Below are 57,671 nucleotides of genomic sequence, written 5' to 3' on the forward strand. Positions count from 1 at the left end.
CTTATTAAATTTTTAATATTCTAATGGGAGTGAAAATATAATTCATTCCAGCCAACGCTTTTAAAATACCGGGAGAGTTAACTGTCCCTGGCAGATCAAAAAAAATAACATCTACAGGGACAGCTGAGGTTTCTGAAAATTCAAGAGCAGCTTCTAAAATATTTTCTGCTTTATGCTGAATGACTGGATATGCTTTTTTGTTTATGGTAGTGAACTGTTTATAAGCTAATTTTTTCAAATGTTGATTTTCCATCACCATCGCAAGATCTCTGGTTTTCATTTTCATTAAACTGTGCTGAGGAAAATCAGCGTCAAATACAGCAATATTATATCCTAATCGATAATGTAAGATACTTGCTAAAAGTGTCGTAAATGTGCTTTTTCCTACACCACCTTTCTGTGATGAAAAAGCAATAAACAATGGTTGTTTTTTTGTGTTCATAATAAAAAAATTAAAGTTGTAAATTTTTGATGGTAAGCAGGAATGCTATCGGTCTACTTTTCATGATGTAATTCTTGCAATCATTATAACCTGCAGTCAGGTTGCAGTTTATCATACAATCATGACGTCAAGTTCTCTTGATGGAAAGCCTTGAAGTAGTTTTCCAATCAATCAATCAATCAATCAATCAATCAATCAATCAATCAATCAAGATATTCTGAATGTATTCCAACAATCAATCTGTATTTCCTGCATTACTGAATTCAAGATTGCAGGGATGCAGGCGATCGTGAGTTCTTGCCTTCAGTCAAACAGCATTGAAAGACTGCGCTACAGAATTCTGGTGCAAAGAACCTTTCATTTTCTTTCGGTTTTATTGAAGTGGTTGTCTTTGGCTTTAAAAGGTTGGATTTGGTCAGACCGTCAGTTGTTAATTTTATATAAACTCTATTTTACTTTGTAAACCAATTGCTTAGAGAATGACTTGTGAGTTTTTTAATGAATTTTTAGGAAGAAGAAATGAAAGCCTAAGGCTTTTTAGGATGGATATAATATTCTGTCCCGATGACAGATTATGGTGTTCGAAAGAACACAGCAAGTTGTGTTTTGAGTGCCTCATAACTGTTTTTTGTGCCTCAAAACAACTTGCTCTTGCAGAGGGCTGGAAAAAACTTCCGAAGTCAGTTTTTTTATGATATAAATTATGATTAAATGGAAGAGAATAAAAATGTAAAACAAAATAGAGGTGGGAGAAATCCGAAAACAAACCCTAGTATTCATCGTCATGTTTTTCGTTTGACTGATGAAGAAAATGCTCACCTATTAAGCCTTTTTGAAGCTTCAGGAATGAGTAATAAGGCCAAATTTATTATTGCAGTATTGTTCAGTAAGGAAATTAAGGCAGTGAAAATTGACAAAGGAACTACCGATTTTTACATGAGATTGACTTCTCTTTTTGGTCAGTTTCGTGCTGTTGGTGTAAATTATAATCAAGTAGTTAAGCTTTTATACAGCCGTTTTACCGAGAAAAAAGCTGCGGCATTTCTTTTTAAATTAGAAAAGCAAACCGCCGAGATGGCAAATCTTGGCAGAAAAATCATTGAGTTAACGGAAGAATTTAATCGAAATTATCTTTAAAAATAAACAGAAATGATTGCTAAAGTGGGTAGAGGAAATAATGTGTATGGTGCTTTAGCTTATAATCTACAGAAGGTGGATGATGAGAATGGGAAGATTTTGTTGATGAATAAAATGATTGAAACAAGGGACGGGAAATATACTGTTGCTCAGTTAGCAAAATCATTTGAACCTTATTTGGTGGCAAATAAAAATACAGAAAAAACGGCATTACATATTTCTCTTAATCCTGATCCTAATGACAAGGTTTCAGATGAAAAGTTTATAAAGATGGCTCAGGATTACATGAATGAAATGGGATATGGTGAACAACCTTTTGTGGTGTTTAAGCATACAGATATCAACCGCACCCATATTCATATCGTAAGTGTTGGAGTTGATGAAGAGGGCAAAAAAATATCCGACAAGTTTGAGAAAAGAAAATCTATGAAGATTTGTCGTGAATTGGAACAAAAATATATCTTGATTAGTGCTCCAAATAAAGAATCTGTACAAAATGAAAAGGTTTTCAGTCCGGTAAATTATCAGGCAGGGGATCTAAAAAGTCAACTCGCTACTGTCATTCGACATATTCCAAATTACTACCAATTTCAGACGTTAGGCGAGTATAATGCATTACTTTCACTTTTTAATATTTCCTGTGAAAAAGTTGAAAAATCAGAAAAGAGAGTTGGAAAAAATGGACTTTTGTATTTTGCTATAAACGATAAAAATGAAAAAATAAGCCAACCTTTCAAGGCTTCTTTATTTGGAAAAAACGCTGGCTTTGAAGCTCTGAATAATCATTTTTTGAAATCAAAAGAAACTTTGAAATTAAGTTCTATACATGAAAAATTGAAAGAGACTTTGACTTTAGCAATGAATAATTATCCTAATGAAAGCGAATTTAAAAATAAGTTGCAACAGATGGGAATTAATACCGTATTGAGACGCAATGCCTCTGGCAGAATATATGGAATCACTTTCATTGATCATCAGTCTAAGTCGGTTTGGAATGGTTCCAGGCTAGGGAAAGAATTTTCTGCGAATGCTTTTAATGAAATTTGGAATGAAGGTGTTGGCCATAAAGAACAAGTGAACAATAATATTGAAAAGCTAGTTGGAATTCAGAATAGACCTGAAATTTTAAATCCAGAAGAACCTCATGAATTGTTTAATTTTTTACATGACGATTCAGATTCTAAAATAAATGGAATAGGTAGTATGTTGCCGGAAATTCAAGGTGAGGATTATGAAGAGCTGGATTTTGAAAATAGAATGAAGAAGAAGCTAAAAAGAGTTAAAAAAAAGATAGAATGAAATTTTTTTAACTTTTAACCTAAAGTAAAAATGACTTCAATTAAAATACAAAATCTCTATAAATTAATATTATTCTAGGTTAATCAAATATTTTAAAAACCAATTGGGAATATGATCTTCATCAACGGGTAAAGTGATTACTTGATTTTCCATCTCTGCAATCATATTCATTTGATCAGAATTAACAATTAACCTGGGATTAAATTTGTTTTTATAAACTCTGAAAGTAGCGTAGATTTTCCCGAGTCATTGGGGTCGCAAAATACTCTGAGTTTTTTGGTCATAAGTGTATTTTACTTCCTTTTTTCAGACCTGTTTTTTCTGAAGTAACTTTAGAGACAATTCCTATTTCTTCTGTAACATTCCCTTCAATACGATAGATTTTGCCATTTCGGATAACTTCATACGAAATACCTAAAGCTCTTGAAATCCTTTGTGAATTTTCTGAAGCTCTTCTTGCAGATTTTACAAGACTTCTATTAGTAGTCTTCAATATTCGTTTCGCTCTCTGTTTTCTTCTATCTGACATCATTGAATAAATTGTACTTACGAATTTAAAAATTTTCTTTGAAAGTATATTTTAACAGCTTTAAACATCTTGTGCAATAAAAGTTTTTTAACCTTGATCAATTTTTAAATGTATATACAAAACTTCTTGAGATTGTTATTAACTAAATAAAACCTCATTCAGCAAGACACTAAATGAGGTAAATTGTTATAAGTTATAAACTTAGGAAAGTTCGTCGATTATATTAATAAATTCTGGAAAAGTATGTTTTAAATGATTTAAGAAAGTTTTTCGTTCATCATCATCTTTTGGTAGAGATGTACTGCAGCCCTCATAAAAAGCTGGTGCTAAGGTACAACTGCTTAAATTAAAATCTTTATTTACAACTTCAGCACCAAACCATGTATTTTTTGGTACTACAACTTGTAACTTTTCTCCTTTAGCAATATTTTGACCTAAGGTCTTCACTGTAGCTGTCTTTTTCACCAAATCGAAAATATAAATTTGTAATGCAGAACCTTCATGAAAAAACCATTGTTCGTCCATGGTAAGCATATGCAATTTTAACTTTGGAAGATTATCTATAAGTATATAGTTCAATGAATAGCTGCTGTCTTTGTCAGCTTCATGAGTGCTATCAATGCTAAAGTAACCAACACGATCTACTAACTTAAGTCCCAAATCTTTAATCCACATTTCTTTAGTTTTCCGCAGAGAGAAGTTTACTGTCGTACCCAAAATTTTAGCTTTGTCAGTTGCGCATCGCCATAATCCTTTTTGGGTAAGGATGGGTTGCTGGGATCCATCTGGTAGTTCTATTACTTCACGATGATTTAATAATGGAACACCTGAATTCCGTACCGCTTCATCATCCTTTACATGATCTGCTCTGTCATCAATTTGTCCTACAATGTCAGAGACAGAGCTTCCTACTAATCTGGCAAAGTTTTCATTACAAAAAACAAATCTCGAATCAACATCTTTCACACATGTATAGACGCCATCCATATTTTCTACAGATTTTAACTCTAAATTTGCTTCTAAAAGTTTCATAGTTTCCATGGTAATTAAGATTTAGATTGGTCGATTGATGATAGAAGAGTAGTAGATTCAGTTTTTTTCAGGCTAAGACGTTCTTCTTTAGCTACAAATCTTTTATCAGCTAATTGTAATGCCATTGCCGTCATGGTTAAAGTGGGATTCCAGGCACCGCTCTGAGCCCATAATGATGCTCCTGTTATGAATAAATTAGATACCGCTTTACCTATGTTTAACAACTGATATTCTAAATTCACTACAGCCTCAATATTATTATTGTTTTCAATAGGTAATGTAGAACCCTCGTGTACCATTGCGGGAACATGTGGGTACAGTGTACGGTCTTTTTTCTTCACCCATGTATTTTGTATTTTACAACGCTCGGGCAATGAATCTTTACCACTTACACGACACTCTTGATAATAGTTTAAATCACTATACCAATATTCAGGTTCATCAAATAGATAATCAAGAATATTATAGGTGGTTTTACCCATATCATCCCAAGTTTCTTTATCTAATGAACTTGGATTACAACGAAGTAAGCTTGCAGTTGTAGCGTCAGAACTTTTATTGGATTGGAAATATGAATCCGGATTATGAATATCTAATTCACCTAAAACAGCACACACTAAGATTACATGATTTTCTGAATCTGCCAATTGCTCGGGAGATGCTGTAGACACAACGTCAGGCATATAGCGCATTGCCAGCTCTTTGTTGTTATCAGGATTAGGGTCGTGGATAATGGACAGTTGAATATGAAACTGCTGTCCATTTTTCGCAAAGAAAGGCAGATAAATTGCTCCCATTTGCAAATTGCTGTTTTCTGAAATCGCCTGATCTCCTAAAAGCTTTGAAAATTTATTTTTCTCAACTCTGGCAGTTATTGCGGAAATCGTATGTGCTGTAAAATGCTTACCCGCTAATTCGTGGTTGAAAGATTTTTGAATTAGAGTAGCCGGTGGCATAGAGCCGGTTGCTAATATCAATTCTGCATCATTTAATGCAATGGTTCCTCTTGATGTCAATAATCCATAAGCTTGATTATTTTCATTCAAAATCTCTTCCACAATACAGTCCGTAACAATATGTAATCTATTGGGATACATATTATTGCCTTGTCTTCTTCTTTTTTCAACATCCTTATCTATATTTTTAGTTGAAAATGCAGTACTGTCTACCAAATTAAGAATAGCTGTTGGGGTAGAAAACTTATTAAAATCAATACCTTTATTCTCACCATCACCACAAGCTAAAGATGCATATTCTACTTTCATTAGATGTGCACCCGTCTCACTATGGGAATTAAACTCTTCTCTTTTGCTACTGAATATATCATGAATAGATTCTTGTAAACTACCATATTCAGGCAGTCGCAATTGACTTAAATTATCGACCAAATTCAACTTTTCTAAATTCATCGAAAAAGGCAGCTTGTTGGATTTATGAACATGCAACAATTTGACTGCTTCATCATAATAAGAGGTTTCATTATTTTTTTCTGTTAAAGACTTAAATAATTCTGGAGACCATTTCTCAGCCTGAGATTTCTCGGGTTGAGGACACCAGGCACTCCACAAGAAACTTCTGCCACCAAAATATGGCAACATACCATGTTGCGATACACGATAAGGAGCTTTTTCGAGCATAGTAGATTGAGACAAACTCCAAGGAAAAGTTTCAGAAATAGGACCAACGAGTTTCTTGTAACTCGCACCTAAGTTCTGAAAATGAGTTGGTAATAAAAAACCTCCACGCTCGATCATAAGAATCGTTGCTTCTTTGTCTTTTTCCAAAATTCTTTTAGCAAAGGCATATCCACAGAAGCCCGATCCAATAATTACATAATCGTAAGAATTATTCTCTTTAGCTTCTTTCCACTGACCGTCTGTCAGGAAATATGCGTGATTCATGATGTCTTGAATATCCGGTCGCTGAGGACCTGGCGTAGGGTATCCATTACCCAAGTTTTTTGATGAAGCAAAATTTGCCATAGTTGTTTAGTTTATTTTATGATTTTTATTAAAGTTTAAAAGGATTTGTAGCAGTTATTGGTTTGCTCTACAGTAATTTTCTAAGTTGTATGAGAAAGACATATGTCAAGAATGATTTCCCTCTGAATGGGAAAATCTAATGTGATATTCATGGTGTATTATTATTTGATAAAACTAATCAAAATGAAAATATTTTAAATAGGTATTTATACGGAATTTGTGGTATGCCCATTTAATCCATCATTATTGTGTGGTAAGACTCTTTTATGCTTAACACGGACTAAAAAAGCTATCTTTTCTTCGCATCATAAACTAATGTAGTTGTGAAGCATTAGTTTTAATATATTTGGTTTATTGTATTTATAAAACTCACAAATAATAATCAACATTCTGATGAATAACAACATCAGGGAGCTTTTGTTGGTAAAACTTTTGATGTATGGATTTATTGATTTAATAGACTAAATAAAAAGATGTGATAAGTATTAATTTTAATTTATTCTATAATTTTCAATCAATTTGTTTTTGATTTGATACGGGGTAAACCAATTTCATATTCCTGCGGGTAAGGTTTTCTGGATGTCATACTTACATCTTCACGAAGACTGTTTTCCACTTCTTTTGCTTTATCCTCGTCCATAGAATATCTGGGATCTGCAATGAGCGGCATCTTAGACATTTTTGTGATTGTAATCGTTGGAAAATGATAGTCTACTTCTACAGTTCCCAACAGAAGATAAATACCTCCCTCTTTAAAGGGGAATTGTCGAAGACTGTCTGGAAAATGAGCGGTATCAAAATATTGCCCCTCAGCATCTATCCAGGTTCCAAAATACATATCGTCTTTTTGTCCAAGATGACCTCTTTTTTTTATAGGAACATGTTTTCTTGAAATCAAATAAGCGAGCATTTTCACTTGTTTTTTGTGGTAATTAAAAAGATCTTTAACCAGTACGTGACCTCTGTACTTGGTTTTTAGTAAATCGAAAATTGAATAAGAAACTGGAAAACCTAATATTTCAATTTCATCAAAAGCATCTTCAAAAGGATTTCTTTCAATAACTGGTAATTGGTAATCTTTCTGTGGTTCATCAAACAACGATATAATTTTTGTTTTGTATTGATTCTTTGATAAAAGAAATCTCGCTTCAATTAATAATTCATGTTTTTGTTTTCCTGTAAATCTGAAAGCACCTACAAAAATCAATATCTGCAAAGTTTCAATGCCGATGCTGACTCTTTTGATAAAATCTTCTAAGGATATGTAATCACCATGTTCTTTTCTTTCTTCAGGAATAAAAAGTTTAACAGTCGCGTCCAGTTTTTCAATATGCATTAACCCTAAGTAAACATCTGTTCCATATACTGTCGTGTGGAATTCGCTGAGGTTCACACATGGATTGTGAATAGTTGCGCCTGACATTTTAGCTTCATGAACATAGACTTCGGTTCTGTAAAACCCTCCGCCATTATTAATTGCTGAAACCATAAATTCAATAGGGTAGTAGGCTTTTAGGTACAAACTCTGATAACTTTCAACAGCATAAGAAGCAGAATGTGCTTTACAAAATGAGTAACCTGCAAAAGATTCTATCTGTCGGTAGACTTCTTGAGACAATTGTTCAGGATGTCCTTTTGTCTTACAGGATTCAAAGAATTCATCTTTTAATTTCTGTAGAGCAGAAAGAGAACGTCCCTTTCCACTCATGGCTCTACGTAAGACATCACCATTTGCAGCGGAAACACCACCAAAGTGCATGGCAATTTTTATAACGTCTTCCTGATACACCATAATGCCATAGGTTTCCCCTAATTCTTTTTCAAACACTTCATGGAAGTATTCAAATTGACCGGGGTGATTATGTCGAAAGATGTATTCTTTCATCATACCACTTTGGGCAACTCCTGGACGAATTATAGAAGAGGCAGCGACCAAGACTTTATAATTATCACATTTCAGCCTTCTGAGTAGCCCACGCATAGCAGGAGATTCAATGTAAAAGCATCCTATCGTTTTTCCAATGCTTAGAAATTCATTACATAGGGTTTCATTCTTCGAAATTCTTGTATCTTCTATATCTATCGTTATTCCTTTTTTTTCCTCAATCAACTGAACGGTATCTTTAATGGTGCCCAATCCTCTTTGGGAAAGAATATCAAATTTTTCCAATCCAATATCTTCAGCAGTATGCATATCGAACTGTACGATAGGAAATTCTTTTGGAGGAAATTCTAAAGCAGAATAATAGGTGATAGGTTCTTCCGAAATCAAGATTCCACACGAATGCATACTTCTCTGATTAGGAAACCCTACTAACATTTGTTCATATTTATAAATCTCCTGAACAACTGAATTTTGATCATGCAGATCTCTTGATTTTTTTGAAAGCTGATCCAATTCGTCTTTTGGAAGCCCAAATACTTTTCCCAGCTCTCGGAATCTCGATTTTCTTTTAAACTCTACATTGGTTCCACAAAAGGCTACATGGTCTTTCCCATATTTATTAAAGATATATTCTAAAATAGTATCACGGTTCTTCCAACTCCAATCGATGTCGAAGTCGGGTGGTGACTTACGGTTTAGGTTGAGAAATCTTTCAAAGTATAAGTCCAGTTCTAAGGGGCATATATCAGAAATTCCCAGGCAATAAGCAATAATACTGTTAGCACCACTTCCTCTTCCCACATGCATAAAGCTCATGCTTTTACTATATTGCACAATATCCCAGGTAATTAAAAAATAGCCACAGAAATTAAGCTGATTAATAACTGTCAATTCTTTTTCGACTCTGTCTTTAGCTTGTTGATTATGATCAGGGTATCTTCTGGTTAAACCTTCATATGCCAGCTTTATCAATAATTTAAAATCATTTTCTTTACTATCAGTAAAATATTTTTTGTTTTTTGGCGTCTTGAAATCAAAATCAAAACTGCATTCATTGACTATATACTTCGTATTTTCAATAATCTTAGGATAAGCTTCGAATTGATTTAAAAGTGATTTTTTAGGAATAAAAGTTTCATTTTTCTTACAGTAATCTTTCTCCGTAAGTCTGCTCAGTAAAACATTACCAGCTACTGCTCTTAGTATCTTGTGAAGCTCAAATTCTTCCTCGGTTTTAAAGGTTATCGGATGCAGAATGACCATTTTGTGAATTAAAGATTTGTATTCAGGATTAATCAGGAGATTTAATTCATCCTTTCTTATTCCTATAAATTCATGCTCCGATAATTTTTCAGGAGTGTTTTGTAGGGGATAGATTACAAAACAATTTTCCAATGAAGGATTTACTTTTGGAATTTCAATTCCTTCACAATTATAATATGTCAACAGTCTGTTCACTTCGGCAATACCTTTGGGATTTTTAGCTAAGCAAATATAATACTGCTCATTTTCAACCCGTACATCAACTCCAATAATAGGTTTAATACCATTTTTCTGACAAAGTTTATAAAACTGATAGATTCCAGTTACCGTATTAATATCGGTTAATGCCAGAACTTTTAATTGATGGTCAACAGCCAGCTGAACCAAATCTTCAAGAGATATAGTTCCATAACGCAAGCTGTGGTAGGTATGGCAATTGAGAAACATATGCGATTTATTAATTTAAAAAACCTGAAGCTCTTCCTATACTCTTGACACCGAATCTGTCTTTAATTTTGTCCATAGTCTGATATAATGAGATCATTTCTTCCGTATCTTCAAAAAGATTCATCTGATGTTTTCCGGGAACAAGACCTGTAAACTTGATTCCAACCAAACGGATTCTCATTCTTTTGGTGAATACTTTTTTAAATAGTTCCAATACATACCTGAGTAGGGTGTGATCTGCTGAAGTGTAAGGAACTTTGCATTGTTTTACTTCTGTATAGAAATTAGCATACCTGATTCTTACAGAGACTGTTGAGGTCAGCCATTTTTCATGTCTCAGTTGATAGCAGAGCTGTTCTACCATTCCTGATAGAGTGCTTTCGAGTTTCTGCATATCAATAGTATCTTCAGGAAAAGTAGTTTCGGTAGATATTGATTTTTGTTCCGAATAAGTAACCACAGGAGTTTCATCAATACCATTCGCTTTTTTCCAAAGGGTAAGTCCATTTTTTCCAATAAGTTGTTGCAATACATCAACAGGCATTTTAGATAGGGTTTCTATTTTTCTAACCCCTAATCTGGAAAGCAACTCGAAAGTCACGTTACCCACCATTGGAATTTTTTTGATAGAAAGAGGATTTAGAAATGGCTGTATATTCTGTGTTATTAATTCTAATTTTCCTGTTGGCTTCGCTTCTCCTGTTCCTATTTTTGAAACTGTTTTGTTGGAAGAGAGTGCAAAACTTATAGGCAGACCTGTATTTTTCATGACTGACTCTGCGACCTCAGTTGTCCACTGATAGCATCCGAAAAATTTATCCATTCCTGAAAGATCAAGATAAAATTCATCTACACTGGCTTTCTCTAAAACGGGTACTTTCTCCTGAATGATTTCAGTAACCAGATGTGACATATTGGAATAATATTCCATGTCACCTTTGATGACCTTAGCTTCGGGACACAAGCGTTCTGCCATTCGCAGAGACATGGCAGAACGAACTCCAAATTTCCTGGCTTCATAAGAGCAAGATGCAACTACGCCACGGTCTCCACCTCCAATGATTACGGGCTTATTGTTCAGTTCAGAATTTTTAAGCCGCTCACAGGAAACAAAAAAGGTATCCAAGTCCATATGTGCAATTGTTCTTTCCATGGTGTAAATTTAGTCACGTTTTAAAACAAATTTTGTATTTTTGTTGTCTAAAATTGTAACAATGTCAAAATTCTCTGATAACATCGTGTTCCTGAGAGGTAAGAAAAATATTACTCAACATGAATTGGCAGATATTTTAATGCTTACCCGATCCAGATATGTAGCCTATGAATATGGAAGGTCAGAACCTCCTATTGAAATATTGATTAGAATTTCAAAATACTATGATATCAGCATTGACCTTCTGGTCAATGTAGATGTCAGGAAATTTTCAATCGATGAGATTATTGAACTTCCCGACAACAGAATTGTTCTGCCGGTAAGGGTCGATAATGAGGGGAACGATCAGATTGAGATTGTTCAGCAAAAGGCTTCGATGGGTTACCTGAACGGTTACAGTGATCCGGAATACATAGAAGGTCTTGATACCATTTCGTTACCTTTCTTAAAAGGGGGTAAGTTCAGGGCATTTCCAGCCGATGGGGATTCAATGCCTCCCTACAAGAACGGAACTTATATTGTAGGAAAATATGTAGAAAATCTTTCGGACTTAAAAACCGATAGAACGTATGTTTTCATTACAACCAATGATGGTATCAGTTATAAAAGGTTCCAGTTTCACGAAGCTGATAGTATTTGGGTTAGAGCTGACAATCAATTTTATGAGCCATATAAGATTCCATTAACTGAAATCAAAGAGATATGGGAATTTGCCTGCAGTATAAATACAAAAGAATATGGACCTGACGAATTTGCAGAGCATCATATTCAAAATTTTATCTCGGAAATCAAGACCGATATAAAACAGATCAAAGAAAAAGTAGGTGCTAAGAATTGAGCTTTTTTAGAATAAAAAGAGGTGACTTACTATCAGGAAAAATATTTTAAATGAAAAGTGGTATGGGCCAGCTTAGTTTATTTGATGCTGATGAATTTTACGAATTTCCGAAAGATCTTTTGGAATACAGAGAGAATTTTATCAGCCTGGATGAAGCAGATTTATTAAAAAATCATCTGCTTCGAACGGTTAAATGGGAGCAGCGAACACAGAAAATGTATGATAAGGAGGTTGTAACACCACGACTGACTGCATGGTACGGAGATGACAGAAAATCTTATCAAACTGCAGACAGTAATGCATCAGTAAAAAACAGCTGGACTCCGGAGCTTTTGTTATTAAAGGAAAAATTGAAAAAGAATTTGGATATAGCTTTAATGGCGTTCTGCTTAATCTGTACCGTGATAATAATGATTCAGTTGCGTGGCATAGGGATAAAGAAAGCAGTTACGGAAAGCGGCCAGTGATTGCATCAGTCAGTCTCGGGCACACCAGAAATTTTGATTTCAGAAAAAAAGATCATCATCGAAGCAAATACAGTCTTCCGCTTCCAAGTGGTTCTCTGCTTATTATGAAAGGAGATTTACAGGAAAACTGGGAGCATAGGATTGCTAAATCTACTGTTCCAATGAAAGAAAGAATTAATCTGACCTTTCGGCTAATCCGGGAATTGTAATTTAAATTTATATGGAGGATCAAAATTTAAACCGTACGGTCTATTCACCCACGGCAGTGATAGGAATCTTTAGTAATGCACTGAAGTTAAATGCTATGGTCAATCTGATTTATCTGAAAGGCAGATATTCTTTTGGTGGTGGTAAATCTTACGGTAATCATTACTACGACCATCTATTTTCTGAAGGTGACAACACTTCTGTGGGAATTCGAATTTCTGCGCTGCTTAGAAGTAAAATCAACAACAATGATGTCTACACGCTGAGAGGTTTTATCGAAAAGAGTATAAAAAATTCATCTATTGAACTCCGTTTTGTTGTTGATGAGATCATCCGGCAAGAGGAAAAATCAATATCTGAGGAGGAATTGGAGAGATATGAGCTTATTCAGAAGAAGCTTGAAATCGGATCAAAGAATCTTGATACTTTAATTAGAGAAAAGATTCTAAAAAACGAAAAAATCAAAGTAGCCAATATCTATGGTAATAATGCGATTGTACAAAACGACTTTTTAGAAGGGGTAGATGTATCGTCAGTGAATTTTGATATTGATAATCACAACTGTAATATAACTTCATCTACTGCTATCATTTCAAAACTGAAGGAAGTTTCAGCTTTGAATTATGATATTATTGCTCTCGTACGGGGTGGGGGAGATCGTCAGAGCATGGAGACCTTTAATGATTTAATACTGGCAGAAGTTTTTGTTAGCCTTAAATCAGTCACGGTGACAGCAATCGGTCATACTGTTGATGAAACACTGCTGGACAAACTTGCTGACAAACGATTTCACTTACCGCACGATTATGGTGCAGGGCTTCATTCTATAGTTGAGAAGCTTTCCCATGAGCGATCAAATTCAAGATCTTTACTGATTGATGAGGTCAAGAAAGATGTTTCCAAGCAGTTTTCAGAGCAGGTTGAAACTCTGGAAAAACAATTAAAGAAAAAAAATGAAGAATTTACCGAAGCTCAGAAAACATACAAAGAACAGAGCGAAACCCATAATAAAACTTTCGGCGAACAGTTAAAAATAAGAAACGAGGAATTTCAAAAGCTTCAGAAGGATTCAGCGAAACAGCTTGAAGATATAACTAAAAACTTTCAGGAACAGCAAAAGCAACGTCAGGCAGACATGGAAAGTTACAAGAAAGAAATTGCTGCTATGTACGAGAAGAATACACAATCCGCCATCGATGAGAAGACTAGTTCCCTAAAGGTTAATATTGAAATGATGAAGCTAGAAAATTTAAGATTGAATCAGCAGGTTGAGAACAGTAAGACGGATTATGCAAAAATCATTATTGCTTTTATTTTGGCACTGATCATAGGATTTGTAATGGCAAAATTGATGTAAGTTTTTTAATAGTCATTAAGTTAAGATTATGTCTTACAGATTAAATGAGTCGTTAAACAACAAGCTGTTTGAAAGACTGTCTGGACTCCAAAGGTGTTATTATATTCCTTTGTCCTTGAGGGAAAAATCTTTTTAGATTTCCAAAATCGTAGATTACAGAATCTCTGGAAAAATATTTTAGACTTACATCAATGTTCTACTTTATTGTTTTCAGGAATTGATTGCTGTTTCACTTGTACCTTCCTGAATGATAATCTTCATAGAAAAATCAGAAACTTAACAGGATACAAACGCAGTATATTGAAATAAATCATAATTAATCTTCATAATTATTATATTATTTTTCATAAGACTTGTATTAAGCAATTAATTCATAAAAAAACCAATAGTCATGTTGCAATGACCATTGGTTGAATTAATTATAAAAAATAAAAAATATTTATCTCTTCATTACTTTACCGGTAAGATTTCCCTTATCAGTTGTAATTTTGATAATATAGTTTCCTGTTGAAAGACTTTGCATTTGGATTTTATTATCATTACTATCAAATTTACCTTTTTTCACGAGTTGGCCTGCAGTAGAGTAGATTGCATAATTTTGTAAAGTGTTTTTAGTGCTTACTATTACAAAATCCTGTGTTGGATTTGGGTAAAATGAGATTTGGCTGTCTTCAATTTTGGTCTCAGCTGTACTTAGTGCACTGCATGCAGTATTTGCCAGCTTTGCAAAGAAAAAATTAGTTTTCTGAGATCCTGAAGCATTGCTGATTGTCGGAACCCCGTCATTGGGATCAACAAACAATTGTCCATTAATGAACCCTCCGAGCATAATATTTCCATCATTATCAGTTGCTATTGCTGTAAAGTGGTCTTCTGCTCCCGAACTTCCCAGTACTTCGTGAGTTCCTGTTACAGCACCTGTATCTTTATTAAATTTTACAACCAAAGGATCAGTACGCTCATTGACAGGTCTTACCATAGGGAAATTCCCCCATGTTTCACGGATGCTTCCTTTTGCGAAAAGAACTTCATTACCTTTAATCGTAATTGGCATTCTGGCATTTTCGATTGCTACCTGTGTAGAACCATCTGATAAAGCAGTGGGATAATTCGACCAGATAATATTACTTCCGGTATTGGACGTGCTTAGTTTCATAACATAACCGATTTGTCCTGTTAGAGGAGTTGAAAAAGTAAAATCACTTCCAAATGAGACAGTATTGGTTGTTTTTCCAATTTTCCCAGAAATATAAATATCGCTTGTTAAAGGATCTTTTTTTAATCCAAAAATAAAATTAGATCCAATACTTGAAGTAGTAGTAAATTCTCTTCTCCAAAGTTCATTGGAAGTTGTACTGCTAAAAGCAAGAAGGAAACAAGAACCTGCAATTGGAACATTATTGTATGAAAGAGCAGCTCCATTACTACCTGTTCCTTCATAATTTCTAGATCCACCAAGATAATATCTGCCATTAGCTTCATCATACATGAAATTTAAATATCCACCTGTAAAGGTAGTTGAACCTTGCAGTGGAACTAAGGAAGGGTTGCCAACAATGTTTCCGGAACTATCATACTTTACTATATAATATTGATAATTATTATTCGTATTATATGATGAGGGAACAGTAATTAAGCCGCCTAAATGAGTTCCATTTGAAAATCCTAAAAGGAGATGCAAATATCCCTGCGAATCAATTACAGGTTCACTTAAATCAATGTAATTATTAAAGAATGTAACATCACCCTGAAAGTCTTTGCGCCATGTCAATTGACCGTCAGCTGTACTATATTTCAAAAGAAATCCTTGTCTTAGTGCTGCCTGCGGTTCAAGGGGATTATTAGTGATTGTGGGTTGAATATTATTGTCACCAAATCTTGGCGGAAGAAAACCACTGCCAGGCGTGGCATTATTGGGCATGAAAACGCTTAAATATAGATTTCCATTATTATCTAAAACAATTTTTTGTGCTAAACCACCAGTATTACCACTTCCCCCAATTGTCCTTGTCCATCTTACATTTCCCTGACAATCTGTTGAAAATATAATTAAATTACGACCACCATAGTTAGTAACAGTCTGTCCGTCTAATATTGGAACAGTATTAAACAAAGAGCTTAAATAGTATGTATTGTTCTGATTATCTACCGCTATATCTAAAATATGTTCATCGGATGTATTATTAAATCCGACACTGCTTGACCCATTGGTGGCTCCACCGGTTTTTGCCCATTGGAAGGTGTAGGCTTGTGCATTAAAAAATATAACAGCCATTAAAGCTATCAGGATATACATTTTATTTTTCATACGCATTATTTTTATCATTATTAAATATATAATCTTTTTTTAATAGTAAAGTAGTTATTTTTTCAATATTTTTTTGATTTTCATATTTATTACATTAATTAAAATCAGTCTGCCCAATGAGGAGGGCAGACTGATTTAATTTGATAATTATTCTTTTAATAATTTTCCCTGCATTGGTTTTCCGGATGTAGTTATATTAACTAAATACATTCCTTGTAACCATCTGCTTACATTCAGTTTTACTTCGCCTTTTGACTTAGATAATTTCTCTTGATGACGAATATTTCCACTTTGGTCATAAATATAAATTCCCATTGCTTCTACCTTATCACTTCCAGTATCATAAGTTATTCTCACCTCATCATGAGCTGGATTTGGAATCATCTTTAATACTGACTCCGTTTTTATTGATGCAGCAGCTGTTTTACTATAAATCAAATCATCCATCACTACTTCAGCTTTTATCACACACCCTGGTATTGGCCCTGTGATGGTTAGAATATCTACACCACCAGGGAATGTATTTGGATCCGGATAAAAAATAACAGGATTCATATTATAGCTTTGTCCCGGACCAATCATAATGCTGGATGGATAATATACTCCGTAATTATTGGCGCTTGTTAAATTAACCGTAACCGCCTGATTACTGAAGTTCATGATAGTTCCAAAAATTAAATAGTTACTTCCTTCCTTTTTAACAGATTGTAAAGCAAAATCGAGTTTGCAATCTCGGGGTGCACAATTTGGATTATTAGGAGATGGGCTGACATTCATATTTCCAGAAGTTATTTCACATCCTCCATTTTCTAAATGTAGATTATAAGTACCTGGAGTTGAAGGCCAGAAAGGATTGATAAATCCGTTACCACTTTGTTGCGGATTACCAAAATACTGCCACTCATAATTATCATAAGTTCCTCTTGGTCCGATGATAAATCCGTCGCCTCTACAGATGTCATAGCAGCCTGTTGGGAAAATCCACATTAAATCTTCAAGACTATGCGGAACCATAATCTGTTGAGTAGAGGTACATCCTGAAGGTGCAGTGTAATTTACCTGATACAAACCACCAGTATTTACAAAAATCTCAGAACCTGATTGCCCGTTGCTCCAGTTATAAGTTCCAGCACCTGGATTGGAAAGAGATAACTTCACCGTATATGGTGAACAGTTAATAACTGTAAAGATGGCATTCGGTGCTGCAGGAGGGCTGCTTACTGTAACCGTGAAACTCGAACTACCTAAACAAGTTGGATCTGATGCAGACCATACATTTAGTGTGTATACATAGGTTCCGACAGTCAGGGGAGCAGAAGTGTAAGTAATCGGTGTTGCGGAATTTCCAGTTTGAATTGTAGAATTTCCTCCTCCGTTAAAACTTTGCATCAATTCATACTGTAGGTTATTATCAGTCACAACTCCCTGTAATGTTATTGTATTATTTTGACAAACTTGGGAGCTGCCAACAATACTGACCTGAGGAGCGCTACGGATATTTACAGAAACCGGATCTGCTGCCGAGGTTTTATCTAAACATCCATTCGTTGCATCCCTTACAATGACCCAATAACTACCTGAAGTTATTGGTTGATAACTCGGAATCAAAGTTGTAGTAACGCTTTGGTTTCCGTTCATCCATTCATAATTTAATGCTGAACTACCAGTTGTAGTAACTATAAGTAATGGCTGATTAGGACTGGTTTCACAAACATCAGTACTAAATCCTGACAGATTTACACTTAAAAACTTTGATTCATTCACAACAATTGTAACAATTGCGCTTAAAAATACGCAACCATCAGGAGTTGTAACTTCTAATTGTACTTCATGGTTCGGGCTTGCTGTATTAAAAGTAATATCAGTATTTGCATTATTTGCGATATATGCAGTTCCTGCAAATAACCATTTATAAATATGATTCGGTAGAAAGTTTGCTTGCGGGATACTTAAGATAATTTTTTCACCTTTGCAAACCGTGGTTTGTGATACGCTAAACTGCGTGTTTGGTAAGTTTGGCATTGTCACAAGTTCACTGTAAATACAATCTGGCATACTACCTGGACCATCAAGTTTGATCGAGAAATTATAAGATGTTCCTGGCTGCAGTCCTGAGTAGGTTACAATCTGACCATTTTGTGCATTCCCTCCATTCATCGTGTAACTGTAACTAATACCTGAAGATGTAATACCCGATAGTAGTGAAGTGTCTGTAAGGGTTACATTATATGTTCCATTACTATTACAACTGATTTTAGCTTTGAAGTCAGGTTTGTAATTTTTAGTAATATCTACTTGATTCTGTGCAGTACAACCATTGTAATCCAAGCTCAGATTGATACTGTGTACTCCTGCTTCCACTACAGTAAAAGTTGCAGATGTACTTGTACTTCCTGATTGTAATTGGAGAAACGGACTTGAAGACCATTCAAAAGTATTAGGATTACCTGTGAATGTTGCAGTTGCAGCAATTGTATTGCAGTCAATCCATGTTGCTGTAACATTTAAATTTGGATTAGGATTAATTGTACATGGAGGGAATGATCCACATCCTTCAGAAACTATAATGTTTTGTGACTGAGATTTGCAACCATTACTATTTGTAGTAACAACTAAATAGTAGGATCCTCCTGGTGAAGGTTGATTAGTATTATTTATCAAATACGTTGGATAATAGCCTAGTGGCGTTATCGGTGATCCATTCTTAAACCACTGGTACGAAACATTGTTAATACCTGATGGAATACTTCCTGATAACTGTTCATTGTAAGTAGATGTCGGACAGATGGAGTAGAAGTATCCAGGTGTAATTGTTACATCCAGTTCCGGAATAATATCAAAATTAACTGCAGCGGTTGCAATGTAATTACATCCGTTAGGAGAGGTAAGCTGAACCTGAAGCGACTGCGATACTACAGAGTTTGTTGAATTAACAAAATGATTATCAATTACAAATGTCTGAGTTCCTCCCCCGGATGCTACAGTCACCTGCTCAGTATCTGTGTTTGGAAATGTAAAAGTTAATGTCCCGCTGTTAACTGTTGAGGGTAAGTTTACAGAGACTGAAAAAGTAGGACTGCCTTCACAAATTGTACCACCATTAACACTAATCACAGGTAACGTTTGTAAAACAACAGGAATATTAATTGGGAAATTCTGTCCACACTTTGTTACTGTCAAAATAAGATTTGCAGTCGATCCACCTGAAATCTCGTTGAAGTTAACAATAACTGCATTTGGATTAGTAGGATCCACTAATAAACTTCCAAAGTTCTGATGCTGAGCATCGAAGCTCCAGTTAAAATCATCAGGAACAATTCCGTTGAAATTCGCTGTAAATGTTGCACTGCTGCTTGGACAGAAAACATTTGTTCCTGCAGAATTTGATACTGTTATGGTATTAAAATCTACTTTTTGCACTGCATAGCTAATAGGAGAGGAGAGACAACCTAAACTGCCTATCGTTCTGTTTTGTACACTTACAACGTAGGATGTTGCGGAAGCATTAAAAACGATATTTACACTATTGCCTGTATTACTACCTTGAATAGTTCCACCTACAACGCTCCATACAGGTAAAAAACCAGCATTTGGTGGAGTAATGGTGTACGTATATGGAATACCGGCACATACAATTTGATCTCCGGTGATATTTCCTGTTGGTGCAGGAGGTATTGGTAAAGCTTTTACAACATATCCTTCTCCGGTACAGCCTCCGTTAGCGTCTGTTGCGGTGATAATGTACGTCCCCGGATTTGGAAATAAATACTGAAATGAACCTGAAGTATTTTGTGTATCAATTACAGCTCCGTTGAGTATAACCTGCCAAATTACATTTCCTGATCCATTACTGTTAAAAGTTAACGAATTTCCTGTGCATACTTCCGGCTGTCCACCCGTAATGCTTAAAGGTTCTGTTACTACAATAGTTATTGGTTCACTTTTTCCTCCACATTTTAGTAAAGTGTTTTCATAGTAACTTCTTAGTGTATATGTTCCCGGAGAAGTAAATTTTAAAAAGACTTCATTTCGTTGAGAATTGTAAGTACTCTGTACTGGTGCCGGGCCTGAAACATCCCATTGGAAATCAGTAGTTGGCCATCTTGGTAATTCGTATTTGTACTGCTTCTGAATACAGACATTTGTCGGTCCCTGAATAATCCCATTTGGAACTACAACAGGAATTTTAATCGTGTTCCAGGCTGGACATCCACATTTTGAACGGTACTTCACATAGCCGAAACCATCAGCAGGATCTACCTGATCCCAGGCAATCTCGATTGTATTCCCATTTATATTTAAAATTGTACCCCCGATAACATCCCAATCACCATCACAAGTATTGTTTGCAGTATAAGTTTGTTTTGAACCAAAGCATACAACTCCTGGGCAGCTTATTTCTATTGGATTTGCCTGTAAAACATTGATATCCATTTCAAAATAACTGCTGCAGTTACATTGATTGGTAACTTTTAATCTAACAGTGTAAACACCTGCTGTGGAAAATGTGTGAACAGGTTCAAAAACGCTAGTAGTTGGACTTCCGTCTGCGAAATCCCATTCATAGCTCACAATCCCTGTTCCGCCTCCGGGAAAAGATAGATTATCAAAATACACTGGTGTATTTTGGCATACATCTTTGCCCCCGCCTGCAGCAATTGCAAATTGGGCAACAGGTCCATCAATCTTTTCAATACAAATGGATTTTGTTTCTTGGGTTCCATTTGAGTAATTGATAGTGAAATTTACCGATCCGGCACCGGTATTGCCCCAATCTATTGTAGCACTGTGAGGATTAGTTGCAGTGGATGAAATGGTACCGCCTGCAACTCCCCAATTTACAGAGGTAATAGTTAGAGTGGAAGATGCAAGAGTGTATGTGACTTGAGATCCCTCACATACCCTTATACAGTTACCCATATCTATTTCCTCCAACAGCCTGATGCCTTGCTTAGGATCTTCATTCTCCTGCGAGTTATACTCCTGACAGCCAACCTGACTATTCCAGGAAATTGACGTGCCCGTATTTTGTGAGAAAAACAGCAATGGCAGAAGAAAAAGCCAAAGGAGTAATATTTTATTTTTATAAGGTTTAGTTTTTATCATAGTAATATTAATTTATGTGTTATGAAAATGATATAAAAAACCTTCATTCTACAATTGAAGGATAGAATTATAGAGAATTCTGTTTCGGAATTTTATCATGGATGTTTGGTGTTAAATCGATTTGAATCTTATTATTTAAAATCTATTAATCATCTGTGCAATTCTTAAATCCTTTTTGCAAGGAAAAAGAAATATGACATTTGTAAATCTTAATAAAAAGTTAAAATTCAAAGACTTTCAAATCTCGTTTTTAAATTTAATTCACACAATAGGTAATTTTACGTGATTTTCAGAATGATTTTTATTTTGGATTTACAACCTTATTTTATATAATCACATCTGTAACTATATACTGTTGTGTTGTTTATATAATAAAAAAAACAGACCAGGGATAGGTCTGTGTATCATTAGGAAAAAAATACGATTACTGATCTTTCGAGATAAGATTAAGTTCCAATGCTAAAATCACAACACCGAGAAAACTGTAACATCCTGTCTTTTTTAAGATATTGCTTTTGTGCCCTTCTACAGTGCGCACACTGATATTAAGTCTGTCAGCAATATCCTTGTTGTTAATATCCAAAGAAGACAAGCGGATAATTTCTAATTCCCTCTTTGAAAAATCAAGCGAAATCTGTTTTGCATCATACTCTTGAACTGGATCATGTATTTTGGAAACGTGTTTTTCCAATTTGGGATCATATAGAAAGTTTGATTTTTTTATTTTTCTGATAACTTCTATCAGTTGTTCGGGATCCGAGTCCTTTGTGAAAAAGCCATTAACTTTGTATTCTAATGATTTTCTGACTACATGCTCTCCAGAAAGCTGTGACAACATTATAATGGCAATTTCCGGATGATTAATCTTAAGTATTTCCGCAGCTTTCAGCCCATCCATTACAGGCATTTGAATATCTAATAGAATAAGTTGTACTTTATTTTCCGGTAAAGACAGTTTTTCTATTAATTCAAGACCGTTTGTCGCTTCAAATACAACTTCAATGTCTTTTGTATCCTCAAGTAGTCTTTTCAGACTTTTTCTGAAAATCTGATGATCGTCTACAATTGCAATTTTAGTCCTCATGTCCCGTCAGTATTTTAAAATGATTACCATTATCAGAATTTATCTGTTGCAGAGATCCGCCAATAAAGTCTATCCTTGACAAAATATTTTTCAGACCATAACCGATGCTCTGATCTGCACTTTTTTGAAAATCATAAGTTTTCCCATCATCGAAGTAATGTAGCAGACTCAAATTATCTTCCTGACTGATATAAATTCTTATATTTTTTGCCAATCCATGTCTTATACTGTTGTTGACCAGTTCCTGAATTATCTGGAGCAGTTGGTAAGAATTTTCGTGAGAAATTTTGATGTCTTCAACACTGGAAAATTCATAATTATATCCATTCCTCTGGCTGTTTTTTCTTAAAAAATCCTCAAGAGAAGGTATAAAACCAGCTGTAACTAAAATCGGAGGCATCAGATTAAAGCTTATTCTTCTAATCTCATGTTGTGTATTTCTCAGTTCTTCGCTTGCTTCGGAAAGAATTTCAACGACTTCAGGATCTGATATCCTTTTTTTTAATAATGTGAAATAAATATTAATGGAAGATAGATTTCCAGAAACAGTGTCATGGAGATCTTCAGAAATTCTTTTCCTTTCTTCCTGCTCTTTTTGAAGAACTGCTCTTATTTTAAGACGTGACTGTTCTTTTTTTAATCTGAGCATTCTGTTTTGATAAAGAACCGCTAAAAAAACGATCCCAACTGAAAGAAATGCCATTGCTGCACTGCCAATCCAGAAAAATAATTTTATTTGAGTGAAGTTTTCCAAATTCCAGTAATTAAAAAAAATCTTAGTAAAAGTGAAGCTATGATATTTAAAATCCAAAACTCCATCAACTTCTCCGAATCAAGTTTCATAATAATATCGCTTAAGAGAAATAGTAGAAAAGTTGTAGAGTGAAAAATGAATATACCTGAAATATAATAAAAATCTGGAATACTCCACAGATTATGGTTCTCCATTTTTGAAAAAGTTTCCACAAACCACAATGTTGTGAATATAAAAATGTATAAAGTATACACAAACGAACTTAGAGGTTGACTTAAAATCTCTTCACTAATAAAAAAATATTGAGAACCTTGCGAGATTAGAAATAGAATGACAAAAGCAAAGGAAAGCCGTTTGTATTTTGGAAAATTAAGTTTATAAAAATAGTAGGAAATGCTAAAAAACTCCAAAATGTCATAAATAGCAAACCAACCCGAACTATCTTTTTTAAGTATTAATGAGAATATGGTTTCGTACACTGCACTGAATGCTGTAAGATAAACAAACGGTGCAATTGGACCAACTTTAAATCTTTTGAGTCCAGTTAAAAATGCTGGAATTATTCCCATAAACAGGGTTATGCAGATTAATTCCAGCATATAATTCTATAGAACAGAATTTGCACTGCAAAAACTTGGGCAAGGCACAAGTTTTTCTAAAATAATACCTTCTGACATCTCATCAGTGCTGGAGTCAACCCCAATTAATACTCTGTTATCAACACCTTCATTACTGTCATGACCGTTGAAAATTCTGATACCGATACAGTCAGGTTGTGATAAAATTTGTAAGAGTTTTTCTTTACCAACATAAAAAGCTTTTATTTGATCTGGGTTCAAATTCTGAAAACTACGTGTGTAATTTTTAGCTTCTGTTAATGTGATAATTTCTCCTGAAGTACTATTAATGCTCATATTTTTTTTACAAATATAGAAATTGAAATAGATTTATCAAATAGGTATATTTACCTGTTTTTTTACTACGTGCCTCGATCCCATGAGATGAAAAGTAAGAATTCATATGAATAATTGAAACATGTTCGTTATTAAGAGGTCAAAATATTACATTTTTAAAGAATTACTGTACTTACTAAGAAGAATTTTCTATTTGGCTTATTCTTTCACAGCTGTTCAAGAATTTCGCTGCTAACATTTTTTTAACTGATCTCAGTGTACAGGATAAATTAAAACTGAATTTTATATTAAATGGCAGATAATTAAAAAATTTCTGATTCTTATTCTGAAGAAGAATATGCCAGCGAATAATTAAATTCAATCAAAAATATTCAAAAAAAATACACAGATTAAAGTTTCATTTTTACAGAAATTAGAAACCCTGAAGAATTGAGAAATTAGTCAGGTATTTAAAATTTAATTTGTGATTTTTTTACATATCTAAAGTCGGTGCTCTGCCAAACTTCTTTTTAAAAGTGTGAGAAAAATGTGACTGGCTTTCAAATCCAAGATCAAGATAAAAAGCAGACGGCTTCTTACTTTTATGCTCAATTAAATGCTTGGCTACATTAAGTCTTTTTTCCTGCAGCCATCTTCTTGGAGGCATTCCAAACGTTTTTAAGAAATCTCTTTTAAATCCGGAAAGACTTCTGCCCGTCAGTTTGGAAAACTCTTCAACCGGAAAATTGAAATGATAATTATTCAGCATAAACTTTTCAAGATCAATCTTATGTGATTCCGAGAAATCAAAAAGGAAATTCCGAAAGGTAGGGACAGCGATGAGTAGCAATTTGATACCTTCTTTCACTTTTAAAAGCCCAATTTCGTCAGTCATTTCTGCTCCGGAAGGCCTAGGAGTTCTCATATCTCCTTACTGACAGTTTCTTTATGTAGCATATTTCATTTTTCAGAAAAGTAAATCTGAAAATGATGTATGCCTGTACGATTGCAGTGCAAGAAAATATTTGACTTCGATTGTCGATGAAAGTCTAAAGTAGAATCCTCCTATTAGTGGAGATATTAACAATTGGAATTACAAATTTTTCCGTTGATAGTTACTTTAGTACATACTATTTTTAAGAAGTCCATCTTTTATTAGGAAACCTTAAACGAAATCTAAAATATGTAGATGGTTTCGTTTTGCACATTTAAAACATTAATGAAAATCAAGCCTGTTTTGTAAAAAGTAATGTTCCAAAAGTATTGTTTTAAGAATGGATTTATTGCTTATTGAAATGCGTGCGATTTTACACTACGTGGAGAAGTTAGAAGCTCATTCGAAACTTTCAAAGTCGTTCCTCCTAACAAAGTTTCTACTTCGCTCTACGAGGCTTTAAAGGTTGTCATATTTTTTATTTCTAAAGCTTTTAATTATTTGCAGTAATCATTTTGTATATAAACTCAGAATTACTTTTTTTAACAAATCTTTAAAATGTGAAAAAAGTATTTGTAGATTATTTAAAAACAATTAAATTAGTTGCAAAATATTAATAACCGAATATGAAAAAACTCAATATGAGTGCGCTGTTGTTGTGCACTTCTGCCATGCTTCATTCTCAGGAAGTACTTTGGCAGAAAGACATTAAATCATCCACACAGGATTTTCTCTCTCAGGTAATCACAACAATTGACCAACAATATCTCATTACAGGAAGTTCCATTCAGCCTCCAAAATCTTCTACCGAAAACAAACAGAATAACGGATACGACTTTCATGTTGTTAAACTTGATCAGCAGGGGAATGAGGTTTGGAAAAAGTATTTCTCAGGACAGAATCACGATTATCTATCGGCGGCAGTGAATACGCAGGAAGGAGGTTTTCTGCTTGCAGGCACTTCGTATTCAGGTAAAGGATATGATAAAAAAGAAGATTCTAAAGGAGGCTCCGATATGTGGCTGATAAGACTGAACGAGTTTGGTGATGAATTGTGGCAGAAAACCATCGGTACAACAAGCGATGACGAAGCAAGATCAGTGATTCAAACGACTGATTTTGGTTTTTTTGTTGCGGGCAACGTTTCAGCCCTTCGACAAGCTCAGGATTATAATGGTTTCGGCTCTAAAGATGTTTTGGTAAGCAGATTGGATAAAAACGGAAAAGAGCTTTCCCAGATTATTTTAGGAGGAAAAGGATTAGATGAAGTAGAAAAGATAATTCCGACAAAAGACGGAGGGGCTATTTTAGCGGTTTACTCAAGGAGTTCCGGGGTTCGGGGTTCGGGTTCCGCAGGAACAAACCCGATATCTTCGATCACTAATCCCGTATCCCGCATCCCGAAACTAACTGAAAACTTTGGTGAGGGAGATTATTGGATTATCAAACTCAATAAAGATGGAAAAGTAGAATGGGAAAAGAACTATGGCGGTAAAGCGGATGATCATGTGAAAACTTTAGCATTAAGCTCTACAGGATATATTATCGGAGGAAGTTCGAGATCTGAAAGATCAGGAAACAAGAAAGCAGGAATTGAAGAAGGTACTGATGTATGGTTGCTGTCCCTGAATGAAAGTGGAGATGAAATCTGGCAGAAATCCTACAATTTTAAAAACAGGGATGTTTTGATGGGGATGAATGTGGTGAGCGGGAAGTCTGAAAGCAGTTCAACAAAAGGTATTTTGCTTGGCGGATATACTCAGGCAGAGGGACGTGTTGAAGCTGATGATGAGACTTTCTGGATTCTTTACCTTGATAATAATGGTGAAGAACAATGGAGAAAATACATCAAAGGAGAATCCCGTAAAAAAGAAGAAAGACTTTCAGATTTAAAATTAAACCGTGACGGTTCGATTATTCTTGCAGGAACAAGTGCTGAAGAGCTTGGCAAAGAAAACTGGAAAATTGTAAAGCTGGGTGATCAGCAGATTGATAATTTGATTGAGAAGCAGAATATTAAGATTTATCCGAATCCTGTGTCGGATTACGCTTATATTGAAATAGGTTATGATTTTATGGAAGCTGAGATTATTCTCTATGATATGAGTGGAAGACAATTTCAATCACAAAAAACAAAAAATAAAATCACTAAGATTAATATGCAGGCTTTGATCCAGGGAGCTTATCTGGTGGTGATTAAAACCGACACAAATAAAACTGCTAACGCTAAATTGATTAAAAAATAAAAACGCAAATTATGAAAAAACTCGTTAGGATATACATCTTATTTGTATCTCTTTTTCTGAAAATAAATATTATTGCCCAACACAACAATAATAATTTTAATATAAACATACCGAATATTTTACCACCCTCTCCAAGCGCTTCCTTTAAAACAGATTTTGGAAATCTACCAATGAATGAATATCAGGGTACCCCTTCCGTTACAATACCTATTTACAATTTTAGCCAAGGAAGTATTTCCCACAATATTTCTTTAAATTACAGCAGATTGGGCGTTAAGGTAAATGAAATACCGGATATTGCAGGAGTAAGCTGGCTTCTAAATGTTGGGGGAATAATTAACAGAACAGTTTACGAATTTCCGGATGAAAAGAATGATCGTTATTTGGTGAATGATGCCATTAGCCTTAACATACAAAATCTCCAGGAAGGATCTCCTCAGGCACTAAACTTAATTGATAAAATAAAAAATGTTAATGTTGATAATGAAGTAGATGTTTTTTCCTTTTCGGTAGATAATTATTCCGGTACATTTTATTTAGATCAAAATTTTCAGCCGGTAGTTTTAGAAGCTGGAAAAGGCATAAAAATTCAAACAGTTGGCAATTTTTCAACAGATTATGCATTTATAATGACTGCTCCCAACGGCAAAAAATATCATTTCGGGGGAATTGGTTATACAGAAAACACATTTAATAGAGATAGTATGATGACCAATGCGGTAACGGGATTTTATTTATCAAAAATAGAAGATGGAAACAATATAATTGAATTCACGTATTACACTGATCTGCCAAGAACTATCAATACATCACTGCATCAATCAAAAGCCTTGACTTTTCAAAGAAATTATGTTGATCAAGTAGCTACTAACTGCGGTGTTCCACCTCTTTATCCTTCGACTCAGCAAATGAATAATTTAAATATTCGAGAGCCAAAAAGGCTTAAAGAAATATCATTCGGAAATAATAAGATCACTTTTAATTACCTGACAGTTACCAACCAAACCTATGGGAAAATTGATAACATTAAAGTACTAATCAACAATGCAATAAAAAAGCAGTTTGACTTCCATTACCTAGATAAAAATATTGGAAATATTACCCATCGCTTCTTCTTAGAAAAAGTCTCTTTTTTTGAAGTTCATGAAAATCAAAAAACTTTTAACCAAGAATATGTTATAGAATATAATGATCCGTTGGATATTCCTGAAAGGATGAGTAAAAGCGTAGATGTGTTAGGTTATTATAACGGTCAGGTTAACTCCACATATATTCCCAATCTTGCCTTGTTAGGATCTGTTGGTTTTGATCAACCGCTTGATGCAGACAGAAGAGCTTATTTTAATTACGCACAAAAAGGAACCCTCAAATCTATTTCTTATCCAACTAAAGGTAAAAGCAATTTTGAGTATGAGTCTGTACCAATAAAAAAGCCCACATACAAAAGCTTAAATCTAATCATTGGAAATAATGATTTTGTAACTGCTGAAACGGGATTACCTGTGTATGAGGCATCGCAAGAGTACCAATTCAATCCCATGGTATCTGATAATATAAAAATCGATCTGCATTTATTTTCTGAAACACAGCAAATGCAGGTTAATAAAGCCGATGCATTATTTGAAATTATTGATAAATCGAATAATCAAGTGGTATATTCAAAAGATATGATGTTAGGAAAAACGGTCTTTTCAGGTTCTTGGGAAGCAGGGCTTGCGGTAGACAAATTAAAAACATATTTAATTAAACTTAAAGTCAAAAATAACTGCAATCAATGCAATGGTTCGGCTAAAATAGAATACCAAAGTGGTTACCATTCAGCTGATGGTTTGGGACTTAGACTTAAACGTCAATATGATACTAATGCTTTGGGAGATACTATAAATATAAAAAGAATTTACTACAGTCGAATTTCTGATATTAATAATTTGGATTTATTACCGACAAATCCCTATTCACCAGGATTATTTACATCTACTTATTATAAACAGTTTACGCCTGTCTCACAGCCTAATAATAATCCAGGCTCTGATACAGATACAGCTTATGGAGATGGTTGTGGACCATTTAAATATTATTTCAGACAGATGATTGTCAATTCAGAACCTGTAAGACCTGTTGATTATGGAATCACCGGTTATAAAGATTTTGCTGTTAATCCCATTGTTTCTATAAGCTATGGCGGGGATAACTTTGAAAATGGAGGTGAAGAAAAAGAATTTTTGCATAATGATGAAAATGGAATGATGTCTTTAAGAGAACCATCTAATAATCCACAAACATTTTTTGATGACACGCAAGACATTCTAAATATTATAACAAATACTTTTTGGAATAAAATTGAAAGAAAAGTTAATTTTAAAGAATACAATGGACTTTTAGCACGTAATTCATTTTATAAAAATATTGGCAACAATAATTTAGTAATTAACAAGAAAATTGAGAGCATATATGAAAGAGATGAAATTTCATCAGTTTCGAATATAATTGGTATGCCAATATACGATGTGGTAAATATATCGTCTGGATCTGTAAACGGAGGAGAATTATTCAATTTATTAATTGCTTACTACAAAACAGCTTCTTATTTTATCCGTCTCAAAAAAACCATCATCACTAACTATCTTGAAAATGTGCCGTATAATGTTACTGACGATTTTAATTACAAAAAAATTAAAAGTAGAAGCACCTTTGAGTATAACTCTCCTGTAAAATTACTCACAAATACCTCATCAAATTTTTCTGACGAAACTGTTTCGGAAGTATCTTATCAATACGCCCACGAAAAAGGCAACCCATATCTAATCAGCAAAAACATGATTGGCATTCCACTGGAAACAACGATAATAAAAAAGACAGATTCTACCGCTACAACAGGCAAACTCCTTTCTAAATCTGCGGTATTGTTCCCGACTTCGCAGATAGAAGCAGACCAGAAAACATTAGGGATGGCATTGCCTTATGAGACACAGTCGGCCTTTGCCAATGCACCTTTAGCAACCGATGTTACATATGATAAATACGACGACAAAGGAAACATAGTACAGTACACTTCCAAAGACGGTATTCCCACAACGATTGTCTGGGGCTACAACAAAACCCAGCCTATTGCAAAAATCGTGGGAATTGATTACGATACATTAAACAGCAGTCTTGTCAGTGGAATTGTGAATGCCTCAGATACCGATGCTTCGGCAGCTGCCAATAATGACGAAACTTCATTCCTTGGACTTCTGGATGATTTCAGGAAACATTCTTCCCTCACAAATTATCAGATCACTACCTATACTTATGATCCTTTAATTGGTGTCAGAAGTATAACGCCTCCATCAGGCATCAGAGAAGTTTACCTTTACGACAACGCCAACAGGTTGAAAGAAATTCGTGAGAATAATGCCGCAGGAAAACTGATCAAAGAGTTCAAATACAACTACAAACAATAAACACAACCATGAAAAAAATAATCATTCCCATCAGTGCCTTGTTTGTAGCAGGTTTAAGCCATGCACAGACCTTAACGAATACTGAAAATTACGTTTACACAAAAACCTATCTTCACTATCCTGTACCAACAGATCCCGATCAAACGATAAAATCTGTCGAAACCGTTCAGTACTTTGACGGTCTGGGAAGACCCAAACAGATCGTCAATGTAAAAGCTTCGCCATTGAGCAAGGATATTGTTACACCGATAGTATATGACGGCTTTGGCAGGCAGACCCGAAATTACCTTCCTGTCCCTCAGAATTCCACATCAGACGGACAGATCTATAGTCAGAATAACGGTCTGATACCATTTCCTGTTTCTGATGTAACAAACGTTTACAATGGTGAAAAAACCTATACGGAAAGTTTTCCCGAAAACTCTCCTTTAGACAGGATCCTTTCCCAGAAACAGGTTGGCGATGCGTGGAACAACAAGCCCGTGACCTTTGGCTACGACGCCAATGCAGACGGGGAAGTAAAAAAATATGTAGCCACATTCGATTACGGAACATTCAGCTCATCCATCACCATGGTTACAGGAGGCTACGGAGCCAATCAGCTTTACAAAAATTCGGTAACGGATGAAGACGGAAACAAGACTATCGAGTTTAAAAACAACAGCCAGGGGCAGGTGATACTCGTAAGAAAAATGCTCGATGCCACTACTGAGGCAGACACATACTATGTGTACAACGACTACGATCAGTTGGCTTATGTAATTCCGCCACTTGCCGTTGCCGCCAATAATGTGGATGAACAGACTACGCTCAAAAATTTATGTTACCAGTATAAATACGACAACAGAAACCGCCTTGTGGAAAAGAAACTTCCCGGAAAAGGCTGGGAATATATGATCTATGACAGACAGGACAGACTTGTCGCCACCCGTGATGCCTTTCTGGAAGGAAAAGGACAGTGGTTGTATACCAAGTATGACGGGTTCGGGCGGGTAGTTCTTACCGGAATCAGCACCGGAGGATCAAGAACATCGGAGCAGGCTAATGCTGAAACTTTTAACAGCAATAATACACCGAGAATATCCACAGTGTCTTTTACCAGTGAAGGTATGGATGTTTATTACAGAGGATTTTTGACGTATCCTGACAATTCGAAATATGTAAAGCTTCTGAGTGTCAATTATTACGATACCTACGCACCCTACAGTTTTAATCCTTCAGCTCCGTCAACAGTTTTCGGAGAATCTGTTCTTACCGATAATATCACAGGGGAAAACCGAAGTACCAAAGGTCTACCTGTCATGAGTTTTGTAAAAAACATCGAAGACGACAACTGGACGAAAAACTACACATGGTATGACCAAAAAGGCAGAAGTATTGCTACCCAATCTATCAACCATCTGGGCGGATATACAACAACAGAATCAAGGCTTGATTTTTCGGGAGCGGTGCATGAAAGCATTACCAGACACAAAAGGCTCGCCACAGATACAGAAAGAATGATCACCGAGAATTTTACTTATGATCATCAGAACAGGCTGAAGTCTCACACCCACAAAGTAGATAATCTGGCAACGGAAATTCTGGCACAGAATGAGTATAATGAACTGTCTCAGCTTATCGGTAAAAAAGTGGGAGGAGTTTCTTCGACAGCGCCGCTACAGGAAGTGAATTACACTTACAACATCCGTGGGTGGATGACTAAAATAAACGATCCTCAAAATCTGGGAACTAAACTCTTCGGGTATGAATTAAGATATAATAATCCCGTAAACACTGCCAGCTCCACAGGAAGATTTAACGGAAACATTGCAGAAGCCACATGGAAAACAGCTTCAGACCAATGGCCAAGAAGATACAATTATCAGTACGATGGTCTCAACAGACTTCTTACTGGAAAATATTCCGAACCTGAGGGACAGGTAATTCAAAACAATTATTACAACGAAACGCTCACGTATGACCTGAACGGAAACATTATGTCTCTGGTAAGAAATACGAAAGCTGTTGCAGGAGCAACACCGATGGATAATCTTGCATACGACTACACTGGCAACAGGCTGAATACAGTTACAGACAGCTCACAGAACTATAGCGGATATCCCGACACTTCAGGCGTTACCATTGGGTATGATGACAACGGAAACATGAAAAACCATACGGATAAAGGAATTCTGCAGATTGATTACAACTTTTTGAATCTCCCGAACTATGTCAAATTTAATCAGTATGTTCAGAGCAGAGGCGGGGTTACTTTTGTAAACACCCAACATAAGTACCGTGCAGACGGCGTAAAATTACAGAAAGTACATCAGTACAAAGAAGGAAATACTTTGGGAACAAGAACCACGCATTATCTTGACGGTTTCCAGTATGAGGAAAACATCAACATTTCCAGCCCCACTTCTACATTTCCTGTTCTGAAGTTTGCACCTACCGCAGAAGGCTATTATAATTTTGAAAATAATAAGTATATTTATCAATATAAAGATCAGGTAGGAAATGTACGACTTTCATATTATAAAGATAATAATGGTAATGCTGTAATTGAGAAGGAAAGTAATTATTATCCTTTTGGTTTAGAACATGACGGATATAATTTTGTGGCTTCAAACCCTTCTTATAATTATGGCTTTCAGGAGCAGGAAAAGCAAGTCGAAACAGGATGGAGTTCTTTTAAATGGCGAAATTATGACCCAACAATTGGGAGATTTTTCAACATTGATCCTCTTTCTGAAAAGTATTCTTATCAGTCACATTATAATTTTTCTGAGAATAGAGTTGTAGATGGTAGAGAATTAGAAGGTTTGGAAGTTGTTTTAACGAAGGACATTGATATAGCAAGAGTTGCAAACAATGGACAATATTCAGATAATCCAAACACTAAAACTGTTCACGTTTTTGGGCACGGAAATACTACAGCTATGTATAATGAAAATGTAAGTGCAAAAGAGAGACAAGCTGGAGTAGGGACAATAGATTCGGGAAAAAAATTAAATAATGTTCTTAATCAAGGTAGTGAATTATGGAAAAACTCAAAAAACAAAGAAGGATTTACTGTTGTATTACATTCGTGTAGAACAGGAAGATATACAGTGGATAAAAGAGGAAATGTTACTGATCCCATTGCTTCTAAAATGTCTGAGTCTGAAGAAATGAAAGGCGTAACAATTATTGCACCTGATGAGAGAGATGGATTCACTGTTAGTGGTAAAGAAGTTGGTCCGCAAGTAACTAAAAATACTGATAACAATGGAGAATATCTTCCTGGAACGCCCAGAAATGAACACGGTTTACAAACCAAAGAATTTGGTCATTGGAATTCATTTCAAAATGGTCAACACACTAATCAGCAACCAGGCAACATCAAGCCACAAGGGAAAGATCAAAGAAGTCTAATAGAAAAACTATTTAATTTATGAAGTACGCAATAATATTTTTAAGTTTTTTGCTTTTTTCTTGTCATAAAAAACAGAAGCTCTATCAGCCAAAAGATAATGAAAAAGTTTCTACTATAAATTCTGTATCAAATTATGACAGTCTTGTTGCTAAAGTAAAATTGAAAGGAGATACTTTAGCATATAGTAATCTTTATTATTTTTTAATGGACTCTAATGAAAATGATAGAACGGACACATTAATGCATTATTCTAAAATAATGGCAGAAAAATACAATAATAATTTTGCTTATTTTAATTACTTCGATGCTATTTTAAGAAAACATAATGTAAAAACTAATTATGATAATTTTTACAATGTAGATATATCAAAAATGGAATACACTTCAAAAAAGCAAGCAGAAGATTGGTTAAGAAAAATGCTTAAAAAAAAGGTAATCACGCAAGATCAATACAATTCAGTAAAAAAATAAATGGCTGAAGTTTATAATAATGAGGAATGTGGTAATATATCAGGGTAATGTATCAGAGTTAGTGATACAACATTTCCAATAAGTAAATCATTGATTTTTAAAATAAATTTTATAACAAACAATCAAAACAAGAGTAGGCATTTCCCTACTCTTGTTTATTTTAGCAGAAAAAACATATCTAAATGACTGAAGATCATTCCTCGTGTTTCAGAGTTAGTGATGAGATAAAAAATAAGAATTGTTATGCGAAAAAGAATTGCGTCGGATGCTGAAAGGGTAATCACTAATAGTTACGAATATGAGCCTTGCTCCCGCATGATTTTATCCTGTGGCAGGTAAATGAAAAACCCTCGCAAAATTGCGAGGGTTTGTGTTGTAAAATTGTTCTGTTTTGTACTTGTAAACAGAACTAAAGTGCAGCAATATTTTTCTGCAGATAATGTTAAGGAGTTTTTTTAGAGAAGAAAGTTTCAATGAATCCTCATTATATCAAAATTTATCTGCTAAAATTTTTCAGCTTACGAAAACTATTTTTTCGTAAGATTTAAAAAAGAGTAATTTCTTAGAACATAGGTTCAAATGTTCGAACCTATGTTTTTAAAACACTATTTTCATAGAATTTTCTGTGACTTAAAATCAATTAAATTTTTGTTTCGCAGGCTTCAGACATAAGATTTTCCGCAAGAATATTTCAAGTTATTTTCAATTCGTTGTTTATTCAATTTGTCGAAATAATATGTAGAGTTTTTTAACCAGAATTTTTATAGACTGAATTCGGTGTATATAAGATATGATAACAATATGGTTTTTCACGGTTAGAGTTTTAATGAGTCTTGCAATATATTTCGAAAATTTATCAGCAGTTAATACATAATCGATCAAATAGATTTGTTTCAAAATTTTGTCACTATCCTTAGTAGTGATTTTTGAAATAATGCTCTCTTATAATATTCATATTTTTTTTAGAAAACATAAACAATAATTCACATTTAATTCTATTTGTAGTGATGGGGTTTGCAAAAAATGATTTATCTTAGTCACACAAAATCTTAATAACCGAATATGAAAAAACTCAATATGAGTGCTCTGTTGCTGTGCACTACTGCCGTACTTCATTCTCAGGAGGTACTCTGGCAAAAAGATATTAAGTCCTCCACTCAGGATTTTCTGTCTCAGGTTACTACTACAATAGACCAGCAATATTTAATTACAGGAAGTTCGATCCAACCTGCGAAACCTTCTACAGAAAACAAACAAAATAACGGATACGACTTCCATGTTGTTAAACTCGATCAGCAGGGAAACGAGGTGTGGGAAAAGTATTTCTCAGGACAAAATCACGATTATTTATCTGCATCAGTAAACACTCAGGAAGGAGGATTTCTTCTTGCCGGAACATCGTATTCAGGAAAAGGGTATGATAAAAAAGAACCCTCAAAAGGAGGATCTGACATCTGGCTCATCAGACTCAATGAATTTGGGGATGAACTGTGGCAGAAAACGATAGGTACTGCTAGTGATGACGAAGCAAAATCGGTGATTCAAACCACTGATTTCGGATTTTTCGTTGCCGGAAATGTTCATAACAACAGCAATGGTTTTGGCTCTAAAGATGTTGTGGTAAGCAAACTTGATAAGAACGGGAAACTTTTATCTGAAATTATTCTCGGTGGAAAGGGGCTTGACGAAGTTGAAAAAATACTTCCTACAAAAGACGGAGGAGCAATAATAGCGGTTTACTCAAGGAGTTCCGAGGTGCGGGGATCGGGTTCCGCAGGTACAAACCCAATATCTTCGACGACGAATTCCGTATCCCGCATCCCGAAACTCACAGAAAACTTCGGTGAGGGAGATTACTGGATTATCAAGCTCAGCAAAGACGGAAAAGTAGAATGGGAAAATAACTATGGTGGGAAAGCGGATGATCATGTGAAGACTTTAGCCCTGAGTTCTACAGGATATATTATTGGAGGAAGTTCTAGATCTGAAAGATCGGGAAACAAAAAAGTAGGAATTGAAGAAGGAACAGATGTCTGGTTACTATCCCTTAACGAAAGGGGAGAGGAGATATGGCAGAAATCTTACAATTTTAAAAACAGGGACGTTTTGATGTCGATGCAGGCAATAAATTCAGCAGACGACAAATCATCGAAAGGCATTTTGCTTGGCGGTTACACTCAGGCAGAAGGGCACATAGAAAAAGATGACGAGACCTTCTGGATGGTTTATCTTGATATGAATGGAAATGAGCAGTGGAGAAAATACATCAAAGGAGAATCCCGTAAAAAAGAGGAAAAGTTATCTGACCTTAAACTCAACAGGGATGGCTCCATTATATTGGCAGGAACAAGTGCAGAGCAGCTCGGCAAAGAAAACTGGAAGATTGTGAAACTGGGTGATCAGCAGATTGATGATTTGATTGAAAAGCAGAATATCAAGATTTACCCTAATCCAGCATATGATTATGCTTATATAGAAATAGGTTATGACTTTACAGAAGCTGAAATCATTTTGTATGATATGGGTGGAAGGCAGTTCCAGTCTCAGAAAACAACGAACAAGATTACGAAAATAAACACTCAGGCTCTGATTCAGGGAGCTTACTTAGTAGTTATCAAAACCGAAACAAATAAAACAGCTAACGCTAAATTGATTAAGAAATAAATTATGAAAAGATTTTTTTTAATATCTCTGTTATTAATGTTTGTTTATTCGAACGCTCAAATAACATCAACTCCTCCTAAAAACATGAATGTCAATGTTCCTGCTGGAGCCAATGCATATGAACTTAGTAAAGTTTCTCAAATCCCTATGGATTTATCTAGAGGCACTGCCAATATATCAATTCCTCTTTATGAAATAATTCAAGATAATGTCAGCATACCAATTAGCTTATCATACAATACCGGAGGAATTAAACTAAATGAAATTTCAGGTACTGTGGGACTTGGCTGGTCTTTGAATATACCTGGAAGCATATTTAAAAATGTTAAAGGATTAGACGATAATGATCATCCGGTTAAATTTAAAAATTTTGCTGATGCAAATAATTTGCAGACTTTAAAAATTTATAATACGATGGGAGCTACGCCTGAAAGTACTCCACAAAATTTAGATTTAGCCGAAGGTTTGATTGAAGGAAGATATGATAGTAAACCAGATTTATACAAATATACAATACCGGGCTACAGTGGAGGCTTTATTCTTAATCAAAACACTGGGATATCTGTACCCAATGATAATAATAAGATTCAAAAAATTGATAATTTGAATTTTGTAATTACTGATGATTCAGGGATCAAGTATTTTTTCAAAAATTTCGCAACATCAATTTCATCCTCTGTTTCTCAACTACCTACTTCTGGTATTAATAGTTTTTACCTTATTAAAATAATAACAAATACTAATCAGGAAATTACTTTTGAATATGCTAAGCATTATAATTATAGTGATACAAATATAGTTGATACTGATTATTTTAAAACTTTCCTTGTAAATATGGCAGCAGGGGCAGTTCCACAAGTCCAAATTCCACCTTATCAAAGAGAAACTATAACAACAACGCAAATTGATAAGGTAATATCCAAAATAATTTATCCTAAAGGAGAAATTCATTTCAAATATAATGATGACCTGTCGTATAGCATAAATGGCTCTATTACAAGAAAAGACATTCCAACAGGATCTGCATTACGAGAAATAGTAGTTTACGAAAAAAATGGAAAAGTAATAAAAGATTATCAATTAGAATTTAATTATTTTATTTCAGATTATCAAAATGAAGTCCCGGAAAAGTATAGACTAAAACTAACGAAAGTTAATAATATAGTAGATAATTCCAATTATAGTTTCGAGTATGATGAAACTTATCCTTTTCCGATAAAAAATAGCTCATCGGATGATCACTGGGGATATGTAAATTCTATTTGGAATGAAAATTCTGTAAACATACCATCTCAAATGAAAAGTGATGAACTTTCTACTGGAGGAGCGCTACAGGACTATATTTTAATACAAATTGGTCCTGATAAAAAGTACAATTATTCTGGTGGAAGAAATAAAGACTCAAATCAATACGCTAAAATTGGAAGTCTAAAATCCATCAAATATCCTACGGGCGGACAAAAAAATTTTAATTACGAAAATAATACTGTTAGTACTTTATACAAAAATGTGCAACAGATGGGTGATGATGTGTTTATTCTTGAGAGTTCATCCCTTAATCATCCTCCCGGTTCATTTTTTGCAATTAATGAGCAAAAGGACACTATTGTTACACTTCCTCCAGCATCACACCCTGTTTTTCAAAATCTCAACTTCAAAAATTTAAAATTTAGGGTTACATATGGAAATTTCTGTGACAATAATATTCCCCAAGATCATGAAGTTATTACTCCAACCTCCTGCCACGGTTTTGCTACATATAGTGATGGATCTTCTGATATCTCTCCATATTATTTCACGCGTGTTTTAAATAATGCTGGTCCTAGTTCCCCCATTCGATTAAAGTTAAATAGAATGGGAGATTGTAATTGTGCGATAGGAATAAGTTATACATACGATATTGAATCATCAAGCATTCATAACTTACCTGTGGGAGGATTAAGAATATCTTCAATAGAAGATAGGGATGAAAGTAATAACTTGATTCGAGAAGTTTTTTATGATTACTCCAAAAAAGATGCTGACAATCACACAATAAGCTCCGGAAATCTTTTGTCAACTTTACAGTATATAAAAAAAATAAATATGAACATAGATTTTGTATCATATGATCCTACAGTCTTAAACCCTCCTATAATTCCTTATTTTTATTATCAGGTAAGTAATAACGGTAACAATAAAAATTATTTTGGAGCTGATCAAATTATTGAATACACTCAAGTAACTGAATACGAAGTTGGAAAAGGAAAGACTATAAATAATTTTTTAAATACTTATGGAGGTGATTATAGTGTGGTAGAATCAAACATGAACCAAGATTATAATTTTTGGAAAAGAGGATTGCTGTCACGACGTAAATATTTGAACGAAAACAACGAGATTCTTAAACAGGTTGATTATAAATATAATTTTAATACTATAAAAAATTCTCTTTTCGGCTACAATGTTTCCGGATTAGATCCTGAGGTAGCGTTTTTTGCTACAAATATAGATGTAATAAAAAATGTTGAAACTAACTTATATCCACAATCAGGATCAAATTTTCAATTGTATTTTTATGAGCTTACTCCGAGCTTTAATTTCGGTACATCAGCTAATATTGAAAATTATGAAGTTACAGAGATAAATTACTTTGGAAGCTCAGAAATATTGGAAAAAACAAAAAAATATTACAATTCTGCAAGTTTAAACCTGCCTATTAATCTTGAAAAAACAGAAATTTTCAGGGAGGACAATTCCCTTACCGAAACCACCTATTCCTACGCCCATGAAAAAGGCAACCAGTATTTGATTAGCAAAAACATGATTGGCATTCCACTCGAAACAATCGTAGTCAAAAAAACTGATTCTACTGCAACTACAGGCAAACTACTTTCCAAATCTGCAGTGCTGTTCCCAACTGCGCAAACCGAAGCGGATCAGAAAACGTCAGGCTTTGCATTGCCATATGAGACAAGATCAGCGTTTGCCAATAGCGCTTTAACGACCGACGTTACTTATGACAAATATGATGATAAGGGAAACATTCTACAGTACACCTCCAAAGACGGTATTCCTACAACGATTGTCTGGGGTTACAACAAAACCCAGCCTATTGCAAAAATTGTAGGTGCTGCATATACTGCGGTATCATCTTTAATAAGTACAATTGTGAATGCCTCAAATACCGATGCGCAAAATCCTTCGACCGAGCCTGCATTGATCTCTGTACTCGACAGCTTCAGGAAAGAAAGTGATTTTTCAGGTTACCAGATTACAACGTATACTTATGATCCACTGATCGGGGTAACGAGTATAACGCCTCCATCAGGCATCAGAGAAGTTTACCTTTACGACAACGCCAACAGGTTGAAAGAAATTCGTGAGAATAATGCCGCAGGAAAACTGATCAAAGAGTTCAAATACAACTACAAACAATAAACACAACCATGAAAAAAATAATCATTCCCATCAGTGCCTTGTTTGTAGCAGGTTTAAGCCATGCACAGACCTTAACGAATACTGAAAATTACGTTTACACAAAAACCTATCTTCACTATCCTGTACCAACAGATCCCGATCAAACGATAAAATCTGTCGAAACCGTTCAGTACTTTGACGGTCTGGGAAGACCCAAACAGATCGTCAATGTAAAAGCTTCGCCATTGAGCAAGGATATTGTTACACCGATAGTATATGACGGCTTTGGCAGGCAGACCCGAAATTACCTTCCTGTCCCTCAGAATTCCACATCAGACGGACAGATCTATAGTCAGAATAACGGTCTGATACCATTTCCTGTTTCTGATGTAACAAACGTTTACAATGGTGAAAAAACCTATACGGAAAGTTTTCCCGAAAACTCTCCTTTAGACAGGATCCTTTCCCAGAAACAGGTTGGCGATGCGTGGAACAACAAGCCCGTGACCTTTGGCTACGACGCCAATGCAGACGGGGAAGTAAAAAAATATGTAGCCACATTCGATTACGGAACATTCAGCTCATCCATCACCATGGTTACAGGAGGCTACGGAGCCAATCAGCTTTACAAAAATTCGGTAACGGATGAAGACGGAAACAAGACTATCGAGTTTAAAAACAACAGCCAGGGGCAGGTGATACTCGTAAGAAAAATGCTCGATGCCACTACTGAGGCAGACACATACTATGTGTACAACGACTACGATCAGTTGGCTTATGTAATTCCGCCACTTGCCGTTGCCGCCAATAATGTGGATGAACAGACTACGCTCAAAAATTTATGTTACCAGTATAAATACGACAACAGAAACCGCCTTGTGGAAAAGAAACTTCCCGGAAAAGGCTGGGAATATATGATCTATGACAGACAGGACAGACTTGTCGCCACCCGTGATGCCTTTCTGGAAGGAAAAGGACAGTGGTTGTATACCAAGTATGACGGGTTCGGGCGGGTAGTTCTTACCGGAATCAGCACCGGAGGATCAAGAACATCGGAGCAGGCTAATGCTGAAACTTTTAACAGCAATAATACACCGAGAATATCCACAGTGTCTTTTACCAGTGAAGGTATGGATGTTTATTACAGAGGATTTTTGACGTATCCTGACAATTCGAAATATGTAAAGCTTCTGAGTGTCAATTATTACGATACCTACGCACCCTACAGTTTTAATCCTTCAGCTCCGTCAACAGTTTTCGGAGAATCTGTTCTTACCGATAATATCACAGGGGAAAACCGAAGTACCAAAGGTCTACCTGTCATGAGTTTTGTAAAAAACATCGAAGACGACAACTGGACGAAAAACTACACATGGTATGACCAAAAAGGCAGAAGTATTGCTACCCAATCTATCAACCATCTGGGCGGATATACAACAACAGAATCAAGGCTTGATTTTTCGGGAGCGGTGCATGAAAGCATTACCAGACACAAAAGGCTCGCCACAGATACAGAAAGAATGATCACCGAGAATTTTACTTATGATCATCAGAACAGGCTGAAGTCTCACACCCACAAAGTAGATAATCTGGCAACGGAAATTCTGGCACAGAATGAGTATAATGAACTGTCTCAGCTTATCGGTAAAAAAGTGGGAGGAGTTTCTTCGACAGCGCCGCTACAGGAAGTGAATTACACTTACAACATCCGTGGGTGGATGACTAAAATAAACGATCCTCAAAATCTGGGAACTAAACTCTTCGGGTATGAATTAAGATATAATAATCCCGTAAACACTGCCAGCTCCACAGGAAGATTTAACGGAAACATTGCAGAAGCTACATGGAAAACAGCTTCAGACCAATGGCCAAGAAGATACAATTATCAGTACGATGGTCTCAACAGACTTCTTACTGGAAAATATTCCGAACCGGAGGGACAGGTAGTTCAAAACAACTTTTACAACGAAACGCTCACGTATGACCTGAACGGAAACATTATATCTCTGGTAAGAAATACGAAAGCTGTTGCAGGAGCAACACCGATGGATATTCTTGCATACGACTATACCGGAAACAGGTTAAACTCTGTTACAGACAGCTCACAGAACTACAGCGGATATCCCGATACTTCAGGAACTGCAATAGGGTATGATGACAACGGAAACATGAAAAATCATACGGATAAAGGAATTCTGCAGATTGATTACAACTTTTTGAATCTCCCGAACTATATTAAGTTTAACCAGTATTATCAGAGGAGAAACAATACTTATTATGTAAATACTACTTATAAGTATCGAGCAGACGGTGTTAAACTCGTGAAAGTACACAATTCCCTTGGTCTTAATCAATTAGATAAGCATACTACCGAGTATTTAGACGGTTTTCAGTATGATTTTCCCCATGTGATGATAATAGATATTGATAATGGTAACACATCTCCTCAAAATCAGTTAAAATTAGTTCCTACTGCAGAAGGATATTATAATTTTGAAAATAATAAGTATATTTACAACTACACAGACCATTTAGGAAATGTGAGGTTGAGTTATTTTAAAAATGACAATAACAGCGTAGAAGTTCTTGAAGAGAATAATTATTATCCGTTTGGGTTGAAGCATGAGGGGTATAATGCTATGGCGGGGAATTCTAGTTATCAATACAAGTACAACGGTAAAGAATTGCAGACAGACTCTGGAATGTATGACTATGGGGCAAGATTCTACATGCCGGATATTGGAAGATGGGGGGTGGTGGATCCGCTCGCGGAGAAACATAGAAGACATAGCTCATACAATTACGCAGTTAACAATCCAATAATGTTTATTGATCCAGATGGTAGAGATATTAAAATAGGAGATCAAGTTTATACATATCAAAAAGATAGAGATTATAGTGAATATAATGATTTTGAAAAAAACACTTATCAAGCTTTAGATCATTTGTATTCATCAGGTGCTCTTAATGTTACTATTGGTGAAGGTAAAGAATCTAAAACAGTTAACATGTTAGATGTATTGATTAATGACACTAAAAATACAGTTACCATAAATGAACAAACCGAAAGCGGGAAGGATAATGAATTCAATGCAAATGATAATTCAATAAATTTTAATCCATCAGAAGGAATATCATTTAGAAAAGACGCAACAAAATCTACGCTTGAAGATGGCAATAAGGGATATAATAGCCCAACATCAAGATTAGGACATGAGCTAATTCATGGATATAATAAGTTTAATGATAAACAATATGCAACTCGTAAGAAAGATCAATCAACAAAAGGAGATAAATCAATGATTACTCCAGATGGTAGAGATTTGTCATTTAAAACCAAAGAAGAAGTTTATACTATTGGTATAGCAAATCAAATGAATGTAAAGCTAGGTGAAGATAAAAGAACAAACTATGGGATTATTCCTTATACTGTAGAAAATGTGACATCAACAAAGAAAAAGACACCATGATTAGAATTACAGTTTATATAATAATTTCAGCACTTTTTTTCTCCTGTAACTCAAAACATCAGGTGACAATTTATCATTATAAAAATTCTACGGAACCTAACGCACAAATTCTTGCATCTGATTTAAAAACTTTCTTTAAAAACGAAAGGAATGTACATGTATTTTTAATAAAAGACATTAAATTAGAAAAAGAGCTTACTGGAATAAAAGAAAAAATTCAGTTAGTAAATAATAATATTGAACCAGATGATAGTTATTATGAGCGTGCATTTGTGTCTAAAGGCGATACCATATATGCTGATTACAGATTAGAATTTTGGAGATATAAAAACTTAGGAACTGTTTATAAATTAGATAATACTATAAAAGCAAAAATTAAAAATTTTGATAAAAATTAATTGATTTATAATCCCCCTCGCTCTCGCACGATTTTATCGTGTGGCAGATCATAAAAAACCCTCGCATTTTGCGAGGGTTTTTATGCAATATTTTTCTAAGAATATGCTTTTTTAGCTTTATAATCTCTGATAGTAAGGTCAAGAAATCTTGTGATCAGAGCTTTGTCTTCCTCGTTCATATCCTGTATTACTTCAAATTTTTTCAGAAGTTCTATGTCTTTGATAGAAACTGTTTCATCGTTCAGCAAAGCAACCCGCTGCGCAAAGTCTCCCGACTTTGAGCAAGCTAAATAAACACAAAACCCACCGCAATGCGGTGGGTTTTGTGTTATAAAAGCATTCTGTTTTGTATTAGAAAACAGAACTTTTATTTCTCTTTCAAATGCTCATTGATGGCATCTAAAAAACTTTTTGCCAACTCATCCAACACCAAAAGATTACTTTCTTTAAGATAATAAAAATTCTTAAACAGATTTTTAGAAAGATTTAGAAATTTGAAAAAGTCAAAAGGCAGTTTTTCTGTAAGATAATCCAACTGCTTTATTTTTGGATCAATATATTCACAAGGTTTCCACAGAATTCGGATATTAAATGCATTGTGAAGATAATTCAGTGAAATATTAATCATCGTAGAACAAGCTCTATAGAAAAATGCGCTTAGAAGCAATCCGAAACCTTCTTTCGAATTCAAATCTTTTTTAGAGTGCAATATCCCCAACTGAATTTTTGTAATTTCTGACGTAGATTAATTATTTTGATACTACAAAGTTCAGCTATTAATTGCAGCATGACTTTACTGTACAGCCCAATTTACTTGTCTGTATGGTTCACCTTTTGTTTGCTCATAAAAAATAGTTTTTCGCTATATTTTATAAATTACGATTAAGTTTTGAACTGAGATCCATAGCCGTTAAATTATCATTAAAAATACCATTCTATGCCATAGTCTAACGATATTTCTCAGTACTTTTATCGTCTAAATGCTGTTGCAGTCACAAAATATGAATCAATTACAAAATCAAAGTATCAAAGCCGTCTTTTTCGATATCGACGGAACTCTTTTCAGTTTAAAAACCAAATCCATTCCCGAATCTACCGAGAAATCTTTAAAGATATTACGTAGAAAAGGCATTAAGGTTATCGTTGCGACAGGTCGCTCAATCAACGATCTTCACCATATCAAACATCTCGAATTTGACGGTTTTCTGACTTTTAACGGAGGCTACTGCATGACAGTAGACGGTGAAGTAATGTTCCGTCAGGCCATTCATGCAGAAGATATTAAAAATCTGGTCCTGCATTCTGTAAAATCAGAGGTCAGCTTTTCACTGATGTACGAAGACAGGGTGAGAGTCAGTCATGAATCTCCGGAAGTAGTGGAGCTTTACGAACATGTGAACATTCCTGTTCCTCCGTTGTATGATCATACTAATCAGGATTTCGAAAATGTTCTGCAGGTTAATGTTTTCATCGATCCCGACTCCGAAGATTCCTTTATGAGGGAAGTAATGCCTAATTCTTTATCATCACGGTGGACGCCTTTATTTGCTGATGTTAATCCCGGAGGAATCAGCAAACAGAATGGAGTACAGCGGTTCTGCGACCATTTTCATATAGATATTTGTGAAACTATGGCTTTCGGAGATGGAGGAAACGATATTTCAATGTTGAAGTTTGTAAAAATCGGTGTAGCCATGGGTAATGCCAGTGATAACGTTAAAGCAGCGGCAGATTATGTTACAGATGAAGTAGATAATCATGGAATAGAGACAGCACTGATCCATTTTGGTGTTATCTGAACCGAAGCAGGTGATTAACGAAGACAATTCAAAGACAGTTAGTTCCTAAAAGCACCGGAAGCTTCCAAAAAATTATAAAACATGACCGGCTGATCTATTTTTAAAGGATTATTCAATCAATCCAGATGAAAGACCTTACAGATCAACAGTCAGAAAATGAAATATCATCTTCCGATACTTTAATCGTTCTGCATAATAGAAGCAATACGGTTGGAATCGTAAAGAATATCAATGCGGACGGAACGTTAAGCCAGACAGCTCCCAACAGTCACCATTCAGAATCCATCTTAAAAATCAAATCAAATGAAACTCTGTTCACGCAATTCTATTCAGACTTCTACGGTCAGCTTAAAAATCCCGGAGAATTCACTTTTTTTAAAGTCAGAGAATATGAAGCTAAAGACACTGCCGTTAAACTCCAGAACTACATCGATCAGGCCACGGGCAAAGAAATCAATCAGCTGAAAGACTATGCTGTTTCCATAGATACTGTCCGTTCTCAATCCAGAGAAAATAAAGATCAGCAACTGTATAGCTCCAAACCCCGGTATCGCTTTTTGCCCGAACAGTTGGACTGGAAAACAATTGAAAAACTCGGTCTCACAAAAGAAATTCTGGAACATCATAACGCTTTTGAGCCATTACTCAAAGGTTACAAAACACCTACACTTATTCCCATTACATTCAGTAAGGGAGCGGTAACCGTAACATTGGATGTAAGGCTAGCAGCCAGTAAAATAATGGGGCTCTCAACGAAAAAATCACCTTGCTTCTGAATCCAGCTTCTGTTAAGATTCAGCATAATGGTATAGGCAGCTTCATAGGCATCCGAAATATCTGTCATGAAATCAGGATTTAACGGATTGCAGCGATGGCTTTTGCTGGGGTCATCGAAATTAATAACATAAAACTTTGGTTTTACTTTGTATTTGTCTGTATGTTTAAGTAAATGGTTATAAGCAATTGTAGAAAGGTCATCAAACTTGAAATCATAAATATACATCGAGAAGCCTTTTTCAATGTGCTGTTTTATGTAATTATTGATGATTGCATAAGATTTTCCGGAACCGGGTGTGCCTAAGACAATAGTCGCCCGGAAAGGATTAACAACATTAATCCACCCATCATTCCATTGACCCTTATAATAAAATTTTGTAGGAAGATTTACCGAATATTCATTTTGCATCAGTTTTGTTTCCTGCTGAAAACTCTCGTTTTCATTATTGAAAACATCTTCCATCAGATTTGTTCTTAAAAGACGGCTGATCCAAACCCCAGACATCATTAAGCTGATATAACCACAGCATGTAGTTAATATGTAGAGAAGTGTAGAATACTTAAAAAGAGAATTAAGTAGCAAACCATTAAAAAAGAAAAGTAATACGCCAATTACTAAAGTAGTGTTTATCTTTTTCCAGGTTACTTTTTCATCTTTTACACCTTTCGTTCCCCAACAGCTTAATGCCAAAAGAACTGCTGCAAAGATTTTGGTGTATAAAGGATGAGAGAATAATCCTGCGGTCTTCTGAAAATTAGATAAGATCTTATTAATAATCTCTAAAATCCATCCATACTCTAAAAAGAAAATATAACAAAACCAATAAAAATGCATTAAGACCAGCAGTATGCTTACGGCTCTCATAAATCCCATTATTTTAGCTAAGCCTCTCAAGTCATCTTCACCGTGCATAATTTTAATATTCTTATATCAGATAAATTTATAGTTGATAGGTTTAGTTTTTTTTTTTCTGTCATTAAAGGGAAGTACATGTCTTGGTATAGGCCACAGACGAAATTGCCGAGGCTGACAGTTCTTTAAAACATTAAAAAAAGAAATCATTCATGGCAACAAGTTCACTACAAAAAAAAAGTCGACTGGAAATTTTCTAATACATCGTGGTTTTGTGTAAAATAAGCATCACAAAAACCTAATTTATCAGACAGTAGAAGAGTTTAACAATCAGAACATAATTAATAGAAATGTAGCTTAACTTAAACTGGAATTTTTATTTGCTTATCCGTCGAGCAATACAAAGTGGTTTTTTTTCTATTTTAAATAAAAAAAAATGAAAATATGATTTTTTCAAAATTGTTTTTGTAAGAATATTTTTTGAAAAAAATGTATTAAAAAAAATGTTCAGTTCTTTAAAAAATCTTATTTTAGAACAAAAATTTGAAATCATTTTCTTTTATTATTCATGAATTGGAGAAAACTAATTCCTGATTATAAACAGTAATGAGTTCTGATAATATTTAAAAACTAACTAATCATGTCAAAAACTACAGAAAAAATTAACTTTTTTGAAGGAGAACCACTGTACTCCGGAAATAAATTCTTCTTATCTAAACAGGAAGGCGAGATTCATAAAAATTTATCCACAGCCAGCCGACAGTCTGGAACATTTTGGATGATCAGGAATGGTCATTTATCTTTCGGTTTAAACCTGACAGGTAAATCTTTGGTAAAACTGAGCGTGAAGATGCCGCAAAGTATTGGTGAAAACAGATTTATAATTACGATCAACGGAAGGATATTAGGTTCCGAGCAGGTATTCAACGGATATGAAGACTTTAGTATTGGAAAATATGACATTAGCGATTATGTAGAATTAGGAATCAATCAAATAACATTGTCTTCCCCTAACATGGCAATTGATGAAATTTCCTTAGAAATCGAAGATCTTCAACATGAAATATTTACCATTTTAAATCCTACCCAGTTAGTGCTTGAAGTACATCAAAAAAACTCACATGAAGATAAGGAGGAAACTTGTTTAGGTCAATTATTTCCCACTGAAAGTTTAGAAGTTGATAAAAATAAATATTATTTGTTTAAAACAGTTAATTCAAAAAAGATTGTAGATAGATATAATGGGTTAACTGGAGTATCAGGACAGTATGAAATACAATATAAGATACCTGATAGGTCTTCATTAAATGACCTTAGTGTTAAAAATGATTCCAATATGGAGGTCTCTTTGGAGAAAATAGATCTTAACGGAGAGTTTAAATTCATATCAAAATTGTCTCCCGGTGGAAAATATGCTGGTAGTGCATTTTTAGATGAACCTTATATATTGCGGGATGTACATAGTGGTGCCGTGGCTGATTTCTTTTATGCTAAATATAGAGGCGAGAATCGAAACAGTTTTAGCTCATATGATGTTGACAATCTATCAAAGGGAGTAATTACCAAGGTTAGATTTATCAATTGTGAGGATAGAGAGATAAGATTGCTGAATAAGATTGAAAATGGATGGGAAGAAGTTGCCAAGCTCGGCATTGGTCAAGTATATGAAAAAGAGACTCATTCAGGGCAGGTCTGGGAATTTACTATTCCACAAGGTGGAACTTTAGTAAAGACATATTATTTTATCCCTAGTGCAGATCCCTTTCAGTCTACATCTATAATAGATAAAAAGCAGGGGGTTGAAGTATCATTTAAAAACGACACGCATTTTAACTTAAAAGCGTATAAAAATATTAATGGACAATGTCATTTTTTTGGTTATATCGCACCTCAAAGTACACTTACACGTTACTCATATAAAAACTCTGAATGGGAATTTACAGTTGTGACAGATGATGATGACGAAACGGCTGTAATTCATTATCAAAATGCTCCCGATGGAGGAACTTATCAGATTACAGGAAATAATTTAGGAAAATTAGGCAGGCAAAGTGAGGGTATCAGAAAAGTAAATCTTTCTAATAATTCTTCTGTAGCATTAAAAGTTCAGAAACGATCTGAGGGGTTAACATCTGAGGATTTAGGAGAAATTGCTCCTGATGAAAGAATTGTTCTTGAATGCTCTGTGGGAGATGTATTAGATATGCGTGAATTATGTGATAATGGCAAAGTAGATCAGGTAATAATTCCTTCAGGTGATGGTGATTTTAATTATACGATTGAGATCAAATCTTTACACAGCAGAAATCCGTCCGTGCTCACCATTAATAATCAAACCATGTTAAGCCTTGAAATAGTTTGGCTGGATTATCAAGGTAAAGAGGTAAGCTATGGCGACATCAAAAATAGGGCTACTTTAAGTATCAATACATTTCTGACACATCCTTGGTTAATTAAAGAAAGCCGCAGTGGCAGAGTAATGAAACGGGTTTATGGTCTCGAGCAGGATGAAGTTGTTAATATTATCGACAGCGATTTGTATAAGGTTGAGCAATCAGCAGAAGTCGTAACTAATTTTAGTAATACTCTTCCGTTTTCTGTAGATCTGTATGAAGTAAGTTCCAGTCGAAAGGAAGAATTAGTAGGAACGCTGGAGGCGGGAGCAAGTATTTCAGTGAATAATAAGAATGCGGTTCCCATCATTATTCGTGAGCATGCCTCTCAGGAGGTTGTGGATGTATATGTCCCATCGATCACGACACATCAACAATTTGAAGTTAAGCCAAATCTGGTATCGGAAGCAAAGAATACCGAAGTGGAGATTTTTAATCTTTCTTTTTTTGATGTTGATATTTACACATTTAACAGTGAAGGTAGACATACCAAAATCAGAAGTGTTGACACTCGTATGTCCGAAAAAATAATCAATGTAAATGTTGGACAACCCTTCTTTCTTCAGGAAAAAAAAAGTGGCAAGGTGGTGAGCTATTTTTCAGCCACTGAAAAACCATTACGATATGAGTTTTCAGCTTCGGAACTAAGATCTCCCGCAAAAGCCGAACAAGCGAAAAGGAGGATAATGTTTTTTAATAAATCAGATTATAGCGGTACTTTATTTTTATTTGACGAAACCGGAAACAGAGTGAATAAAGGAGCTCTGAGGGTGAACTCAAATGTACAGATTGAAGATGCATACTCAGGAGAAGTGTACCTGTTTGTAGAAGATAAGTCCGAAATAATATTAGATCATCTGATCATTGGTGATCATACATCGGACTCTATTGATCTGATACCATACCCTGTTTCAAAGACAAAAAGAACACACGATGAACTTTGGCCTGGGGAGGTTGCTCTGTTTACCGAGGAAAACTTTCAAGGGAATACATTTATTTTTCATACAGATCTATACTCAAAATTTGAAAATATAAATGATCAGGTAAAATCTATAAAATTAGGACCGGGAACTGCAGTTACCGTTTTTCAGCACACACTTTACGGTGGAATAAATGATGTATATTATCTGGATATGCCGAACTTGTCTGATACGGACGTTAAAACTGAATTATCATCATTTCAGATTTCTTATGTTTCACCTGGATCTACAAATGGTATTTCAGCAATTTCTCGCTTGACTGAAGAGCCAATCGTTGATGAAGATACAAGTATTAATAATATCAAAAACCGGTCGGTATACCGTACTACAATCTCTTTTCCGATTACAGTTTCTGCTGTAGATATTTATACAACAGAAGAAGCAAGCTTTGAAGTAAGGGGTAAAAAGTATACTACGGATCCCATTAAGCCTGCCAAAATTATTCTTGGAGATAATAGGCAGTTAGTTATTACAACTGAGGCTCATACACTGGAACAGGCTATATTAATGGTGAGAGCGAACACAATGAACCGTAACGAACGTTTCTTCGTATTTCAGGATACAGATTTATACAAAAAGGTTCTGAATATGGACAACGGAACTCTGTCTAAAAACAGACATAAACTCGACATAGATGACGAATTCTCAAATAATGAGATTGATGGTGTACAGACAGCTTTGCAAAATCTTGCCGCTACAATACCTACGGTTCATGGTACGAAAACTCATGGAACAAAACAAGATTTGTACACAAGGGCAGATGTTATGGAGTATAGTTCCTGGAGCTTAAATTTCGGAAATAAGAGCACCCCTGGGATATTTAAACCTCTTTCTCCGGATGAAGTGGCTATTGCAACCAGAGAGGGAGATAAATCCGTGTTCAGACGGAACCTTGATAAGGATGCAGGACAGGTTTTTGGCATAAGTTTTCCTAATCCCCTAAGTTTTGTCGTAGAAACAGTCAAAGATATAGGTGAAGGAGTTGCGAGTTTCGCTTCCGATGCTGCAAGCACTGTTGCACATGGCATATCTTCTATTGCAAGTGAAGTTTCAGATACTGTACAAACAGCTGCAACTGCCACATTGGGCGCTGCAGGTAGTGCAGTCAGCTTAGGAGGAGAAGTTATAAATAAAGGAACAAATCTTGTAAGTGATGTAGCTGAAGTTGTAGTAAGTGAGGCTACTACGGTAGGAGGTTTTGTTGTGGAGGGAGCTTCTCAAGCTATAGAAGCTGTAAGTGCAATACCAAATTTGGTAAAGGATGTTGCAATAGTTGTAGCAGAAGGGGTTGCTTCAGAATCTAAAACCTTATTGAAAGCTACAATTGACTTAGGTGCAAGTATTATTGAGTTTACTTTGGATACTGTAGATAAAATAAAAACCTGTATCGAAATAATTGCAAAAAAAGTTTTTTCTTCTATCAAAAGTGTAATAGATTTTTTCAAAGATCTTTTTGCTTGGGAAGACATTCTTGATACAAAGGATATGATTGTGGATTTCTTTAATGATAAACTTGATGTTGTAACTTATAAAGCACTTCCTGAATTAGAAAATAAGGTAGATAATGTAATTGACAACCTTGAGAATATTGTTACTGATAAATTAGATGACGTCATAGCCGATTTTAAAAATAGTATTCCAAAAGACGATGAAGAACCCGGTGTTTTTGATGAAATTAAAGATAAAATTAATTGGTTCTTAGATAAAGTATTTGGTAGTGATGACTCATCATCGGAAATGAAACGCTCTACTCAGTTCGTTCCTCACCAGCAAACTGTCGAAAATGAACCGTCCAGCCCAATCTTGAAGGTTATTAATGAATTAAAAGATAAACTCTCTGAAATTATTGAAGATACAGGTAAATCCTTTTCAGATTCATTATTAGATGGTATTGAAAGTATCACGGATGCTATTTCCGGAAAAGGAGATACTCTTAAAAGAATTGTTATAGGAATTTTGTCTATTGTGAAAGCTATGGTTCACGCCGGATTTGGTATTTTAAAGATGATTTCTACGATTATCTTTAAATTAATACAGCTCGTTTTGGTTTTTATAAAGAAAACATTAAATGAAATAATCAATATTCCCGCTTTATCGGATTTTTATAAGAAAATATCTGGTAAAGAGCTTTCTGCACTTGATGTTATTTCACTTATTATTGCCGCACCAGCTACTATTTTATCCAAACTTATTCATGGTAAAACTCCACGTGAAGTAGCGGGACCATCTGGTCAGTCGATATCATTAACGAATAATATTTTATTGATTATTAGTACTTCCACTTTCATGGCTTTATCTATATTTGCCATGGTTCAGGACGGTATAGAGTTTGCAAACGGAATAGATCCAATACCACCTTTACCCAAACCGGAAATACCAATAATTCAAACAATTGTAGTTGGATTCAATCTTGTGTTGTTGTTGATAAGTTTAACAACTGAAATTTTATCTCAAATAGACAGAAAAAATATGAATGTCTCTTTTACGGGTTGGGCACTCTTTTTTATTTCAATTTTGGGTTTTGCTATATCTGTTGTTCCAATTGTTACACTTACAAAAAACGGAACGGACGAAGGGGTTGACGACATCATAAAAGTAATTTCTGCTATATTGGCTGCTACAACAATTGGGGCTTTAGTTATAAATATAGCATTTGAAAATTATAACAAAGAAAAATTCTCTGCAGATAAGGTTTTGTTGGCTACGTCTGGTATTCTTGCTGCTTCTGTTGGTCTTTTTGAGCTCGGAAAGTTTAGAACACCGAGACGTTCACCGGAAGAAGCTACAAAAGCAACAGCCAACGGTATTTTTCTAGGTTGTTCCATTGCACAGGTTGGAATATTTTCAATTGCAGGAATACTTACTTTTGCAGGATCCGTAATTTCGATTAAAAACGCATGATAATATTATTTTAAAGAATGATTTTAATCGGTCACATTGATTCTGGCCTCAATCCTGATCTTTCTATCTTCAAAGGAACTATCAACAGTTATCGCTATTTTGATTATTATGGGAATTATGATCCTGATATTGAGTTATCGGATAATAACGGACATGGTACGATGACAGCGAGTTTAATGGTGGGGAGAAAAACGAAAGAATGGGCTGGAGGAATAGCACAGGAAGCTGAATTACTTGTAGCCATAGCTATTGAATCGGGACATAGAATCTCGCGAATACTATCTGCACTCATGTGGATGATAAAAGAGCCTGTACGTATTGTTAATTTGTCTGTTGGATTTCCGGGTTGGAATCCTATATTCCAGCCCCTGGTCCAAATTTTGGTGAAAAATGAAATATTAGTTGTAGCATCTATCGGTAATGGTGGTGCAGGTCAATATCACAGTCCTGGTGTATACCCCGAAGTCTTATCTGTAGGAGCTGCTTCTGCCACTGGTGAAGTGCATTTTTTTTCAGGAAGTTTAAATGATGAATCCGTGTGCAAAAAACCAGATATATTAAGTATATCACAGAGCTTATCTATTGACTTGGAAGGAAATATTTGCGATATAGAAACCGGAACGAGTGGTGCTACAGCACTTGTGTCTGGAGTAGCTGCACAACTTTTAATGAAATTTCCAGATGTATCTGCTTTTGAGGTGGGACAAGCATTGAAAGAGACAGCACTACCAGTTAACTTCAACCAAAAACACCGGAGCACAGGTGGCTTAATATTACTTGAAAGAGCTGCTGAATTGCTTAAAAGGAATTCAAATAAAAAGAATATTAATTTAAGTAAAATAGACTTTTTTAGGGATCCTAATCTTTCACGACAAATGAAATACTACACTTCTGACAGATTTCTTTCAGTTATTCTCTACATTAGTAGTGTTGTTAATATAAAAGAATATATCCAAGCTACTACCATCTCAGAAGATACGATTCATTCTATTTCGATTTTTAAAGAGTTCGGTTATATTTTTGCAACGGCCACCATAAAGCAAATAGAAAATTGGTGGGGAGATCAAAATATATTAATGATTAGCAGAGTAAGCTGAATATTTATTAATGGCTTATAGGGATATACTGAGTTTGAAATTGAAAAATGCTTTTCACATACGTCAAAAAGTCGCACCATATTCTGACGTCGAGTCTGTCTGTTTTTCTTCCTGTTAAGAAAGAGAATATGCTTTCTCATTTTTTCAACAGTGCTAACTCCAATATATAGATACGTTGATTTCATAAATATGGGTTTATGAAATATTAACGTTTAAATAGTACTGTTGTAATTTAAATAACAATAAATTTTGACCACAACACTCTTTTTCGGAAAGTCTAATTTTATTATTCATTTAGACAGTTGCAATTTCAGAAAGAGTGGCATTTTGAACGCTACTGACATTATCACTAATTTTCACCAATCCCAATATTATATTCTGAAGAACGTCTCTGCCTGTTATATTGTAGTTGCTGCAGTTTTTCTTCAAAAACCTCAATCTTACATGTTACATATTATCAAATATACATAAAGTGTCAAAATTATTTATGTAAGCGAATATTTATTTCTATCAAATAAATATATACTAAAAACTTTACAGACACTCAATCTAGAGAAGTCTTTTATTGTGGGAATTTGAAGCTGTTTACAAATTAATGTATTCCATAACATACGTTTGCACAAGGAATTATCAAAAACGATTTTGATTATACTTTAGGCAATAATAGATTTTTCTAAAAAATATAAACTACTATTGAGAAGTCCTTTGGAATAGATTAGTAATTATTCTTATATCCAAATTTAAACCTATGGCAAATCCTCCCTTGAATTTTGTTTTATTTTTTAAATCAAAGGATGATTGTGTCAAATATGTTTTTTCAAATTCAAAATCTTTTTCAACCTCTAGGATATTAACTTTTCCCCAGTGATAGCCTACAAATAATGAACCTCCTCTAATAAATTCCCATTTTCCACCCACAAATACATTTTCCAATACTTTTTCACTTAAACTAACGCCAATTGTTGGATAAATACGTTGATATATCTGATGATCATCTACAAAACTTTTTCCTTCAACTCTATAATTTCTCACTTTACTTGGGTTAAATAGTTTTTCCAATAATACAATTGGAGACAAATAGAAAGTATACATTGCAGTAGCTAAAATGCGATAACCCGTATTTGTTTTCTTTACTACCATTTGATTAGAATCAATATTAGACTGCGTTAGCGTAAATGTAGGGTTTTCGAGATTAGATTTTAAAATACCAACATCTATACTACCATGATAGACTTTTTTTATCTTAATGATTTTAGAGGCAACTGCTGCAGGGTCAATATATTGTATCCCATTTTGATTTATATAATAACTTGTTCTAACAATATCAAATTTTATATCTAAACTAGATGGACTCAACAATGTTTCATAGTCCTTCCATACATATTCAATAATCTTTTTATCAGATTCTTTACCTTCCATGTGGATTTGATTATTTTGTAAATCACCATTTCCTCTAATCATAACACCTTCTTCAATATCAGGAGCTGAGTAACAGCGTATAAAAAATTGTTTTCATTTTAATACGATTTAAGTTTTATATAAAGTCTAATTTTTGTGATAAATTAAAACATAAGTCTTAAGGCTATTTTGACTCTTGAAAATTTTTCATCGTTTCGCGGTCAAAAATGAAGCCAAATTTTGTATTTGGAAAGTTTAATTGGGGCGAAACATTTTAATAATATCAAAATTCTGACCATTGAAATTTTCACCTTTAAGTCAACTGAAAGACGCGTTTTTTTCAAGCGATTGGAACTTTGTTTATTCCTACTTAAATTCAAACAGTTCTGTCGCTCCCACATTGATTATGAAAGATGATTTTAGCAAATATCATTAAAGTCGGTGTACAAGAGTTTCAGTTTCTCGAGCTCCCGATGCTTCGTTTTTGATAGAAGTGAGTAATTGCTTTGCGGCGAAGATGCCCATTTCATTTCCATCATTCACTTGATAGTCATACGTTTCATCAAGATACTTTGGTAAAGTACCCTCACTGATTGAAACTACTTTTCTGTTGGTATTGTTCAGGCTTCTTTTGATTAATGAGCTATGTAGACCCATCAGTGTTTCATCACTCATAGCAAAAAAACCATCGATGGAATCGTCGTCAAGTAAAAGGTCTAATTTTTCTTTCACTTGATCAGCGGATTTACAATAGATAATGTTCAGGTTTATTGCAGGAAAGTGTTTCATCCGATTTTCAAATGACACCAATCTGCTCTGTGTGATTTCTAAATTTTCATCACCAAAGATGGCAAGTATATTTTTA

34 protein-coding genes and 2 pseudogenes (1 of these 36 running past the window's edge) are annotated in these 57,671 nt (G+C 34.7%); 18 read left to right on the forward strand and 18 right to left on the reverse strand.

Annotated features, from left to right (window positions below):
• Nucleotides 1-22 precede the first annotated feature (22 nt).
• Nucleotides 23-442 (reverse strand): annotated as a pseudogene (locus AC2A1G_RS08635) (ParA family protein); the annotation flags it as partial.
• A 711-nt stretch (nucleotides 443-1,153) separates the two neighbouring features.
• Between AC2A1G_RS08635 and mobA the strand changes: the two are divergent.
• Together mobA and mobB are read left to right on the forward strand one after the other, a co-directional pair.
• Nucleotides 1,154-1,579: a conjugal transfer protein MobA gene (mobA, locus tag AC2A1G_RS08640; protein ID WP_484046518.1), complete on the forward strand. Its 426-nt coding sequence runs from the start codon at nucleotides 1,154-1,156 to the stop codon at nucleotides 1,577-1,579.
• Between the two features lie 12 nt (nucleotides 1,580-1,591).
• Entirely contained in the window at nucleotides 1,592-2,878 is a 1,287-nt protein-coding gene (gene mobB, locus AC2A1G_RS08645) for a conjugal transfer protein MobB (RefSeq protein ID WP_484046519.1), read from the forward strand.
• 280 nt (nucleotides 2,879-3,158) lie between these two features.
• Here mobB and AC2A1G_RS08650 read toward each other — a convergent pair whose 3' ends face one another.
• The 5 genes from AC2A1G_RS08650 to dinB form a co-directional block, all read right to left on the reverse strand.
• Entirely contained in the window at nucleotides 3,159-3,410 is a 252-nt protein-coding gene (locus AC2A1G_RS08650) for a hypothetical protein (protein ID WP_484046520.1), read from the reverse strand.
• A gap of 198 nt (nucleotides 3,411-3,608) precedes the next feature.
• Nucleotides 3,609-4,448 (reverse strand): cupin domain-containing protein, encoded by an 840-nt coding sequence (locus AC2A1G_RS08655; protein ID WP_484046521.1) that lies wholly within the window; start codon nucleotides 4,446-4,448, stop codon nucleotides 3,609-3,611.
• 5 nt (nucleotides 4,449-4,453) lie between these two features.
• A complete protein-coding gene (locus AC2A1G_RS08660; protein WP_484046522.1) occupies nucleotides 4,454-6,421 on the reverse strand; it encodes a hypothetical protein in 1,968 nt (655 codons plus the stop codon).
• 514 nt (nucleotides 6,422-6,935) lie between these two features.
• The gene (locus AC2A1G_RS08665) at nucleotides 6,936-10,016 is read right to left on the reverse strand and encodes a DNA polymerase III subunit alpha (RefSeq protein ID WP_484046523.1); all 3,081 of its coding nucleotides are present in this window, start codon (nucleotides 10,014-10,016) and stop codon (nucleotides 6,936-6,938) included.
• Nucleotides 10,017-10,026: 10 nt separating this feature from the next.
• A complete protein-coding gene (dinB, locus tag AC2A1G_RS08670; RefSeq protein WP_484046524.1) occupies nucleotides 10,027-11,169 on the reverse strand; it encodes a DNA polymerase IV in 1,143 nt (380 codons plus the stop codon).
• Between the two features lie 61 nt (nucleotides 11,170-11,230).
• On the opposite strand from dinB, the gene AC2A1G_RS08675 reads away from it, so the two are divergent.
• From AC2A1G_RS08675 to AC2A1G_RS08690, 4 genes are read left to right on the forward strand one after another with little or no spacing between them, the layout of a single operon-like run.
• Entirely contained in the window at nucleotides 11,231-12,007 is a 777-nt protein-coding gene (locus tag AC2A1G_RS08675) for a helix-turn-helix domain-containing protein (RefSeq protein ID WP_484046525.1), read from the forward strand.
• Nucleotides 12,008-12,057: 50 nt separating this feature from the next.
• Nucleotides 12,058-12,474 carry a hypothetical protein gene (locus AC2A1G_RS08680; protein WP_484046526.1) on the forward strand — a complete coding sequence of 139 codons (417 nt, stop codon included), beginning with the start codon at nucleotides 12,058-12,060 and terminating at the stop codon, nucleotides 12,472-12,474.
• Nucleotides 12,402-12,683 (forward strand): alpha-ketoglutarate-dependent dioxygenase AlkB, encoded by a 282-nt coding sequence (locus AC2A1G_RS08685; RefSeq protein WP_484046876.1) that lies wholly within the window; start codon nucleotides 12,402-12,404, stop codon nucleotides 12,681-12,683. Before AC2A1G_RS08680 ends, AC2A1G_RS08685 begins: the two co-directional genes overlap by 73 nt.
• Nucleotides 12,684-12,694: 11 nt before the next feature.
• Nucleotides 12,695-14,038, forward strand: a complete 1,344-nt coding sequence (locus AC2A1G_RS08690) for an exodeoxyribonuclease VII large subunit (protein WP_484046527.1) — start codon at nucleotides 12,695-12,697, stop codon at nucleotides 14,036-14,038.
• A 439-nt stretch (nucleotides 14,039-14,477) separates the two neighbouring features.
• Here the strand turns inward: AC2A1G_RS08690 and AC2A1G_RS08695 are convergent, their stop codons facing one another.
• From AC2A1G_RS08695 to AC2A1G_RS08725, 7 genes are all read right to left on the reverse strand, one after another.
• Nucleotides 14,478-16,346 (reverse strand): T9SS type A sorting domain-containing protein, encoded by a 1,869-nt coding sequence (locus tag AC2A1G_RS08695; RefSeq protein WP_484046528.1) that lies wholly within the window; start codon nucleotides 16,344-16,346, stop codon nucleotides 14,478-14,480.
• Between the two features lie 147 nt (nucleotides 16,347-16,493).
• On the reverse strand, nucleotides 16,494-21,452 hold the full coding sequence (locus tag AC2A1G_RS08700; protein WP_484046529.1) for a PKD domain-containing protein: 4,959 nt from the start codon (nucleotides 21,450-21,452) through the stop codon (nucleotides 16,494-16,496).
• A gap of 424 nt (nucleotides 21,453-21,876) precedes the next feature.
• Complete coding sequence (locus AC2A1G_RS08705) at nucleotides 21,877-22,536, reverse strand: response regulator transcription factor (protein WP_484046530.1); 660 nt, start codon at nucleotides 22,534-22,536, stop codon at nucleotides 21,877-21,879.
• Nucleotides 22,526-23,290 (reverse strand): sensor histidine kinase, encoded by a 765-nt coding sequence (locus AC2A1G_RS08710; protein ID WP_484046531.1) that lies wholly within the window; start codon nucleotides 23,288-23,290, stop codon nucleotides 22,526-22,528. The genes AC2A1G_RS08705 and AC2A1G_RS08710 overlap by 11 nt, the downstream gene beginning before the upstream one ends.
• Nucleotides 23,269-23,859, reverse strand: a complete 591-nt coding sequence (locus tag AC2A1G_RS08715; protein ID WP_484046532.1) for a hypothetical protein — start codon at nucleotides 23,857-23,859, stop codon at nucleotides 23,269-23,271. Before AC2A1G_RS08715 ends, AC2A1G_RS08710 begins: the two co-directional genes overlap by 22 nt.
• A gap of 36 nt (nucleotides 23,860-23,895) precedes the next feature.
• Nucleotides 23,896-24,204 (reverse strand): hypothetical protein, encoded by a 309-nt coding sequence (locus AC2A1G_RS08720; protein ID WP_484046533.1) that lies wholly within the window; start codon nucleotides 24,202-24,204, stop codon nucleotides 23,896-23,898.
• Nucleotides 24,205-24,676: 472 nt separating this feature from the next.
• A complete protein-coding gene (locus AC2A1G_RS08725) occupies nucleotides 24,677-25,108 on the reverse strand; it encodes a helix-turn-helix domain-containing protein (protein ID WP_484046534.1) in 432 nt (143 codons plus the stop codon).
• 635 nt (nucleotides 25,109-25,743) lie between these two features.
• Here AC2A1G_RS08725 and AC2A1G_RS08730 point away from each other — a divergent pair.
• The 8 genes from AC2A1G_RS08730 to AC2A1G_RS08765 all read left to right on the forward strand — a co-directional run bounded on the left by AC2A1G_RS08730 (nucleotide 25,744) and on the right by AC2A1G_RS08765 (nucleotide 44,608).
• Entirely contained in the window at nucleotides 25,744-27,363 is a 1,620-nt protein-coding gene (locus AC2A1G_RS08730; protein WP_484046535.1) for a T9SS type A sorting domain-containing protein, read from the forward strand.
• A gap of 11 nt (nucleotides 27,364-27,374) precedes the next feature.
• On the forward strand, nucleotides 27,375-30,806 hold the full coding sequence (locus AC2A1G_RS08735; protein WP_484046536.1) for a hypothetical protein: 3,432 nt from the start codon (nucleotides 27,375-27,377) through the stop codon (nucleotides 30,804-30,806).
• 8 nt (nucleotides 30,807-30,814) lie between these two features.
• The gene (locus AC2A1G_RS08740; protein ID WP_484046537.1) at nucleotides 30,815-34,228 is read left to right on the forward strand and encodes a DUF6443 domain-containing protein; all 3,414 of its coding nucleotides are present in this window, start codon (nucleotides 30,815-30,817) and stop codon (nucleotides 34,226-34,228) included.
• The gene (locus AC2A1G_RS08745) at nucleotides 34,225-34,677 is read left to right on the forward strand and encodes a hypothetical protein (protein WP_484046538.1); all 453 of its coding nucleotides are present in this window, start codon (nucleotides 34,225-34,227) and stop codon (nucleotides 34,675-34,677) included. The genes AC2A1G_RS08740 and AC2A1G_RS08745 overlap by 4 nt, the downstream gene beginning before the upstream one ends.
• Before the next feature lie 1,062 nt (nucleotides 34,678-35,739).
• Nucleotides 35,740-37,341, forward strand: coding sequence for a T9SS type A sorting domain-containing protein (locus tag AC2A1G_RS08750; RefSeq protein ID WP_484046539.1), 1,602 nt, complete (start codon nucleotides 35,740-35,742; stop codon nucleotides 37,339-37,341).
• Nucleotides 37,342-37,344: 3 nt separating this feature from the next.
• Nucleotides 37,345-40,761, forward strand: coding sequence for a hypothetical protein (locus AC2A1G_RS08755; protein ID WP_484046540.1), 3,417 nt, complete (start codon nucleotides 37,345-37,347; stop codon nucleotides 40,759-40,761).
• 8 nt (nucleotides 40,762-40,769) lie between these two features.
• Entirely contained in the window at nucleotides 40,770-44,210 is a 3,441-nt protein-coding gene (locus tag AC2A1G_RS08760) for a DUF6443 domain-containing protein (RefSeq protein WP_484046541.1), read from the forward strand.
• Complete coding sequence (locus tag AC2A1G_RS08765) at nucleotides 44,207-44,608, forward strand: hypothetical protein (RefSeq protein ID WP_484046542.1); 402 nt, start codon at nucleotides 44,207-44,209, stop codon at nucleotides 44,606-44,608. The genes AC2A1G_RS08760 and AC2A1G_RS08765 overlap by 4 nt, the downstream gene beginning before the upstream one ends.
• Nucleotides 44,609-44,703: 95 nt before the next feature.
• Here AC2A1G_RS08765 and AC2A1G_RS08770 read toward each other — a convergent pair whose 3' ends face one another.
• Both AC2A1G_RS08770 and AC2A1G_RS08775 read right to left on the reverse strand, forming a co-directional pair.
• Complete coding sequence (locus AC2A1G_RS08770) at nucleotides 44,704-44,856, reverse strand: hypothetical protein (RefSeq protein WP_484046543.1); 153 nt, start codon at nucleotides 44,854-44,856, stop codon at nucleotides 44,704-44,706.
• A gap of 119 nt (nucleotides 44,857-44,975) precedes the next feature.
• Complete coding sequence (locus tag AC2A1G_RS08775) at nucleotides 44,976-45,299, reverse strand: hypothetical protein (protein ID WP_484046544.1); 324 nt, start codon at nucleotides 45,297-45,299, stop codon at nucleotides 44,976-44,978.
• Between the two features lie 310 nt (nucleotides 45,300-45,609).
• Between AC2A1G_RS08775 and AC2A1G_RS08780 the strand changes: the two genes are divergently transcribed.
• Both AC2A1G_RS08780 and AC2A1G_RS08785 read left to right on the forward strand, forming a co-directional pair.
• On the forward strand, nucleotides 45,610-46,407 hold the full coding sequence (locus tag AC2A1G_RS08780) for a Cof-type HAD-IIB family hydrolase (RefSeq protein ID WP_484046545.1): 798 nt from the start codon (nucleotides 45,610-45,612) through the stop codon (nucleotides 46,405-46,407).
• A gap of 125 nt (nucleotides 46,408-46,532) precedes the next feature.
• On the forward strand, nucleotides 46,533-47,183 hold the full coding sequence (locus AC2A1G_RS08785; RefSeq protein ID WP_484046546.1) for a DUF4099 domain-containing protein: 651 nt from the start codon (nucleotides 46,533-46,535) through the stop codon (nucleotides 47,181-47,183).
• Here the strand turns inward: AC2A1G_RS08785 and AC2A1G_RS08790 are convergent.
• Nucleotides 47,132-48,097, reverse strand: a pseudogene (locus AC2A1G_RS08790) (YWFCY domain-containing protein); the annotation flags it as partial. The gene AC2A1G_RS08785 and the pseudogene AC2A1G_RS08790 overlap by 52 nt on opposite strands.
• Nucleotides 48,098-48,677: 580 nt before the next feature.
• On the opposite strand from AC2A1G_RS08790, the gene AC2A1G_RS08795 reads away from it, so the two are divergent.
• Together AC2A1G_RS08795 and AC2A1G_RS08800 are read left to right on the forward strand one after the other, a co-directional pair.
• On the forward strand, nucleotides 48,678-54,311 hold the full coding sequence (locus AC2A1G_RS08795) for a VHL beta domain-containing protein (protein ID WP_484046547.1): 5,634 nt from the start codon (nucleotides 48,678-48,680) through the stop codon (nucleotides 54,309-54,311).
• A gap of 17 nt (nucleotides 54,312-54,328) precedes the next feature.
• Entirely contained in the window at nucleotides 54,329-55,408 is a 1,080-nt protein-coding gene (locus tag AC2A1G_RS08800; protein WP_484046548.1) for a S8 family peptidase, read from the forward strand.
• Between the two features lie 690 nt (nucleotides 55,409-56,098).
• Here AC2A1G_RS08800 and AC2A1G_RS08805 read toward each other — a convergent pair.
• Nucleotides 56,099-56,869: a hypothetical protein gene (locus AC2A1G_RS08805; protein WP_484046549.1), complete on the reverse strand. Its 771-nt coding sequence runs from the start codon at nucleotides 56,867-56,869 to the stop codon at nucleotides 56,099-56,101.
• 369 nt (nucleotides 56,870-57,238) lie between these two features.
• Nucleotides 57,239-57,671, reverse strand: the 3' portion of a protein-coding gene (locus tag AC2A1G_RS08810; protein WP_484046550.1) for a LacI family DNA-binding transcriptional regulator. The gene runs 539 nt beyond the window's last position; 433 of the gene's 972 nt are visible here — the last part of the coding sequence; its start codon lies off the right edge, out of view; its stop codon occupies nucleotides 57,239-57,241.

The sequence above is a fragment of the Chryseobacterium sp. HNCC26DJ240 genome (genome assembly GCF_057180485.1).

Coding starts and splice junctions, on each gene's coding strand:
- mobA (WP_484046518.1), top strand. CDS start 1,154: ATGGAAGAGAATAAAAATGTAAAACAAAATAGAGGTGGGAGAAATCCG.
- mobB (WP_484046519.1), top strand. CDS start 1,592: ATGATTGCTAAAGTGGGTAGAGGAAATAATGTGTATGGTGCTTTAGCT.
- AC2A1G_RS08650 (WP_484046520.1), bottom strand. CDS start 3,410: ATGATGTCAGATAGAAGAAAACAGAGAGCGAAACGAATATTGAAGACT.
- AC2A1G_RS08655 (WP_484046521.1), bottom strand. CDS start 4,448: ATGGAAACTATGAAACTTTTAGAAGCAAATTTAGAGTTAAAATCTGTA.
- AC2A1G_RS08660 (WP_484046522.1), bottom strand. CDS start 6,421: ATGGCAAATTTTGCTTCATCAAAAAACTTGGGTAATGGATACCCTACG.
- AC2A1G_RS08665 (WP_484046523.1), bottom strand. CDS start 10,016: ATGTTTCTCAATTGCCATACCTACCACAGCTTGCGTTATGGAACTATA.
- dinB (WP_484046524.1), bottom strand. CDS start 11,169: ATGGAAAGAACAATTGCACATATGGACTTGGATACCTTTTTTGTTTCC.
- AC2A1G_RS08675 (WP_484046525.1), top strand. CDS start 11,231: ATGTCAAAATTCTCTGATAACATCGTGTTCCTGAGAGGTAAGAAAAAT.
- AC2A1G_RS08680 (WP_484046526.1), top strand. CDS start 12,058: ATGAAAAGTGGTATGGGCCAGCTTAGTTTATTTGATGCTGATGAATTT.
- AC2A1G_RS08690 (WP_484046527.1), top strand. CDS start 12,695: ATGGAGGATCAAAATTTAAACCGTACGGTCTATTCACCCACGGCAGTG.
- AC2A1G_RS08695 (WP_484046528.1), bottom strand. CDS start 16,346: ATGAAAAATAAAATGTATATCCTGATAGCTTTAATGGCTGTTATATTT.
- AC2A1G_RS08700 (WP_484046529.1), bottom strand. CDS start 21,452: ATGATAAAAACTAAACCTTATAAAAATAAAATATTACTCCTTTGGCTT.
- AC2A1G_RS08705 (WP_484046530.1), bottom strand. CDS start 22,536: ATGAGGACTAAAATTGCAATTGTAGACGATCATCAGATTTTCAGAAAA.
- AC2A1G_RS08715 (WP_484046532.1), bottom strand. CDS start 23,859: ATGGGAATAATTCCAGCATTTTTAACTGGACTCAAAAGATTTAAAGTT.
- AC2A1G_RS08720 (WP_484046533.1), bottom strand. CDS start 24,204: ATGAGCATTAATAGTACTTCAGGAGAAATTATCACATTAACAGAAGCT.
- AC2A1G_RS08725 (WP_484046534.1), bottom strand. CDS start 25,108: ATGAGAACTCCTAGGCCTTCCGGAGCAGAAATGACTGACGAAATTGGG.
- AC2A1G_RS08730 (WP_484046535.1), top strand. CDS start 25,744: ATGAAAAAACTCAATATGAGTGCGCTGTTGTTGTGCACTTCTGCCATG.
- AC2A1G_RS08735 (WP_484046536.1), top strand. CDS start 27,375: ATGAAAAAACTCGTTAGGATATACATCTTATTTGTATCTCTTTTTCTG.
- AC2A1G_RS08740 (WP_484046537.1), top strand. CDS start 30,815: ATGAAAAAAATAATCATTCCCATCAGTGCCTTGTTTGTAGCAGGTTTA.
- AC2A1G_RS08745 (WP_484046538.1), top strand. CDS start 34,225: ATGAAGTACGCAATAATATTTTTAAGTTTTTTGCTTTTTTCTTGTCAT.
- AC2A1G_RS08750 (WP_484046539.1), top strand. CDS start 35,740: ATGAAAAAACTCAATATGAGTGCTCTGTTGCTGTGCACTACTGCCGTA.
- AC2A1G_RS08755 (WP_484046540.1), top strand. CDS start 37,345: ATGAAAAGATTTTTTTTAATATCTCTGTTATTAATGTTTGTTTATTCG.
- AC2A1G_RS08760 (WP_484046541.1), top strand. CDS start 40,770: ATGAAAAAAATAATCATTCCCATCAGTGCCTTGTTTGTAGCAGGTTTA.
- AC2A1G_RS08765 (WP_484046542.1), top strand. CDS start 44,207: ATGATTAGAATTACAGTTTATATAATAATTTCAGCACTTTTTTTCTCC.
- AC2A1G_RS08780 (WP_484046545.1), top strand. CDS start 45,610: ATGAATCAATTACAAAATCAAAGTATCAAAGCCGTCTTTTTCGATATC.
- AC2A1G_RS08785 (WP_484046546.1), top strand. CDS start 46,533: ATGAAAGACCTTACAGATCAACAGTCAGAAAATGAAATATCATCTTCC.
- AC2A1G_RS08795 (WP_484046547.1), top strand. CDS start 48,678: ATGTCAAAAACTACAGAAAAAATTAACTTTTTTGAAGGAGAACCACTG.
- AC2A1G_RS08800 (WP_484046548.1), top strand. CDS start 54,329: ATGATTTTAATCGGTCACATTGATTCTGGCCTCAATCCTGATCTTTCT.
- AC2A1G_RS08805 (WP_484046549.1), bottom strand. CDS start 56,869: ATGATTAGAGGAAATGGTGATTTACAAAATAATCAAATCCACATGGAA.